Consider the following 55,487-nt stretch of genomic DNA (forward strand, 5'->3'; position numbering starts at 1 on the left):
AGGCTTATCCCAGAGTCAGGGGCAGGTTGCTCACGTGTTACTCACCCGTTCGCCGCTCGAGTACCCCGAAGGGCCTTTCCGCTCGACTTGCATGTGTTAAGCACGCCGCCAGCGTTCGTCCTGAGCCAGGATCAAACTCTCCAAACAATGTCTGGAGGGATTTGAAAATCCCAACCTTTAAAGGAATCCGTCAAAAATGACGGGGTCATACATGTGTCATACATGCACTGGCTTTTAACACACTGTTGAGTTCTCAAGAAACGGACGCGTTCATCCCCACCGGAATCCTTACCCGGACCCCAGCGAGGAGGCTCACACTTCGTTTCATTCAGTCTACCAGATTCAGACGATCCTTGTCAAACCGCCCGATCTGGGAGCTTCCAGACGTGCCCCCTTCGAGGCAACCCTGCTAACTTACTCCAACTTTCCGAGTTTGTCCAACCGCATGGCCGGACAGCCCGAAAGATCGGATTCGATCAGAGGATGTCGGGGCTGACCAGCCCCGCGTTGAAAACTGTAGCAGCCTCAACGACGTTGAAGGTCCATGTTAGGTAACGAATGGACCTTCCCCGTGTGCGTACCCGTCAAACACCGAGCCCGGCAAGCTGGGCCTCGAGCCGCGCGATGTCGGCGGCGGCCTGCTCGGCCCGGCCCCTGACCTTGGCCACCACGTCGTCCGGGGCCTTGGCCATGAACTGCTCGTTGCCCAGCTTGGCCGCCACCTGTGCGGCCTCCTTGCGTGCGGCGGCCAGGTCCTTCTCCAGCCGCTTGCGCTCGGCCACGACGTCGATGGCGCCCGCCGTGTCGATCTCCACGGTCACCGCGCCCACCGTGAAGCGGGCCGTGGCGCTGAACGACTCCGGCGGCTCCGTCAGGCGCAGCAGGGACCGGATGGCCACCTCCTGGCCTGCCAGGGGCGTGCCGGCGAGTCCGAGGCGGGCGGCCACCTTCTGGCCCGGCTTGAGCCCCTGGTCCGAGCGGAACCTGCGGACCTCCGTCACCAGCTCCTGCAACGCGCCGATCTCAGCCTCGGCGGCGGCGTCCGTGTAACGGTCGTCGGCCACCGGCCAGGGCGCCACGACGATCGAGTCACCGCCGGTGACCGCCCGCCACAGCTCCTCCGTCACGAACGGCACCAGCGGATGCAGCAGCCGCAGCAGTGCGTCGAGCACGTGCCCGAGCACCAGCCGGGTGTGCTCCAGCCCCTCGCCGAGCTGGATCTTGGCCAGCTCCAGGTACCAGTCGCAGACCTCGTCCCACGCGAAGTGGTAGAGCAGGTCGGACGCCTTGGCGAACTCGAAGTCCTCCAGGGCGGCATCGGTGGCCGCGGTGACGGTCTGCAGCCGTGACAGGATCCACCGATCGGCCGGGGTCAGGTCGAGCCCGTCGAGCGATCCCACGGCCGCGCCGTTCATCAGCGCGAACCGGGTGGCGTTCCAGATCTTGTTGCAGAAGTTGCGGGAACCGGCCGCCCACTCCTCGCTGACCGCGACGTCGGCGCCGGGGTTGGCGCCGCGCAACAGGGTGAAGCGGGTGGCGTCGGCGCCGAAGCGGTCGATCCAGTCGAGCGGATCGACCACGTTGCCGAACGACTTGGACATCTTCTTGCCGTACTGGTCGCGGACCATGCCGTGCAGCGCGACGGTCCGGAACGGCGGCGCGCCGTCCATGGCGTAGAGGCCGAACATCATCATCCTGGCCACCCAGAAGAACAGGATGTCGTATCCGGTGACCAGCACGGAGGTCGGGTAGAAGCGCGCCAGCTCCTCCGTCTGGTCAGGCCAGCCCATCGTCGAGAACGGCCACAACGCCGAGGAGAACCACGTGTCCAGGACGTCGGAGTCCTGCGTGTAGCCGGCCGGCGGCTCCTCGTCGGGGCCCACGCACACGACCTCGCCGCTGGGGCCGTACCAGACCGGGATGCGGTGCCCCCACCAGAGCTGGCGGGAGATGCACCAGTCGTGCATGTCGTCGACCCAGTCGAAGTAGCGCTTGGCCAGCTCCGGCGGGTGGATGCGGGTGCGTCCGTCGCGGACGGCGTCACCGGCGGCCTTGGACAGCGGCCCGACGTTGACGAACCACTGCAGCGACAGCCGCGGCTCGACCACGGTCTTGCAGCGCGAGCAGTGGCCGACCGAGTGCAGGTAGGGACGCTTCTCCGCGACGATGCGGCCCTCCGCGCGCAACGCGGCGACCACGGCGGGGCGTGCCTCGAAACGGTCGAGCCCCTGGAAGGGCCCGTGGGCGGTGATGACGCCGCGCTCGTCCATGACGGTGAGCGACGGCAGCGAATGGCGCCGCCCGATCTCGAAGTCGTTGGGGTCGTGGGCGGGGGTCACCTTGACCGCGCCGGTGCCGAACTCCGGATCGACGTGCTCGTCGGCGACCACGGGGATCATCCGGCCGGTGAGCGGCAGCTCCACCATGGTGCCGATCAGGTGGGCGTAGCGCTCGTCGGAGGGGTGGACAGCCACGGCCGTGTCGCCGAGCATGGTCTCGGCGCGGGTGGTGGCCACCACGATCTCGTCGGAATAGCGGATCGAGACCAGCTCGCCCTCGTCCTCGCTGTGCTCGACCTCGATGTCGGACAGCGCGGTCAGGCAGCGCGGGCACCAGTTGATGATGCGCTCGGCGCGGTAGATCAGCCCGTCGTCGAACAGCCGCTTGAAGATCGTCTGGACGGCCCGTGAGAGCCCCGGATCCATCGTGAACCGCTCACGCGACCAGTCGACGCCGTCGCCGAGCTTGCGCATCTGACCCAGGATCCGGCCGCCGGACTCCTCCTTCCACGCCCAGACGCGCTCGACGAACGCCTCGCGCCCCAGGTCGTGCCGCGACATGCCCTGTTTGGCCAGCTCGCGCTCCACGACGTTCTGGGTGGCGATGCCGGCGTGGTCCATGCCCGGCAGCCAGAGCGTCTCGCGCCCCTGCATGCGGGCGCGGCGGGTCAGCGCGTCCTGGATGGAGTGGTCGAGGGCGTGCCCGATGTGCAGGACGCCGGTGACGTTGGGCGGCGGGAGGACGATGCTGTACGGCACGCGCGAGCTGCCCGGGTCGGCGTGGAAGTAGCCTTCGGATACCCAGCGCTCGTAGCTTCGGGTCTCGACGTCGGCCGGGGTGTACTGGGTAGGCAGCTCTGGCGTTGTCACAGTGACCAATTCTAGGGAGACGGGCGGGTCGACGGCCCCATGACCCGGAAGCCGTGGGGCGCTCATTATGCGGAAAACGCCCTGTGACGTGAAGCCACAGGGCGTCCGGAGCGTGAAAGCGGCTCAGGCCGACTTTTCGCGTGGTGTGCGCTGCTGCTTCGCGGCGAGCTGGTCGCGAGGTACGAGAGTCGGGATCGCGTGCTCAAGCACCGACTCGCGGGTGATGACCACCCGGGCGACGTCCTGCCGGGAGGGCACTTCGTACATGACCGACTGGAGCACTTCTTCCAGGATGGCGCGCAGCCCGCGGGCACCGGTTCCGCGCAGGATGGCCTGGTCGGCGATGGCCTCCAGGGCGCCGTCGGTGAACTCCAGCTCCACCCCGTCGAGCTCCAGCAGCTTGCGGTATTGCTTGACCAGCGCGTTGCGCGGCTCGGTGAGGATCTGGATGAGCGCCTCGCGGTCGAGGTTGTGCACCGAGGTGATGACCGGCAGGCGGCCGACGAACTCGGGGATCATGCCGAACTTCAGCAGGTCCTCCGGCATCACGTCGCCGAAGATGTCGGCCGCGTCGACCTCTTCCTTCGACCGGATGATGGCGTTGAAGCCGATGCCCTTGCGCCCGATGCGCGACTCGATGATCTTTTCCAGACCGGCGAAGGCGCCGCCGCAGATGAACAGCACGTTGGTGGTGTCGATCTGGATGAACTCCTGGTGCGGGTGCTTGCGGCCGCCCTGCGGGGGCACGCTGGCCGTGGTGCCCTCCAGGATCTTCAGCAGCGCCTGCTGCACTCCCTCACCCGACACGTCGCGCGTGATCGACGGGTTTTCGCTCTTGCGAGCGATCTTGTCGACCTCGTCGATGTAGATGATGCCGGTCTCGGCCTTCTTGACGTCGTAGTCGGCGGCCTGGATGAGCTTGAGGAGGATGTTCTCGACATCCTCGCCGACGTAGCCCGCCTCGGTCAGCGCCGTGGCGTCGGCGATGGCGAAGGGCACGTTGAGCATCTTCGCCAGGGTCTGCGCCAGCAGCGTCTTGCCCGAACCGGTCGGCCCGAGCAACAAGATGTTGCTCTTGGCCAGCTCAAGGCCGTCGTCTCTGCCCCGGTCTCCGGACTGCACCCGCTTGTAGTGGTTGTAAACCGCCACCGAGAGCGCCTTTTTCGCCTTGTCCTGACCGATGACGTAGGCGTCGAGGAACTCGTAGATCTCCCTCGGCTTGGGCAGGTTGTCCCACTTGAGCTCTGAGGACTCCGAGAGCTCCTCTTCGATGATCTCGTTACAGAGATCGATGCACTCATCGCAGATGTAGACGCCTGGACCGGCAATGAGCTTTTTGACTTGCTTCTGACTCTTCCCGCAGAAAGAGCACTTCAGCAGGTCTCCCCCGTCGCCGATGCGTGCCACCCCAGATACTCCTTTGCGTGGGACCGCCCTGCTCCCGAGAGCAGTGTCTCCGGACATCCTCCGGACTAGGCCGAACCGCTCAGGTTTCGACGTTACCGTCTTCTGGGCCCTCAGTGAGCCCCCTAGCGGCGAGTCGCACCGGAACGTGCCCTATTGGGCAGCGCCCCGGTGCGTCACGTCTCGTCTAGGAAGCCACGGCCTGGGCTCGTTTCTTCCTCGACGGAATGATGTCATCGATCAGACCATACGCCTTCGCCTCGTCCGCGTTGAGAATTTTGTCGCGTTCGATGTCCCTGCGGACTTCGGCGGAGGTCTTGCCCGAGTGCCTCGCCACGATCTCCTCGAGGAGAGAGCGCATGCGAAGGATCTCGCGGGCCTGGATCTCGATGTCGCTTCCCTGGCCGCCGCCCTCGGTGGACGGCTGGTGGATCAGCACCCGCGCGTTGGGGAGCGCGAAGCGCTTGCCCGGGGTGCCGCCCGCCAGCAGCACCGCCGCGGCGGAGGCCGCCTGCCCGAGGCAGACGGTCTGGATCTCCGGCCGGACGAACTGCATCGTGTCGTAGATCGCCGTCATGGCGGTGAAGGAGCCACCGGGCGAGTTGATGTAGATGCTGATGTCACGGTCGGGGTCGAGCGACTCGAGCGTGAGCAGCTGGGCCATCACGTCGTTGGCCGATGCGTCGTCGATCTGCACCCCGAGGAAGATGATGCGGTCCTCGAAGAGCTTGTTGTAAGGATTGTTCTCCTTCGCACCGTAGGAGGTGCGCTCGACGAAGGAGGGGAGAACGTAACGGCTCTGGATGTTCATGTCAGCTCCCCCTAAGAAACCGGACCACGCGTGGGCACCTGCCGCGCGCTGCGCACGACGTGGTCGATGAAGCCGTAGTCCTTGGCCTCCTCGGCGGTGAACCAGCGGTCACGGTCGGAATCTGCCTCGATCTGATCGAGCGTCTGGCCCGTGTGGAAGGCGATCCGCTCGGCCAGAGTCTTCTTCACGTAGAGCATCTGCTCCGCCTGGATGGCGATGTCGGCCGCGGTGCCGCCGATGCCGCCGGAGGGCTGGTGCATCATGACTCGCGCGTGCGGCAGGCCGTAGCGCTTGCCCGGTGCGCCCGCGGACAGCAGGAACTGCCCCATCGAGGCCGCCATCCCTATCACGACCGTGGAGACGTCATTAGGAACGTATTCCATCATGTCGTATATCGCCATGCCGGCGCTGACCGAGCCGCCGGGCGAGTTGATGTAGAGCGTGATGTCGCGCTCGGGGTCGTCGGCCGCCAGCAGGAGGAGCTCGGCGCAGATGCGGTTGGCGATCTCGTCGTTGACCTCCTGGCCGAGCACGATGATGCGCTCGCGGAGCAGGCGCTGGTAAAGCTGGTCCTCAAGCCGGAAGGACGAGCCGTTCTCACGGCCTCGCGACTCAGGCTGATAGAAGGTCGGCGGGCTGGTCACAGCGTCACCTTCCGATGCGTCGTAATCGATTGGCTTTGCTTGTGACCTTAACGCGCCTCGCCCACAGGTCATGCCCGGTCTCCGGGACTGTTCGCTGACGGCGCAGGTTCGGCCGTTGCGCCGCACCCCTCCCGGAGTGTCCTGGACGCCCACCCGTCACCCGGGTGTCCGCGTCCACCTCCCGTTCGCGCCCGCGCCCTCATCCCGCCACACCGAGGACATCCCGTACGGCTGGGCCGTGCCGTTCCCGCGTACGCGGCCACCAGGGCGCCCCTCAGGCAGGCCCACGCCCTGCCCCGCAAAACGGTGACCCCGCGGTCCTCCGAGGTCGGCACGAGCCCTCTGAGCGCCCCGGCCGCGCAGGGCCGGACCCTCGCGGAAAGTCCGAAGCCCCCGGACCGGGCGTGGTCCAGGGGCTTGCGGCGGCGCGGTGAAGGCTACGCGTCGGCCTTGTCCTCGGCGGGGGCCTCGTCCTCCTGGCCCACCTCTTCGCCGTTGATCTCGGTGTAGATGGCCTTGAGGTCGACCTCGGCGCCCTCGGTGTCCACGACCTTGGCCGCGTCGCCGATCACCGACTTGGCCTTGTCACGGACGATCTCGACCATGGCCAGCGTGAGCTGGTCGTTGTCGGCGAGGTGCTTGGCCAGCTCGTTGGGCTGGACGCCCATCTCCATGGCCCGGCGGACCACGAAGTTGGTCAGCTCCTGCTCCGAGACGCCCAGCTCCTCGGCCTTGACGATCTTGTCGAGCACGAAGCCGACCTTGAGCGCCTTGGCGGAGTTGTTCTCGAACTCGGCGAAGCGCTCCTCCTCCGTCGTCTGGTAGAGACGGAAGAAGGCGTCCCGGCTCAGGCCGCTCTCGGCCACCTGGTGGTCGAGGTTGTGCTTGCGGGCGTCGATCTCGGCCTTGAGCGCGCTCTCCGGCAGCGGGATCTCGATCTTGTCGAGAAGCGCGTCGAGCGCCTTCTCGCGGGCCTGCACGACCTGGTCGATCAGCTTGTTGCGGCGGGCCGTCTCGCGGATGCTGGCCTTGAGCTCGTCGAGCGTGTCGAACTCGCTGGCGAGCTGGGCGAACTCGTCGTCCAGCTCGGGCAGGACCTTCTCCTTGACCGACTTGACGTTGATGATCACGTCGGCTTCCTCGCCGGCGTTCTCGCCGCCGACCAGCTCGGTCTTGAAGCTCTTCTCCTCGCCCGCGGACATGCCCTCGAGCGCGTCGTCGAGGCCCTGCAGCACGGAGCCGGCGCCGACCTCGTAGGAGACCTCGTTGGCCTGCTGCTCCTCGATGTTGGCGCCGTCGATCTCGGCGCGCAGGTCCATCACGACGAAGTCGCCGGTGGCGGCGGCCCGGTCCACCACGGTCAGCGTGGCGAAGCGCTGGCGCAGCCCATCGAGCTGGGCGTCGACGTCCTCGTCGGAGACCGTGGCGGAGTCGACCGTGACCTCGGTGCCCGCATAGTCGGGAACCTCGAAGTTGGGCCGGATGTCGACCTCGGCGGTGAACTCGATCTGCTCACCGTCGTCGATCTTGGTGACCTCGATGTCGGGCTGGCTGACCGGGAAGACGTCGACCTCGTCGACGGCCTGTCCGTACAGCTTGGGCACCGCGTCGTTGAGGGTCTCCTCCAGCACTACCGCCCGGCCGAAGCGCTGCTCGATGATGCGGGCCGGAACCTTGCCAGGCCGGAACCCGGGGACGCGCACCTGCTGCGCGACCTTCTTGTACGCCGCATCCATGCTGGGGCGCAGCTCGTCGAACGGCACCTCGACAGTGAGCTTGACCCGGGTCGGGCTGAGCTCCTCGACAGCGGTCTTCACGGAATGGTCTCCTTGATCAAGCTACGAGTGATCGCGGGCGCGTCCATCGGTACGGCTCACGCGCCGCGCCCACATGAGCGGTGTTGGGCATGCTCCGCGACGGCGGGATCCAACGCCGATGGCCAGTCTAGGGCAGATGCGTACCCGACAACGACGCCACGGCCGTCAGAACTCGTCCGCGATCACTCGAAACCGGTCGTCAGAAGTCGTCCGCGATCGCCTGCAACAGCTCGATCGTCTCATCTGGGGTGGTGCTCACGGAACAAAGCCGCTCCATCACCTCGGTGTAACGATCTACGTCCTCGCGTTTGTCCAGGTAGAGGGCGCTGGCGAGTTGTTCGACGTACACGACGTCGGGCAGGTCGGGGTCGGGAAAGCGCAGGATGCTGAACGCCCCGCCCTCCGCGCTGTGCCCGCCGAAGCTGAACGGCATGATCTGGATCGTGATGCTTGATTGGCGCATCAAGTCGATGAGGTGCTCGATCTGCGCCCTCATGACCTCCGCGCCGCCGATGGGCCGGCGTAACGCGGCCTCGTCGATCACAGCCCAGAACACAGGCCCGTCCGGCCTGTCGAACATCCGCTGGCGCTCCAGCCGGAGGTCCACCCTGCGGGCGATCTCCTCCGCTCCGATGCCCGCCGCTCCGGCGGTCACCACAGCCCTTGCGTACTCCTTGGTCTGCAAAAGTCCCGGCACGAACTGGACTTCGTAGGTCCGGATCCTGGCGGCGGCCTCTTCGAGGCCGACGTACGCCTGGAACCACGTGGGCAGGACATCGTTGAACCGGTGCCACCAGCCAGGCTCGTTGGCGGTGGCCACCAGCTCCAGTACGGCGGAGCGGGCCTGATTGTCCACGACCCCGTACAGGGTCAGCAGGTCCGCCACGTCACGTTCTTTGAACCCCACCCGGCCCAGCTCCATGCGGCTGATCTTGGATTCGGAGCCACGGATGAGGTGGCCCGCCTCCTCACGAGTGACATTCTTCGCTTCCCTGAGCTTGCGCAGCTGGGAGCCCAGGAGGATGCGCAGCGCCGTCGGTCCGGAACCCGGCTGGTTCTGCGTCACTTTGCCTCCTATCAAGGTCCGCACACACAGTGACACCACATTGCCGGGTATGACAAGGTCTCAACCTCGTGTCCGTTTCGGATACCTATGCCCCAAAACGCCGCTTACAGCTGCACGTTGCAACTGCACGTGCATTTGGGTCTTGCAGCTGCAGCGATCGTGACCCATGATGGCTTAGTGCATAGTGGGATATTGGGCAAAACATGCACGAACGATGACTGAACGGGGAGGTAGTGGCGGCATGGTGGGCGATCCTCTGGCCACTGCCGACTGCCTGCAGATCACCCGGGACGTGGGCTTCGACCGCCTCCTCATGGGCGGCAAGCCGTACACGACCTCGTGCCCTTTGCCCTTCCAGGCCGACTCGGTCAAGACCGCGCGTGACGTGACCCGCGCGACGCTGCACCGGTGGGGTGTGCCCGAGCTGGGCGACGACGCCGCCCTCGTGGTGTCGGAGCTGGTGACGAACGCGGTCAGGTACGCGATGTACGCGGCCGGGCGACGCGAGATCCAGCTCCTGCTGATGCGCGTCGCGCCGCACGTGCTGCTGGCCGTCGCGGATCCCAGCGACGAGGTGCCCCGTCCCAAGGAGCCGGATTTCATTTCCGAGAACGGACGCGGCCTTTACATCGTCGAGACCTACAGCCAGTGCTGGGGCTGGGACCCGCTGGCTCGCGGCGGCAAGGCCGTGTGGGCGCTGTTCCGCACCGAGGCCTGAGCGCCGCCGTTCCGCACTGAACCTCACTTCAAAAACCCATCGTGTACGGCCGGACGGATCCCGGGCGTGTCGCCGAGCCGCCCGAGGCCGAACCGCGCCGTGAAAGACCCCCCGGACGAGCCCGGCGGGCGGGCCGTCACTCGCCGGTGACGCCGTCGATCCGCTCGCGCAGCAGATCCGCGTGGCCGTTGTGCCTGGCGTACTCCTCGATCATGTGGACGAGTATCCAGCGGTGCGTGCAGTCCCGCCCGTTGCGGTCGCCGACGGCCTCCAGGGATCGGGCGGCCGAGATGGCACGGGCCCGGTCGATCTCGGCCTGCCAGGTGGCGAAGGTCTCCGCCACGGAGGCGGTGTCCACGTCGTTGAAGTCGGCGTCGTTGTCGAGGTCCTTGCCCCACAGCTTGGGGATGTCCTCACCGTTCAGAATCCGGCGGAACCACATGCGCTCGACGTGGGCCATGTGCCTGACCAGGCCCAGCAGCGACAGGGTGGAGGGCTCGGCGGAGCGCCGGCGCAGTTGCTCGTCGGACAGGCCCGCGCATTTGACGGCCAGGGTGCCGCGATGCCATTCGAGCCAGTTGTTCAGCACGGTCCGCTCGTCGCCGAGGAAAGGGGGAGGAGTGCGGGTATCGGTCACGGGGTCCGACCTTATCCGGCGAGCGGTCCTGGCCTTCCACTGACGCGGCGTTCAACTGGGAGCCCCCGCCGGCGTGGTGTCATCCCTGTGCCCCTCCGCCGACCCGGCGCTCTGTCCGGAAGAGGCGGCAGACCGCCTCACGTACCGTGTCATCCCTGACGCCGGCGATGAAGTCGTCGGGAGTGTTCCCGCACAGGCGCCGTAAGTGAGGGGATTCGTCCAGGAGGTCCTGGATGAGGGTTCGCTGGGAGGTCAGGCGGCGGGGGCGGCCCCGGGCGTCGGTGAGGCAGCCGTGCCGGCCCGTGTAGACGAAGGCGGAGGAGCCGTTCAGGGCGAGGGTGCGACGGTGGTAGTTGGGCTCGGTGAGGTCCAGCGCCGCGAGCTGGAGCTCGTCGAGCCAGAGCACGAACAGCCTGGAGGTCTCGCCGGGCGTGTCGATCGGCGCGGCCGGCACGTAACCCCAGCGGCTCACGTGTGCGGAGACGCCCGGGGCGATGCCTGGCACGTCGGCCGTCGTCATGGGGACGACCGGGCGTACCCCGTGGTCGCGGAACTTCCTGAGCACCTGGCTGGGCGCGGCGTTGGAGCCGACCGCGACCACCTTGTGGCGGGCGCTCATCGGCGGGCAGTCCAGGCGGGCCAGCAGGCCGGCCAGCGGCTCGTCACCGGCCTGCCACTCCCCCTCGGCCCGCAGCGGCACGTACGCGCGGTCGACCAGCACGCCGGGGTGCGGCGGGATCCTGCCGGGGTAGGTGAGCGGGCGCGAGATGGGGTCGTCCTCGAAAAGCTCCACCCCTCCAGCATGGCCGCCGCCGACCCGTGCACGCGCCAACCGGCGTCACCGGCCCGTGACGGAGGACCAGAGCCGAGCCGTGCTCTCCCTCCGGCCCCAGGCGATCACCGCGGAGAGCGCCAGCAGGATCAGTGGCAGCACACCACCACCGCCGAGCACGAACAGCTCGGTCAGCGTCGCGCCGGCCATCAGCGCCACGAGCGCCAGCCCGGCGGGACCCGCGAGCCGCGGCACGAACAGCGCGACGGCCCCCAGCAGCTCCAGTACCCCGACGAAGTGGCGGAACCAGTCGCCGAGCCCGATCGCCTCGAACGTGGAGGCGGACGGCTCGGCGTTCGTGAACTTGCCCAGGGCCGACATCAGGAAAAATCCCGCCACGACCACCTGGAGGGCCCATAAGGCGATGCCGACGACGGTGCCGGCCCCGCGGGGCCGGGCCGGGCTCGATGCGCTGGTCATGATCTTCAGCCTCCTCTGAACGTCGTGGCTTCGACGCTAGGTCCGGAGGCTGCGACGGAGAATCGATCCAGGTGCCGGGTGGGGGTGTACCTAGGTGCACTCGCCTGTCGTGACGTCTCCGTCAGAACATCGAGATGTGCACGTGGTCGTAGTGGTTCTCCGTGACGCTGCCGCGGTCCGCCATCGAGCGCCAGCCGGAGCCCATGTTGATGCGCTGCTTCCAGATCACGTACTTGACGCCCAGCCTGCCCTTGTTCTTGAGGGCCCAATCCGCGATCCGGTCGCCCAGGGCGTTGTTGGCGGAGCTGGGGATCGTGCCGCCGGAGCTCATCATGAAGTCGCAGGCCCGGCCGAGCGGGTGCTCGCCGCTGGCGCCGGCGCGGAAGCAGCCCACCGTGAACGGCAGCGCGAAGTTCTTCTCCAGCTGCGCCCGCATCAGCCGCGTACGCTCGGTGATGTTGTCCGTGCCCGCGGGCAGCTCGGGCGCCCAGGTGCCGTCGCCGTTACGGCCGGGACCGAACGGCACGAGGTCCTCCAGCTTCTTGCGGATGTCCTTGATGACGTCCTCGGCCTCGTCGCGCTGCCCGGCCACCTCGTCGGTGTCCTCGCGGATCCTGGCCGCCAGGGCCGTGGCCTCGTCGGCGGCCTTCTTGCGGTCGTCGCGGGCCTTGGCCACGGACCGCACGACGGCCTGCTGCTCGGCCGTGACCTGCTCGATCAGGGCCGCCTCCGGGCCGTTCTCGGGCACCATGAAGGCGGGCACCGAGGTGGTGCCGTTCTGGTAGCGCAGCCTGGCGATCTCGCCGACGCGCTGCTCGGCCGTCGTCAGCGTACGCTCGGCGGTCGCCAGGCGCTCCTTGGCCGTCTTGGCGTTCTGTTGCGCCTTGGCCAGCTCGACCCGCTTGAGGTTGTACTTCTCGATGAGCTTGTCGACCTTGCCGTTGAGCTGCTTGAGCTGGGCGCGGAGCTGAGCCTCCGTGGGTTTGGGGGCAGCCGACGCGACGGTCGCGGGAACGAGGGCGACAGCGGCGGCGGTGATGAGACCAATGGCAAGCGTCGCGGGGGACGAAACCGCCAAGGGGACTTTTCCTCTCCCTCTGCCTGCCGGGTTAGCTGCGGGTTCGGGCGTGGGAGGCGCCTACCACCCAAGTGGATTCACCCGCTGGTGCGATGGGTCCCCGGCTCCCGGGCAACACGCCCGGGATTAGGCGTGCAACGGCTGTTATCGCCGGTGCATATCGGGATATTAGTGGTAGATCACGAGTCATGCGACCTTAACTAGAAATCTATTAGTGATCTACTTGTGACCGAAGCATGCGTGCGGCCTCCTCCGGCAGCACGTCGTTGACGAAGGCCCCCATCGCCGACTCCGAGCCGGCCAGGTATTTCAGCTTCCCGGGCGCGCGCCTGATGCTGAACAGCTCCAGATGCAGGTACGCCAGCTCCCTGTCCTGGCGGACCGGCGCCTGGTGCCAGGCCGAGATGTACGGCATCACCACGCCGAACAGGTCGTCGAACGCCCGCAGCACGGAGGTGTAGAGCGGGGCGAACGCCGCCCGCTCGGCCTCCGACAACGCCGCCAGGTCGGGCACCTGCCGGTGCGGATAGATGTGCACCTCGAACGGCCACCGGGCCGCGGCGGGCACGAAGGCCGTCCACAGCTCGTTGGCGGCCACCACCCGCGTCCCCGTGGCCCGCTCGGCCGCCAGCACGTCGGCGAACAGGTTTCCCGGGCCCCGGTGCCGGGCGGCGGCGCCGAGCTGGAGCCTGGTCCTGGGCGTCACGTACGGATAGGCGTAGATCTGGCCGTGCGGGTGGGCGAGCGTGATGCCGATCTCCTCACCCCGGTTCTCGAAGACGAACACCTGCTCCACGCCCTCGATCCCGGACAGCTCGGCCGTCCGGTCGGCCCACGCCTCCATGACCAGGCCGACCTGGGCGTCGGAGAGCCGGGAGAACGAGGAGGAGTGCTCCGAGGTAAAGCACACCACCTCACACCGCCCCACCCCCGGCCGCACCTGACTCAAACCGCCCACCTCGTGATAAGTCCCGAAATTTCCAGAAAAAGAGGGGAAGCGGTTCTCAAAGACCACCACGTCGTAGTCGTACGCCGGGATCTCCGTCGACCGCGTGTCCGACGACGGGCACAACGGGCACTCGGCCGCCGTCCCCGCCGGCTGGAACGTCCGCGTCTGCCGGTGCCCCGCGACCGCGATCCACTCCTCGGTCAGCGGATCGTAACGCAGCTCCGAGGCCACCGGCCGGGGTTCGAGCGGGCGCCGGTCGATCGCGCTCCTGTCAGCGTCGTCCCGCCGGTCGAAGTAGATCAACTCCCGGCCGTCGGCCAGGTGGGTGATGGTGCGTTTCAACTCGGGCCCTCCGCGATGATCAGTTGTCCGGCCCGTTCGGCCAGCTCGGTACGTGCCTGCTCGGACAGCCCCGCGTCGCTGACGACCACGTCGGCCTCGGTCAGCTCGGCGATGGTGCTGATGCCGACCGTGTTCCACTTGGTGTGGTCGGCGGGGACGACCAGCCGGTGCGCGGCCGTCACCAGCTCTCTGTCGGTCTCGGACTCCAGCAGGTTGGGCGTGGTGAACCCGGCGCGCACGCTCATCCCATGGACGCCGAGGAAGAGCGTGTCCACGTGCAGGCGGCGGATCGCGGCCACGGCCACCGGGCCCACCAGGGCGTCGGACGGCGTGCGTACGCCGCCGGTGAGCACGACCGTGCGGTCGGCGCGCGGGTTGCGGTGGAAGACGTCGGCGACGGGGATCGAGTTGGTGATCACGGTCAGCTCGGGCACGGAGATCAGGTGGTGGGCCAGGGCCCACGTGGTGGTCCCCGCGGACAGCGCCACGGCCGTGCCGGGGCGCACGAGCCGCGCGGCCTCCCGGGCGATGATCTCCTTCTCCTGCTGCTGGCGGGCGGACTTGGCGGTGAAGCCGGGCTCCTCGGTCGAACCGGGGCCGAGCGCGGTGGCGCCGCCGTGCACCTTCTCCAGGAGTCCGCGTTCGGCCAGCACCTCCAGGTCGCGGCGTATGGTCATGTCAGAAACGCCGAGCTCGCGTACGAGGTCGGCGACCCGGACGCCGCCGCTGCTGCGCACGCGTTCCAGGATCGTCTGTTGACGCTGCTGTGCGAGCACGCCCGCTCCTTCCAACAGATTCCACCAAATTATGACATGCGATTGTTGGGGAATGTTAGGTCGCCGTGGAGTGCTTGCGCGACTACGTGCGGGAGAGAGACGTTGGTGAGTCACGACGCACCGATTTACCGGAGGCGAGCTTATGGCCAGGCGCTCACGCAAGGGCAAGGCACGCAGGAAGAAGAAGGCGAACCACGGCAAGCGTCCCACCGCACGTTGACGGGTGGCCGCCCGCGCCGGCGGCCACCCCGGACCACCCGGCGGCCCGGTCGATCTCAGCCGGGCAGTTCGGTGAGAGCCTGCTCGATGCGGTCCTGCGGGAGCGTGTGGTCCTCCAGCCCTCCGGCCAGGTAACGGTCGTAGGCGCCCAGGTCGAAGTGACCATGGCCGCACAGCGCGGTGAGGATGACCTTCTCCTCGCCGCTCTCCTTGCAGCGCAGGGCCTCGGCGATGGTCTCGGCCAGCGCGTGTGTGGGCTCGGGAGCGGGCACGATGCCCTCCGTCCTGGCGAAGCGGACGCCGGCCTCGAAGCACTCGTTCTGGGAGCGGGTGACGGCCTCGAATAGGCCCAGCTCGTACATGTGGGACAGCAGCGGCGACATGCCGTGATAGCGCAGGCCGCCCGCGTGGATCGGGTCGGGTACGAACGTGTGCCCGAGCGTGTGCATCTTGAGCAGCGGCGTGAGCCCCGCGGTGTCGCCGAAGTCGTAGGCGTAGACGCCGCGCGTGAACGACGGGCAGGCGGCCGGCTCGACGGCGCGGAACACCGTCTTGATCCGCCCCGCCAGCTTCTCGCGCATGAATGGGAAGGCGAGGCCGGCGAAGTTCGAGCCGCCGCCGGTGCAGCCGATGACCAGGTCGGGCAGCTCGGGGAGCTGGTCGAGCGCCTCCTCGCCGATCACCGTCTGGTGCATGAGCACGTGGTTGAGCACCGAGCCGAGCGCGTAGCGGGCGTCGGGCGTCGCCGCGGCCACCTCGACGGCCTCGCTGATCGCGATGCCCAGGCTGCCGGGCGAGGCGGGATCGTCGGCCAGCGCCTTGCTGCCCGAGCCGGTCAGGGAGGACGGGCTGGCGTGCACGGTGGCGCCGTAGACGTGCATGAGCGAGCGCCGGTACGGCTTCTGGTCGTAGGAGGCGCGAACCATCCAGATCTGGCATTCCACATCGAACTGGGAGCAGGCGAACGCCAGCGCCGATCCCCACTGCCCGGCCCCCGTCTCGGTGGTGAGCAGCCGCACGCCCTCCTTGGCGTTGTAGTACGCCTGGGGCACGGCCGTGTTCGCCTTGTGCGACCCGGCGGGCGAGACGCCCTCGTACTTGTAGTAGATCCTGGCCGGCGTGCCGAGCGCCCTCTCCAGGCGGCGGGCCCTGATCAGCGGCGTCGGCCGCCAGAGCCGGTAGACGTCGAGCACCTCCTGCGGGATCGGCACGTACCGCTCCCCGCTCACCTCCTGGCCGATCAGCTCCATCGGGAAGAGCGGGGCCAGGTCGCCGGGCCCGACGGGCTCCCGCGTGCCGGGATGCAGCGGCGGTGGCGGTGGAGCGGGCAGGTCGGGAACGATGTTGTACCAGTTGCTCGGGATCACCATCCCAGTCTGCGCCCGTCGCACGCCGCGTACCAGTGCGACAGGCCGCCCGCTCACTCCCTGACCAGCAGGGCCGGGCGCTCCGGGTGATCGGCCCTGACGACGACGTCGGCCGCCTGCTGGGGCCGCGCCTCGCGCTCGTAGCGGGCGTAGGCGGGCAGCCGCCACCGCTCGTCCTCCGGCGTGCCGCGCTCCAGCGCCCCCGCCGACAGCCAGACGTGCACGCTCAGGTCGAACCCCAGCCCCCGCCCCAGCAGCAACGTCCCGTCCACCACCACGACCCCGCCCGCGGGTACCTCCGCGTACGGCACCCGGTAGGCCCGGTCCACCCGGCTGTCCCACAGGGCCGGCAACACCCGTCCCGGCCCGCCGGGGTCCAGCGGCTCCAGCACCTCCCGCCGGAGCGCCTTGACGTCGAGCCAGTCCTCGTAGAAGGCGTCCGGATCCGTCCTGCCGTGCTCCAGCCGCAGCGAGGCGGGCCGCAGGAAGTCCCCCGCCGACACCCGCAGCACGGGCCGCCCGCGCAGCTTGAGCGGCGCCACGAGCCCGTCGGCGAGCCACGCGGGCCGCGCGGGCGGGGCCCCGTCGACGGCGACCCGCACCCAGGCGTCCCGCGGCGACCCGGAGATCCGCTCGGCCAGGTCTTCCACCAGAACGTCCCAGGAGATCGCTCGCGCACGCATCGAGATCAGCTTACGACCCCCGCCAAGCCCCCTCGGCCGGGAACTTCCTGACCTCAGAGCTCCTGGACGAAACGCGACATGGCCGCGGTCACTTGCTTGAGCATCTCGACGGACTCGACCGGATCGTCGGTCTCCAGGCCGTGGTGGGCGCCGGGGATCTCGACGTACGGGTGGGCCAGGGACCGTACGAGCTCCCCGTCCCAGGAACGGTCGGCGGTGCCCCCGACCAGCAGCGTGGGAGCCTGGCTACGGCGCAGCGCCGCGACGACGCCCTCCCGCCCGAGCAGCGGGGTCAGCCAGATCGCGGGCAGCCCGCGCTCGGCGGCCAGCGGCGCCGCGCAGGCGCCCAGCGACTTGCCGACCAGCAGCACGTGCCGGGCCTGTACGCCGTCGAGCGCGCTTCGCGCCTGGTCCATGACCCACGCCTCCCAGTCGGTGGCAGGATCCGCCGGCGGCTGCCACCAGACCTCCCGCACGGTCCACCCGCGACGGACGAGGATGCCGCGGGCGAAGTGGAGCAGAGGGCGGGCAGGCACGTAGCCCATGCCGGGAAGGAGGACGGCCACACGATCGGGATCACCTTCGACCAGGGTGGGGACTCCGAAGACCGCTTCAGGTGCCACCCGAGGAGTCTAGGCCGACCCGGCCCGCCGTCTCCGCTCCATTTTTCCGCGGCGGAATGTCGGAAGACCACGAAGGCCAGGCCCCCGAACCCGGTTGACCTGGCCTTTCGCCATCTGGAGCGGACGACGGGAATCGAACCCGCGTAGCTAGTTTGGAAGACTAGGGCTCTACCATTGAGCTACGTCCGCGCGAACCGGTCGGAGTCTGGTCTAGACTTCATCCGGTCGTCAGGGCGTAAGCGTACCGGAGTCGCGGACCGCATGCGCAACCGACGAGACGGGGCGTGGCGCAGCTTGGTAGCGCGCTTGCTTTGGGAGCAAGAAGTCGCAGGTTCAAATCCTGTCGCCCCGACCAGCTCAAAGGCCCCATCCGATGAGGATGGGGCCTTCTGCTTGTCAGTCTGCTTGACCGACCAGGCGGGAGATCTCTTCGAGTGGTAGCCCGTTGTCAGAGAGCAGGGACACGAAGCTGTGCCGCAGTTCTCTCGGCGTCCACTCGTTCGAGTTCACCCCGTCCGCGTCCTTGATGATGTTGCGGAACGCGCGCCGCACGTTGGCCGCGTCCAGTTCCGTCCCGGCTGCCGGCGACACACGGGAAAAGCTAACTCTTGGAGAGAAGCGCAGATGACCGAGACCCGCGTGATTGTGGCCTGCGCCGAACATAAGGTGCACTGGTATCTGGGCGCAGAGCCGGCCAAGTGCACCGACCAAGAGCATCAACACCGCCAGTTCGAAGTGCACCGGCATTGTGATGTGGTCGTGTTGCCCGACGGCACCCAATTCCAAGCCGTCTCCTTCGATGCGATGGATCCCTATGCCCGTGACCGACAACCCGACTATGGGCTCTACCTCGACTTTCGCTGGCGGCCGTCGTGGGTCCACGATCACCTCGACTGGCCCGATTTCGGCGTCCCCCGTGATTCGGCGGCGGTAGTCACCGCGTTGCGGTCTCTCCTCGACCGTGCCCGCACTGGGCAACAGGTGGAACTCGGTTGTCTCGGTGGCCACGGGCGCACCGGCACCGCGCTCGCCATCCTTGCCATTCTTACCGGCCATGCTGCTAGCGATGCGATTTCCTGGGTTCGGGGCAACTACTGCCCGGACGCTGTGGAAACCGCCGGCCAGGAAGCGTTCATCATGGGGCTTCGCAGCTAAAGCCTCTCAAGGATCAACGCCATTTGAACCAGGTACGGGAGGCGCTTGCGCGCATCATCCAAAGCCTCGGGTGTTCGTGCGCGGATATAGATGTTCGCGACACTGCCAGGGCGGTGCCACCACGCGTGGGCCGGCTCAACATCTGGTGGCAACTCTCCTCCGTTCATGTCGTGCCGGTGGGAGGGTGCCTAGCAACATGCCGTCCCGGCTGTCCCAGCTGTCCCTAAACCTGTGCTGACCAGTACGAACGTAAGCAACCATCAGGGACAGTCCGAGTTGATGCCTGTCCCAGTTGTCCCTCGGCGAAGCATCCAGTTGTTGATGTCCTCGGTAGTGGACGGCAAGATCGCGCCCATGACCGACTACGAACAGGTGGGCGACGCCTTAGGGAACACCACCTGGATCACTTGGTGTGCGGGCGCCACTCTGGACGACGTCCTCGCCCTCTACGGCGGAGACCGGTACGTGGTGACAGCCGCCACGTTCAGCGAGACCGACGAGGCCGCCCACTTTGGTATCGAGGAGGGGATACCGTTCCTCTTCGCCGGTGCGCTCGGCCATGGCGTAGTCCTCATGGAGCCAGGGCTGCCTTTCCTGGAGACCGACGCGCAGGCCCGCCTCTCTCAGGCAGGCGTGTGCCTGGACGTCGGCTGGAGTGACTTCGGTCCGCCCTTCGTCACGTACAGGGAAAGGGGGCGCGTTGTAGTGAGCTTCGAGGGCATTGGGTGGGAGTACGACGCCACGCCCGACCAGGAGACGGTGGAGCGCTGGATGAGCACCACCCCCAGCGGCTTGGAGGGGTGGCAGACCAACTACGGCACGGCGTCGCTGATGACGGCGGAGGCCATCATGGGCGTGCCCATGGATGAGGAGTGGCTGGCACGAGAGCACACTTGCATAACGTTCCAACGGGTGACTCCGAGCGCGCCCTTCCACATACGGTGCGGCTGCAAGAGTTGGTGGACCATGTCGCAGCAGCCGGAAGGCCGCTTTCGCCGCGGGCGACGGGGTTCAGGGGAGCTGGTTGATGCGTACGAGGTTGCCCGCGGGGTCGCGGAAGGCGCAGTCGCGCAGGCCGAAGGGCTGGTCGGTCGGTTCCTGGACGACGTCGGCGCCGCTTGCCTGCACCCGCTCGAAGGTGCCGGTCAGGTCCGAGGTGCCGAGCACGATGCTCGCGTAGCTGCCCTTGGCCATGAGCTCGGCGATCGTACGGCGCTCGTCGTCGGTGAGGCCCGGGTCGGCGGCCGGGGGTTCGAGGACGATGGACGTCTGCGGCTGGTCCACCGGCCCCACCGTGATCCAGCGCATGCCCTCGTAGCCCACGTCGTTACGTACCTCGAAACCCAGCGCGTCGCGGTAGAAGGCAAGCGACTTGTCGGGGTCGTCGACCGGCAGGAACGTCTGGTGAATGGTGAGGTTCATGCCGATCACGATAGGTCGGCGCGGGCCGGGAGGGCTTCTCGATTCCTGATCGGTCGCATGACCCGCTTCACGACGCAGCCGGGGAGGCCGGCGGCGTCCTCGGCGGCCAGGCGGCGGTAGGCGCTCGGCGACATGCCGACCAGTTCGGAGAACCGCGTGCTGAAGGTGCCCAGCGACGCGCAGCCCACCGCGAAGCAGACCTCGGTGACCGACATGTCGCCGCGCCGCAGCAGGGTCATGGCCCGCTCGATGCGCCGGGTCATGAGGTAGCTGTAGGGCGACTCGCCGTAGACGGCACGGAACTCCCGGCTCAGGTGCCCGGCCGAGAGATGGACGCCGCGCGCCAGCGCCGGCACGTCCAGCGGCTGGGCGTAGTCACGGTCGATCCGGTCGCGGACGCGGCGCAGCAGGGCCAGCTCACGCAGGCGCGGGTCGGGTCTGCCGGTCACGGGTGCCAGCCTGCCCCGTGAACCGCCCCGGTGTCCACGCCGCCCGCTCGGAGCGCGCGTCCCGGGGCCGGTGCGGAGAGCGGGTCAGCCGGTCAGCGTGAGGGGGTTGACCAGGTCGGCGTAGACGAGCAGGCCGGCCATGATGATCATGACGAACGCGACCGCGTACGTCAGCGGCAGCACCTTCGCGATGTCCACGTATCGGGGCTCCGGCCGCCGCATGATCTTCGCGTAGGCCCGCTTGATGCCCTCCCACAGGCCGCCCGCGATGTGGCCGCCGTCCAGCGGCAGTAGCGGGATGAGGTTGAACATGCCGATCGCCAGGTTGAACCCGGCCAGCAGGTTGACGAAGATGGCGATCTTCTTCTCGTTGGACAGGTCGGAGGCGAGGATCTCACCGCCCATGCGGCCCGCGCCGACCACGCCGACCGGGCCCTCGGGGTCGCGTTCGTGGCCGGAGAAGGCCGCGTTCCAGACGCCGACCATCTTCGCCGGCAGGTTGATCAGCGAGCCGGCCACCCGGCCGGTGAGCTCGCCCATGTAACCGAGCACCTGGCCGAGGCTCTGCCGCTCCATGACCTCCGTGGGCAGCACGCCCAGGAAGCCGACGTTCTTGTCGATCTTCTTCGGGTCCTGGAGGTTGGGCCGGTCCTGGGCGATGAGCGTGGCGCCGACCGTCATCGGCCTGCCGTCACGCACGATGCCGATCTGGACGGGGCCGGGGCCGTGGGAGCGGATCAGCCGGGTGGCGTCGTCCCAGGAAGAGATCTTCTGGCCGCCGAAGGAGACCAGGCGGTCGCCCGGCTTGAGGTTCGCCTGCGCCGCGGGGGTGCGCTTGTCGGTGGGCTTGCACTCGGTGCGCTGCTCCGAGATCGGGATCAGGCACGTCTGGGTCTCGGGCGACACGATCGGGGCCCAGCTCGGCAGGCCGATGCCGACCAGCAGGATGCTGAAGAAGATGAAGGCCAGCACGAAGTTCATCGCCGGGCCGCCGGACATGATGATGACCTTCTGCCACCACTTCTTGCGGTAGAAGACGCGATCCTCGTCGCCCGGCCGCACCTCTTCCTGCGCGGCGTCCCTGGCGGACTCGATGAGCCCCTGGAACGGCCCGGTGGCCGTGCTCCTGAGCCTGGTCGGATCATCACCGGGACGCGGCGGCAGCATGCCGATCATGCGGATGTAGCCGCCCAGCGGGATCCACTTGATGCCGTATTCGGTCTCGCCCCTGCGCCGTGACCAGGCCGTGCTGCCGAAGCCGACCATGTATTGCGTCACCCTGACGCCGAAAAGCTTGGCAGGCACCAGGTGGCCGATCTCGTGCAACGCGATGGAGATCACCAGTCCGAGCAGGAAAAGGATGATCCCCACGAGATAGAGCCAGTTCATCGATGCGCGCTCCACTCAGACGGTTGGGGCAGACGAAAGGTTCGACAAGCCCAGACTAGTCGAACTCGCCGCGCCCCACCGCTTGCCTGCCTTTTGAAGAGCATTGACAGTATGCGATCAAACGAACACGCTGAGAGACGACGGAGGGGGACGTCTTGATCCAGATACTGATCGCCGAACACCGGCCTTTGGTCCGCCGTGGTTTGTACGCGACTCTCGACAGCGAGCCGGACCTGCGCGTCGTCGCCGAGACGGGATGCCCGGACGAGGCGGTGCGGGCGGCGTTGGGCAACCGTCCTGACGTGGCCGTGCTGGACCTCGACCTGCCGGGGTTGCCGGTCGCCGCCCAGTTGGCCGAGCAGGCGCCGGGCTGCGGGGTGCTCATCCTGTCGGCCTCACCCGACCCCGGGAAGGTGCGCAAGGCCCTGGCCGGCAACGCGCTCGGGTTCATGAGCCTGTGCGTGCCGCCCGACCACCTCGCCGACGGGGTACGCCAGGTCGCGGCCGGGCACCGGGCCGTCGAGGCGCAACTGGCGGCGGCCGCCCTCCAGTGCGCGGCCAACCCGCTGACCAGGCGGGAGCTCGACGTGCTGCGGATCGCGGCGGGGGGCGCGCGTTCGACGGAGATCGCCGACCAGCTCTTCCTGTCGGTCGGCACCGTACGCAACCACCTGTCGCGGATCATGTGCAAGACGGGCGCACGCAACAGGCTGGACGCGGTACGCATCGCCAGCGACTGGGGCTGGTTGTGAGCCACGACCACGGGCCCCCGGTGGAGCCGGGACGGGTGACCGGGGCCCCGGCGGAGCCGCGCCGCCCCGCCGGGGCCCCGAACCCCTAGAGGATGTCAGCAGGTCAAAGCCGGCTGCCAGTGACCGCCATCACGACCTGACCCGTGTGAAACGTCAGGGGCGCCAGATCAGCACCAGCGCGCAGTCGTCGTTGTGGCCGGAGGCCATCGCGTTGACCAGTGCCTTGGCCCCGTCGCGGAAACCGGAGGGCAGCAGCCGCTCCGCCTCGCCGAGCAGCCGGTCGAGCCCGGCGTCGATGTCACGGCCGGGCTGCTCGATCAGCCCGTCGGTGTAGAGCAGCAGCGCGTCGCCCTTGCGCAGGACGCCGTTGTCGGGCTCGCAGTGCAGGTCGGGCACCACGCCGAGGACCACGCCCTTGGCCGAGGCGACCTGCCAGTTGCCCGTGCCCACATCGAACTTCACCACCGGCGGATGCCCGGCCGAGGTGATCGTGTACTCCCCCGTCGCGAGGTTGAGCCGCACGTGCACAGCCGTCACGAACCCCTCGTCACCGCGCTGGCGGTGCAGGTAGGCGTTGCAGGCCGGCAGGAAGTCGTCGACCGAGCCGAGCAGCCCGCCGAACGTGCCGGACAGCAGCAGCGCCCTGGTGCCCGCGTCGACCCCCTTGCCGGACACGTCGACCAGGGCGATGTCGACGATGTCGCCGTCGCGCATGGAGACCAGGAAGTCACCGCCGAAGGAGGACCCGCCCGCCTGCTTGAGCACCACCTTGCCGCCCCAGTCCTTGGGCAGCGGGGGCAGCTCGCCCTGGCTCTTGAGCCGGTCGCGCAACTCCAGCAGCATCGCGTCGCCGCGCAGGCCCTGCACGCCCAGCTTGCCCCTCGTACGGGCCATGAGCACGGCGAGCACGGTGGTGAACCCGATCGTCACGGTGAGCCCGAGCCCGACCTTGGCCACGCCCAGCGTCACCGCGATGTAGCCGAGCGCGACGGCCACCGCCACCAGCAGCTTGACCAGGCTGCGCAGCCGGAGCTGGAGGCCACCGAGCAAGGTCACCAGGATGAGCAGGGAGGGCGAGAACCACTCGGTCGAGACCTCCGCCGCCAGGAACCCGATGACGAGCGAGAGCGTGGCGAGCGTGATGAGCAGATTGCGGTCGCGGGCCAGCGGCCCTCTGCGAACAAATCGGACGATAGTGACTAGAAAGGGCACCCGCACCAGGACGGCGCGGACCCGTGGCGGGATCAGCGGCGCCGGACGGGAACTCATGATGCGCCTGACTGTATCGGTCTGACCGTTGTTTGGGCAGCCCACTTGACCAAGGCCTTGATCATTAAGCACGGATATTGGGTGGCCGTCCCTCTTTGCCCGCTCCTACCTTGGACGGATGAGGTATCCGATCCGTCCGGTTGACGAGTCCGAGTGGCAGGCCTTCGGCCAGGTTCTCAGTGAGGGGTTCGGCTGGGCGCCTCACCCCCAGCAGTCAGCACGGTACAAGGCCGAGACCGAGTTCGACCGCACCCTCGCCGCGTTCGACGGCGACGTCATCGCCGGGGTCGCCGGCGCGCTGAGTCTCACCATGACCGTCCCCGGCGGGCAGCTTCCGGTCGCGGGGGTGACGAGCGTCAGCGTGCTGCCCTCGCACCGCCGGCGCGGCGTACTGTCCGCGATCATGCACAGGCAACTCTCCGACATCCGCGAACGCGGCGAGTGCGTCGCCGCCCTCTACGCCTCCGAGGCGGCGATCTACGGCCGGTACGGGTACGGCAGGGCCTCCACCGAGCTGTCGTTCCGCATCGACAAGCGCGCCTCGGCCTTCGTCGCGAGCGCCCCCGCCGACCCGTCGCTCAGGCTCAGGGTGGCCCGCCCCGCCGACGTACGGACCGAGCTGGAGAAGGTGTTCGCCACGGTCGTGACCAGGCGCCCGGGGCGTTACGAGCGCAAGCCGCAGACGTGGGACATCGTGCTCGCCGACGAGGAGTTCGACCAGCGCGGGGACGGGCCGCTGCGCACGGTCCTCGCCCAGGACGACGGCGGCGTGCGCGGCTACGCCCTGTTCCGCGTCAAGTCGTCCTGGGACGCCAACGGCGTGCCCGACGGGGAGATCAAGCTGTTCGAGCTGGAGGCGACCGACCCGGCGGCCTACGCGCTGCTCTGGCGCCACGTACTGGACCGCGACCTGGCGTCCAGGGTCGAGGCGCGCGGCAGGCCGGTGGACGACCCGCTGATCGCGCTGCTGGCCGACGGGCGCCAGTTGCGCGCGGGCTGGGCGGACGAGCTGTGGGTACGCCTGGTCGAGCTGGACCGCGCGCTGACCTCGCGGGCCTACTCGGCGGCGGTGGACGTGGTGATCGAGGTCGAGGACGACGTGTGCCCGTGGAACACCGGCCGCTGGCGGCTCTCCGCCGATCCGCGAGGTGCGGAGTGCAAGGCCGTGGAGGACCAGCCGGACGTGACGGTGCCGATGAACGTGCTCGGCTCGGCCTACCTGGGGGACGGCGTGCTGATGGAGTCGCTGGCGGCGGGCCTGCTGCGCGAGCACTCCCCCGGCTCGGTGCGCGCGCTGGCCACCGCCCTGTCGTGGAGCCCGAAGCCGTGGGCGGGGCTGACGTTCTGACGGGGCCGAAGTCGGGAGCGGGGATGACGTCGGGAGCGGGGATGACGTCGGGAGCGGGCTGACGTTCGGAGCGGGCTGACGTATGGTCGGGAGCATGGCGTTGCAAAGTTTGCAGATCACCGCGACGGTCGCCATGCGTGCCCGCGACGTGTCGAAACCGTCGAAGGAGCAGCAGGAGGCCGCCGACCGGCGGCCCCTGCGCGACGAGATGCCCCGGCGCGACGCCAAGCGCAAGGCTTAGGGCAGCGAGGGGAGCTGGCCGATCGTCTCATAGGCGACCAGCTGCGCGATGCGCCTGCTGTGGCGCTCGCTGCCGGTGAACGACGTGCCCAGGAAGACCTCCACGAACCTGGTCGCCTCCTCCACGGTGTGCATGCGCGCGCCGAGGCTGACCACGTTGGCGTTGTTGTGCTCGCGCGCCAGGCCGGCCGTCTCCTCGCTCCAGGCCAGCGCCGCGCGGATGCCGCGCACCTTGTTGGCGGCGATCTGCTCGCCGTTGCCCGAGCCGCCGATGACCACCCCCAGGCTGGCCGGGTCACCTGCGACGCCCTCGGCGGCGCGCAGCACGAACGCCGGATAGTCGTCCTCGGCGTCGTAGACGAAGGGACCGCAGTCGGTCACCTCGTGGCCGTGGTCCTTCAGCCAGGACACCAGGTGGTTCTTGAGCTCATAGCCGGCATGGTCGGCACCGATGTAAACACGCACCTCACCAGTCTTTCACAGCGCGGCCGCCCGGGCTCGCTGGCTAGAGTAAGGACTCCTACCGTTCCCCAGTCCTTACGAAAGCAGAGATCTATGCGTGAGATCCGCGTCATCGGCGACCCCGTCCTGCGCACGCCCGCCGAGCCCGTGACGGAGTTCGACCGTGAGCTGCGCCGCCTGATCGACGAGATGTTCCAGGCCATGTACGCGGTGGACGGCGTGGGACTGGCCGGCCCGCAGATCGGCGTGCCGCGGCGGCTGTTCGTCTACGACATCAGCGGGCGCAAGGGCCACGTGGTCAATCCGGTCCTCACCGTCGACGACCCCGAGGAGACGATCGACCAGGAGGGCTGCCTGTCCGTGCCCGACCGCGACACGCGCAAGCCGATCTACGCCGCCGTCGCGCGCGCCTCGGGCGTGACCATCGAGGGGCTCGACCGGCTCCAGCGACCGGTGCGGGTCAAGGCCCGCGGCTCGCTGGCACGCTGCTTCCAGCACGAGACCGAGCATCTCGACGGCAAGCTCTACGTCGACCGGCTGCCCAGAAGCGAGGCGCGCAAGATCATGCTGAAGGCATAGGTTGGGGCCATGAGCGTATTTTCCGGCAAGGGTGCGCTGGTGACCGGTGGCTCCAGGGGCATCGGCAAGGCGATCGTGGAGCGACTGACCGACGACGGGGCCGAGGTCGTCTTCTGCTACCAGAATGCCGAGGATGCGGCGCGGCAGGTGGCCAAGGAGACGGGGGCGCATGCCGTACGGGCCGATCTCGGCGTCAAGGAGGACCTGGAGCGGCTGTTCGCCGAGGCGGAGGCGCGGCTGCCCGGGCTGGACATCCTCGTCAACAACGCCGCCACTCTCGACGGACACAAGCTGATCGCCGACATCACCGAGGAGGACTACGAGCGGGTGTTCGCGGTGAACACCCGGGCCGTGTTCCTCGCGATGCAGTGGGCGGGCCGGGTGATGCGCGACGGCGGACGGATCGTCAACATCTCCTCGCTCAACACCGAGGTGCCCGCGCCGGCCCTGGCTCTCTACTGCGGCAGCAAGGCGGCCATGGAGCAGTTCGCCAAGGTGGCGGCGCGGGAGCTGGGCGCGCGCGGGATCACCGTGAACGTCGTCTCGTCCGGCGCCACCGACACCGACATGCTGCGGGGCGCCAACCCCGAGGAGGCGCTGGCCCAGACGTCGGCGCTGACCGCGCTGGGGCGCCTGGGCCGGCCCGACGACATCGCCGCGGCGGTGGCCCTCCTGGCGGGCCCGGACGGGCGCTGGATCACCGGGCACAACCTCCGCGCCACCGGCGGGCTGTTCGTGTGACCGGGCCCGGCCTCGGCTACAGCTGCATGGCCTTGATCTCCAGATATTCCTCCAGCCCCTGCTCGCCCAGCTCGCGGCCCACTCCCGACTGCTTGTAGCCGCCGAAGGGCGCCATCGGGTTGAACCGGCCGCCGTTGACGGCCACCTGGCCGGTGCGCAGCCTGCGGGCCACCGCGAGGGCGTGCTCCTCGGTGCCCGCCCAGACCGCGCCGGCCAGGCCGTATCTGGTGTCGTTGGCGATCTGTACGGCGTTGTCCTCGCTCGTGTACGGGATCAGCGACAGGACCGGCCCGAAGATCTCCTCCTGCTCGATCGTCATCCCCGGCTCCACCGCCGCGAACACCGTGGGCTCGACGAAGTAACCTCGCTCCCGCGGCCGCTCCGTGCCGCCCGCGACCAGCCTGGCGCCCTCCTCCTGGCCCCGGTTGATGTAGCGGACCACGCGGGCGCGCTGGACGGCCGACACCAGCGGGCCGATCCTGGTCGACTCGTCGAAGGGGTCGCCGACGGTGTAGCCGCGGGCCAGCGCGACGGCCATGGCGACGGCCTCGTCGTACTGGTCGCGGTGCACGATCATGCGGGTCCACGCCGAGCAGGTCTGGCCGGCGTTGACGAAGCAGTTGGCCACCCCGACCTTGACGGCCAGGGCCAGGTCGGCGTCGGGGAGGATGACGTTGGCCGACTTGCCCCCGAGCTCAAGGGCGACCCGCTTGACGGACTCGGCGGCGAGCGAGGCGACCCTGCGGCCGGCGGGCGTCGAGCCGGTGAAGGAGACCATGTCGACCTCGGGGTGGGCGGCCATCGCCTCGCCCACGACCGAGCCGCGCCCGCTGAGCAGGTTGAACACGCCGGGCGGCAGGCCCACCTCGTCGAAGATCTCCGCCAGCGCGTAGGCCGCCAGCGGCGCCACCTCGCTCGGCTTGAGCACCACGGTGCACCCGGCGGCCAGCGCGGGGGCGACCTTGCAGACGATCTGGTGCAGCGGGTAGTTCCAGGGCGTGATGGCGGCGACCACCCCGACGGGCTCCTTGACCACCAGCGAGTTGCCGACGCGTGACTCCCGTGGATGACTCTCGGCAAGCTGGGCGTAGGAGGCCAGGACGGTGGCGGGGACGAGCGTCTGCACCTTGAGCGCGAAGCCCAGCGGCGAGCCCATGTCGGTCGAGATGACCTCGGCGATCTCCTCGGCGCGCTGTTTCAGCAGCGCCGCCGCGTCGCCGAGGAGCTTGCCGCGCTCCGCCGCGGGGGTCTCCGACCAGCCGGGGAAGGCCCTGCGGGCGGCGGTCGCGGCCGCCTCCACGTCGTCGGGAGAGCCCGCGGGCACTCGGTCGATGATCTCTTCCGTGGCCGGATTGACGACCTCGATGGACTCGTCCGACGCCGAACCCGTCCAGGAGCCGCCGATAAAGAGCTGACGCATAGCCACCATCCTGTCAGCGCGCCAGGAGGCGGCGCGAGGGCTGGGCCTGAGTCAGGGACGAGCCTTCCACGCCGCCGCTGAGCCTTTTCCCGTCACAGTACGACGGTTTTACGCGACAAGTCGGGATTGTCAGCCAAAAGGCGTCAGTCGAACTGGGGCCGCCTGGTACGCGTCCGCTTCAGCTCGAAGAAGTCCTCCGACGCGGTGACCATCAGCACGCCGTCCCAGAGCGTGCCCGCGTCCTCACCGCGCGGGATGCGGGTGATCACGGGCCCGAAGAAGGCGTTGGAGCCGACGCGGATGATCGGCGTGCCGACCTCCTGGCCGACGAGCGTGATGCCCTCGTCGTGCGAGGCGCGGATGCCCTCGTCCCATTCCTCGGAGTGCATGGCCTCGGCGAGGTCCTTGTCGAGGCCCACGCTTTCGAGCGCGCCCTCGACGACCTCGCGCAGGCGCTCCGGCTCCTTGCTCAGGCCCTGGTTGTGCAGGCGGGTGCCGATCTCGGTGTAGAGGGCGCCGACGTACTGCTCGCCGTGCTTGGCCCCGGCGGCGGCGATGACGCGAACGGCGCCCATCGCGCGCGCGGCGCCCCGGAGGTAGTCCTCCGAGACGTCCTTGTCCTCATTGAGGAAGTAGAGGGACATCTGACGCCAGCGGGGTTCGATCGGCCGAACCTTCTCCACTTCGAGCAGCCAGCGCGACGTGACCCAAGCGAAGGGGCAGGAGGGGTCGAACCACAGGTCCACGGGAATCTTCTCAGTCACGTCTGGCCATAACCTGAGGTGGTTCGGGTCCTATTCCCGGCATGACAGGATACGGACAACCCCGACGAAGTGGTGTAAAGGAGCGCAACTTGGCAGGCAACCTGACCCGGGACGAGGCTCGTGCGCGCGCCCAGCTGTTGAAGGTCGAGTCGTACGAGGTCGCACTCGATCTGACGGATGGGGACGAGCGCTTCGAGAGCGTGACGACGGTCCGCTTCGACAGCATCCGTCCGGGGGTGTCCACGTTCATCGACCTGCACGGCGCCGAGGTGCGCCGGGTCACACTCAACGGCCAGGACCTCGACGTGTCCGGCTACGACGAGGAGAAGGGACGCTTCCCGCTCCCCGAGCTCGCCGCGTCCAACGTGCTGCGAGTGGAGGCCGGCTGCCCGTACATGCGCACCGGCGAGGGTCTGCACCGCTTTGTCGACCCGGTGGACCAGCGGGTCTACCTGCACACCCAGTTCGAGACGGCCGACGCGCACCGCATGTACGCCTGTTTCGACCAGCCCGACCTCAAGTCCACCTTCCAGTTCACCGTGGTCGCCCCGGGCGACTGGGAGGTCGTCTCCAACGCCGCCGTCGCCGAGGTGACGGAGGTGGCCGGGGCCGGTGGGGCGGCCAAGCGCTGGCAGTTCCCCGTAACTCCGGTCATGTCCACCTATATCACTGCATTGGTGGCCGGGCCCTACCACAAGGTGACCACCGAGCACGACGGCATCCCGCTCGGCCTCTACTGCCGGGCCTCGCTGGCCGAGCACCTCGACGCCGACAACATCTTCGAGGTCACCCGTCAGGGCTTCGACTTCTTCCACCGGGTGTTCGGCGTGCGCTACCCGTTCGGCAAGTACGACCAGCTCTTCGTGCCCGAGTTCAACGCCGGCGCCATGGAGAACGCGGGCTGCGTGACCTTCCTGGAGGACTACATCTTCCGCTCCAGGGTCACCGACGCCGTGGTCGAGCGGCGCGCGGAGACGATCCTGCACGAGATGGCGCACATGTGGTTCGGCGACCTGGTCACCATGCGCTGGTGGGACGACCTGTGGCTGAACGAGTCGTTCGCCACCTACATGTCCGTGCTCGCCCAGGCCGAGGCCACCCGCTGGGGCAAGGGCGCCTGGACCACGTTCGCGAACGTGGAGAAGTCCTGGGCCTACCGCCAGGACCAGCTCCCCTCCACCCACCCCATCTCCGCCGACATCCCGGACATGCAGGCGGTCGAGGTCAACTTCGACGGCATCACGTACGCCAAGGGCGCCTCGGTGCTCAAGCAGCTCGTGGCCTACGTCGGCCTGGACAACTTCCTGGCCGGCGTGCGCGACTACTTCGCCGCGCACGCCTGGGGCAACACCGAGCTGAAGGACCTGCTCGACGCCCTGGAGCGGACCTCGGGACGCGACCTGTCCGCCTGGTCGAAGGAGTGGCTGGAGACCTCCTGGGTCAACACGCTGCGCCCCTCGTTCGAGGTCTCGGGCGGGCGCTTCACCGGTTTCGAGGTGCTCCAGGAGGCCCCGGCCGACTACCCGACGCTGCGCTCCCACCGGGTCGCCATCGGCCTCTACTCCCTGGCCGACGGGGTGCTGACCCGGACCAGGCGGGTGGAGCTCGACGTGGTCGGCGCCCGTACGAGCGTGCCGCAGCTGGTCGGCGAGGAGCAGCCCGACCTGGTGCTGCTCAACGACGACGACCTGACCTACGCCAAGATCCGCCTCGACGACGACTCCCTGCGCACACTGGTCAACGGCGGCATCGCGCAGTTCACCGAGCCGCTGCCCCGGGCGCTGTGCTGGTCGGCGGCCTGGGACATGACCCGCGACGGCGAGATGTCCACACGCGACTATGTCCAGCTGGTCATCTCCGGCGCGGACACGGTCTCCGACATCACGGTCCTGCAGACGATCCTGCGGCAGGCGCGCATGGCCGTGCAGCAGTACGCCGACCCCGCCTGGCGGCCCGAGGGCATGGCGCTGCTGGCGGGCAAGCTGCGCGCGCTGCTCGGCACGGCCAAGCCCGGCTCCGACCAGCAGCTCGCCTTCCTTCAGGCGCTCGCGCCCGTGGCCACCTCCGCGGAGGACCTGGAGCTGCTGGCGGCCATCCTGGACGGCTCGGCCGTGCCCGAGGGGCTGAGCGTGGACGCCGACCTGCGCTGGACCCTGGTGCACGCGCTGGTGTCGGGCGGCCGGCTGGACGAGTCCGGCATCGAGGCCGAGCTGCGCCGTGACCCCACGGCGACGGGCGAGCGCTCGGCGGCGCTGTGCCGGGCCTCGATCCCGACGCCCGAGGCCAAGGACGCGGCCTGGGAGCGGATCGTGAGCGGCCGGCTGGCCAACCACATCGCCAGGGCGACCATCCAGGGGTTCCAGGACCCGCACCACCCCGACCTGATGGCGCCGTTCCGGGAGAAGTACTTCGCCGAGGTCGGGCCGATCTACCAGAAGTGGACGTACGACCAGGCGGGGAGCTTCGCCGTGGGTTGCTTCCCCGCGCTGCTCATCGAGCCGGGGACCGTCAGCGCCGCGCAGGACTTCCTGGCCGCCGAGCAGCCGCCGCACGCGCTGCGCCGGCTCATCCTGGAGGGCGCCGACGGCGTCAGCCGGGCGCTGCGCAACCGCGAGCGGGACGCCATGCCCGCCTGACCTCCGTGGATAGGCCCCCGTCACCTCGGCGGGGGCCTTCCCCATCGGCGGGTTCGCTGATTGGGTGAGTTGGCCGTGGCGAGCGGGGGGCGATGTTAGCCTCAAGGCGTGCTAGGCGCGGGGACCACCCTCAACGACCGCTACGTGCTGTCTGATCGCCTCGGCGGTGGCGGCATGGGCGAGGTGTGGCGTGCCGACGACACCGTTCTCGGACGCGCGGTCGCGGTCAAGGTGCTCATGCCCGCGCTCAACGAGCACCCCACCTTCACCCAGCGCTTCCAGAACGAAGCCCGGGCCATGGCCACCCTCCGGCACCCCGGCGTGGTCGACGTCTACGACTACGGCGTCTGCGACGTCGCGGGCCGCTCGGTGAGCTTCCTGGTCATGGAATACGTGCGGGGCGAGTCGCTCGACCGCGTCCTGCGGCGTGGCCCGCTCGGCACCGCGGAGACCATGCGGCTGATCGCCGAGGTCGGCGACGCGCTGGCCGCGGCCCACGCGCAGGGCATCGTCCATCGCGACGTCAAGCCGGCCAACCTCATGATCAGGCCGGACGGCAGCGTGGCGCTGACCGACTTCGGCATCGCCCACTCCGCCTCCGCCGGTCAGCTGACGGCCACCGGCACGATGCTCTGCTCGGCCGGCTACTGCGCGCCCGAGATGGCCACCTCCAGCGAGGTGACACCCGCGGTCGACGTCTACGCGCTGGGCGTGGTGGCCTACGAATGCCTGACCGGGCGGTTGCCGTTCCAGGGCGACACGCCCGTACAGATCATCTTCAAGCACCTCAACGCCCCGGTCCCGCGCCTGCCCGACAGCGTGCCGCCGGGGCCTCGGCAGGTGGTGTCGCGGGCGCTGGAGAAGACGCCCGACGCGCGCTGGGCCACGATGGCGCAGATGACCGAGGCCACCCGCAGGGCGATGGCCGCGCCCGGCGCGCTGCCCGTCCCGCGCCGGCGCCGCGCGATGCGGGCGGTGCTCACCATCGCCGCCGCCGTGCTGGTGTCGGCGGCCGTGGCGGGCTCGGTGTGGTTGCGCCCGGCCCAGCCCACGACCAGCACGAGCGAGGCGACGCCGACGGCCGGCCAGCCGGCGGTCAAGGTCTCCATGACCACGGCGCCCGCCAGAAACCTGACCACGCCGGCCCACCGGCAGTCCACCCCCGCCCCCACCACCACGGCCGCCACCGAGTCGCCGCGGGTCACACGTCCGCCGCGCCCCACCGCGACCCCCGGCACCACCACCACGGCCCCGCCCAGCACGCCGACCACCGCGCCGACCACCGCGGAGCCGGAGCCGCCCACGGCGGAGCCGACCCCGCCGGGTTCCGAGGAGCCCACGGCCCCGCCCACGCCCAACAAGCCGACCGGCGGCGACATCCAGTGCATCCGGGCCCCGTGCCCGTGAGACCGGCGCGGCTCCGGCAGGCGTCTCCGCACCCCGATGCCCGAAGCGCGCTCTATGTCCGCTAGCGCTCGGTGGTCGTGAGAAGGTTCATCGGGTGGAGACGACCAGGGACCTGCTCATCGCCCTTGCCCGCCGCTACGCCTTCGCCGACCTCGGTGCGCTCGCGCCCTCGGAGGAGATCGCCGAGGTGTGCGAGTTCGGGCAGCGACTGCTCTCGCTCGACGCCGAGGATTTCGCGGCCGAGGCCAAGGGAGTGCCCGCCGACCTGCGCCGGCGCGCCCGGGCCTGCCACATGCCGCAGACTCCGCGCGAGCAGCCGCGGGGGGCGCTTGAGTCGCTGCGGCCCGCGTACGGGCTGTTGCTGGAGGTGATCGCCGTACGGTGGCACCGGCGCGAGCTGAGCCCGATGATCGCGGCGGTGCACATCGCCAGCGAATACCTGCCCCTGCTGGCCTTCGAGCCGCAGGTGGGGCATGCCGGCGACCCCGCCCGCTGGCCCGACGGGCTGAGCGCGCCCGGGAGCAGGTTCGGCGTGATCGGCGATCGCGAGTGTGACCACACCAAGTCCGAACAGTCCGCCACCAACCGGACGTTGCGTGTGTCGGGTGAGCCCGCGGAGGGCTGGCGGGCCTACTTCGACCGGCAGCACAGCCAGGTCGCCGGCGCGCTCGCGGTCTGCGTCGCCACGTGCCGCCACCCCTGCACCGCGATGGACTGGATCGAGCCGGCGCCGCGCGCCGACCTCCAGTTGCGCGCCCGCACCGCGCTGGCCTTCGCCGATACCCCGCTCGTACGGCTGCGCCACGCGGCCCCGGTGGGGCACGGGTTCGGGGTGCCGTCGCCGGAGGAGGTGCTGGACGCGTGGGAGCGCAGCCGGGCGGGCCTGGACAAGAACCCGGCGGGCGCGGCGGCGCTGAAGGACGACGGGTTTCCGCTGGCCGGGCTGCCGGCGCTGTTCTCCGCGATCGCCGTCGCCCCGATCGCACCGGCGACGCTGCTGGCCGGAGTCAGCGACCACATCGTCACCCTCTTGCACCGGCACTGACCCGCCACCCGGCGGCCACCGGTCTAGCGTTCCCGCTCCGGCGGGTCAGGGCCCAGGCATCGGCCGCGAGGAACCGCGCGGCGGTCAGCGGCGGGCGGTGGACTGCTCGGCGAGGGCGGAGATGCCGTACAGCAGGCCGCCGATCAGGTCGCCCACGCTGAACGCGGTCGCCATCGACATCGCCGTCAGGCGGCACGCGCTGTCCGGCAGCCGCCGGCGGGCCCGCTCGCCCGTGACGATCTCCAGGGCCCGGCCGGTGACGTCCACGAAGACGACCACGGCGTCGTCGGCCTCCTCGCCCAGGGCGGCGTGCAGGCGCTCGGCGAAGTGGCGGCGCCCGCCCACCGGCTCCCCGAGGAACACCCCGAACCTGAGCCCGCTGCGCCGCTCGGCCGCGAGCAGGGCCTGCCGGACGTCGTCGGCCTGGGCGGCGGTCAGTCCACGCATCGTCATCTCACCATCCCGCCGAGGCCCCGCCGGCACGCCTGCCGGGCTCGGCCGTCTCGGCGGCCGCGACCCAGTCGTGCTCGGGGATGACCGCCCAGTGCGCCACCCGATCGGCCAGCACCAGGCCCGACGTGCTCACCCCGCGCTCGCTCCGGGCGGGCCCGCCCAGCCAGACGGGGCCGGACTCGATCCGCCGTTGCGCACTGCGCCCCGGCAGCATGACGAGCAGGCTGATCAGTACGAACAGCCCCAAGGACACCCCGATGAGGAAGAGCAGAATCTCCACCGCGCTGTTCACACCATGAACGTAATCCTCGTCGGCGCGTCCGGCCAGACCCGTCTGTGGGTGTCCACCGACCGGGCCGGTCAAGCTAAGATCCTTTGAGGAGCCAGAGGATCTCTAGAGAACGTAAGACATACCCCGAAAACGCGCGTGGAACACGATGAGCTGGGCCATAAAAGTATGGACAGGGCAACACTAGGAAACGTTCCGATCTCCGAGCTACGGTGAGTTGCGTGGACTCCGACAACCAGCGAGAAGACGGTCACAACGCGTCACCCATCTGGGTGAGCGACCGACCAGAGAGCGAGCAGACCGCCGCCGCCAAGCCTTCGGCGCCCACCTCCACGTACGCGCCCGTCGAGCGCGCGTCCGTGCGTAGCCTGCTCCAACAGCCGCGCTTCCGGCGCCTGCGCAACCGCCTGATCGTGGGGGTTGCCGTCGGCCTCGTGGTGGGTTTCCTGGCGCACGACTGGCGGGTGGGTGTCACGGCGGGCGTGATCGCCGCCATCCTGGAGGCGGTCTATCGAGCGCGCTCCAACTCCTCCGTGCCCGCGTGGCGGCGGACGTCAGTGGCGGAGCGCCGTACCGAAGCGCAGTTGCGCAAGCTCGAACGCAACGGCTACCGCACGCTGCACGCCCGGGCGATCCCCGACAGCGAGGCCCAGATCGACCACCTCGTGGTGGGTCCGACCGGGATCTACGCGGTCGACTCGGAGAAGTGGGACAAGCGCCTGCCCGTCCGCGTGCAGATGGGCAAAAAGCTCTTCCACGGCCCCTTCGACATGAAGGCCCGCCTCACCGAGGCGAAGTGGGAGGCGTCGCAGGCCAGCGAGCTGATCACCAAGGCGTTCGGCCGCGAGGTGTCCGTCGTGCCCTCGCTCGCCATCTACGGGCCGCCGGTGCCATGGAAGGTCATGACCATTCGCGGCGTGGACGTCTACCAGGGCGATCGGGCCCGCAGATGGATCACCAAGCGTGAGCGGGCGCTGACGGACACCGAGATCGACCGCATCTTCGACATCGCGGGCCAGGTGCTGCCCGCCCGCTACGGCGAGGACTAGCACCCCGCACCCGATGCCGGGCGGGCACAGGCCGATGGTGGCCGGGCCCGCTCGGTTCACGGCTTCGAGCCGTGGATGCGGCACCGCTCTCGTGCTCGCGGAGCCTGACTAGCGGTCGCGGGCCAGGTGGGCGCCGAAGGTGTCGAGGTCGGCGGCCAGTTCCCGGCTCGGCGGCAGCTTGGCCGGCAGCCGTGAGTACAGCGCCGTGCCGAAGCCCGCCATCCGGACGATCTGGTTGATCAGCGCCTCCCTGTCGCGCGGCCACGGGAACTCCGGCTGGGCGATCAGCAGGGAGACGCAGCCGTGCACGGCCGACCAGAGGCCGAGCGCGACCTCCTCGGGATCGCCTTCGAACACGCGGGTCTCCACGCAGGCCGCGACCGCGTTCACCATCTGGCGGAAACACTCGGCGGCGGCCGGGGGCACGCCCGGCGCGGCCGACGGCCGCATCATCAGCACCCGGTACTGGACCGGGTGATCGAGGGCGAAGCGGGCGTACGCGCGGGCGCAGCGGCCCAGCGCGAGGAACGGGTCACCGCCGAGGTTCTCGGTGAACAGGCGGCTGAACTCGCCCCACACCCGCAGGCAGACCGCCTCGACGAGCGCTTCCTTGTCGGTGAAGTGCAGGTAGACCGAGGGCGTGGACACCCCGGCCCGCAGCGCGACCGCGCGCAGCGTGAGCGCGTCCTCGGTGCCGGACTCGGCCAGCAGGTCCTCGGCCGCGCGCAGGATCTCCTCGCGGAGCAGCGGCCCCTCTCCGCGCCGGGCGCGTACGCGTCTGGTGGTCATGGATCTCACCTTGACGCCGTCAGGTTAACGATGTCAATCTGAGCTCCTGCGGAAGGATTGCTACATATGGGGACTTTTCAGGAAGCAACCGCGCTGACCGCCCGGGGGGACGGCGAGTTCGATGCCCTGCTGGACGCGCAGTGGAGCGTCGGGACCCGGTTACACGGCGGTTACCTGCTGGCCGTGCTGGGGCGGGCCGCCTGCGAGAGCGCGGCTGGCGCGGGCCACCCGCACGTGACGGCCGTCAGTGCCTCCTTCGTCGAGCCGCCCGAGCCGGGCGCGGCCCTGGCCCAGGTCGAGACGCTGCGGGTCGGCCGGAGCCTGGCCCAGGTCAGGGCCGCGCTGGTGCAGGAGGGCAGGACCCGGGTCGAGGCGCACATCACGCTGAGCCGGCTGGACGGCTCCGACCCCTGGTGGACGGCGGCGGAGCCGGCGCCGATGGCGCCCGAGGAGGCATGCTTCCAGGCTCCCGTCGACGCCCCTGGCGCGGGCATGCCCGTGCCGCTGATGGCCGTGATCGAAAATCGCCTCGACCCGGAGAACCTGGGTTTCGCCTTCGGCACACCCGCCGGGCGCGGCGTCCTCACGAGCTGGCAGCGGCTGGCCGACGGCTCCGACTGGGACCCGCTGAGCCTGCTGGTGGCGCTCGACCCGGTGCCGCCGGTGTCGCTGGAGCTGGGGGTGCCGGGCTGGGTGCCGACGATCCAGCTGACCGGATACGTCCGCAGGCTGCCCGCACCCGGGCCGATCCGGGTGCGGCTGACGGCCACGGACGTCGGCGGTGACAGGATGGACGAGGTGGCACACGTCTGGGACGACAAGGGCCGCCTGGTGGCCCAGGCGACCCAGCTCGCCGCCTTACGGCTGCCCGCCCCGCAGTAAGATCGCCGAGGTCGGTTCCGGCACGATCCGGTAACCGACCGTCCATTGTGTGGACGGGCGTCTCATCCACCGGGCGATGGTCGTAGCATGTGAAGACTCGCTAGCGATGGGAGATGCGCCAATGCCCGCCCTCAGGTCACGTACAGTCACCCACGGCAGGAACATGGCCGGTGCCCGGGCCCTGCTCCGGGCGACCGGCGTGGCCGGGAGCGACTTCGGCAAGCCCATCATCGCCGTGGCCAACAGCTTCACCCAGTTCGTGCCCGGCCACGTGCATCTGCGCGAGGTCGGCGACGTGGTGTCCGCGGCGATCAGGGAGGCGGGGGCGATTCCCCGCGAGTTCAACACGATCGCGGTCGACGACGGCATCGCGATGGGACACGGCGGCATGCTCTACTCGCTGCCGTCCCGCGAGCTGATCGCCGACGCCGTGGAATACATGGTCAACGCCCACTGCGCGGACGCGCTGATCTGCGTCTCCAACTGCGACAAGATCACCCCGGGCATGCTGCTGGCCGCCTTCAGGCTGAACATCCCGACGATCTTCGTCTCCGGCGGGCCCATGGAGGCCGGGAAGACGCCCGGCAAGAAGCTCGACCTGATCGACCCGATGATCGCCTCCGCCGACGACTCCGTCTCCGACGCCGACCTGCTGGAGATGGAAGAGAGCGCCTGCCCGACCTGTGGCTCCTGCTCGGGCATGTTCACCGCCAACTCGATGAACTGCCTGGCCGAGGCCATCGGCCTGGCGCTGCCGGGCAACGGCACGATCCTCGCCACGCACAAGGCGCGAAAGAAGCTGTTCGAGGACGCGGGCCGGCAGCTCGTGGAGATCACCCGGCGCTACTACGAGGACGACGACGAGTCGGTGCTGCCGCGCTCGATCGCCACCCGCGAGGCGTTCGAGAACGCGATGACGCTCGACGTGGCGATGGGCGGCTCGACCAACACCATCCTGCACATCCTGGCCGCGGCCCGCGAGGGCGGGGTCGACTTCGGGCTCAAGGAGATCAACGAGATCTCGCTGCGGGTGCCGTGCGTGTGCAAGGTCGCCCCGGCCACCAGCAAATACCACGTCGAGGACGTGCACCGGGCCGGCGGCATCCCGGCCATCCTGGGCGAGCTCGACCGGGGCGGGCTGCTGCACCGCGACGTGCCCACCGTGACCGGTGGCACCCTCGCCGACGTGCTGGCCTCCTGGGACGTGCGCTCCCCGTCCGTGCTCCCCGAGGCCGTGGAGCTGTGGCACGCGGCCCCCGGCAACGTGCGCACGGTCAAGGCGTACTCGCAGGACAACCGCTGGGACTCCCTCGACCTCGACCGGGCGGCCGGGTGCATCAGGGACCTGGAGCACGCCTACACGGCGGACGGCGGCCTCGCGGTCCTGTACGGCAACATCTCGCGCGACGGCGCGGTGGTGAAGACGGCCGGGGTGGACGAGTCGATCTGGAAGTTCAGCGGGCCCGCGGTGGTGTTCGAGTCGCAGGAGCAGGCGGTCGAGGGCATCCTCGGCGGGCGGGTCAAGGAGGGCGACGTGGTGGTCATCCGCTACGAGGGCCCCAAGGGCGGCCCCGGCATGCAGGAGATGCTCTACCCGACCTCGTTCCTCAAGGGCAAGGGGCTCGGCAAGGCGTGCGCGCTGGTCACCGACGGCCGCTTCTCCGGCGGCACCTCCGGGCTGTCGATCGGGCACGCCTCGCCCGAGGCCGCGGAGGGCGGCGCGATCGCGCTCATCGAGGACGGCGACCTGATCGACATCGACATCCCCAACCGGACGATGGACCTGCGGGTGCCGGAGGCCGAGCTGGCGGCGCGGCGCGAGCGGCTGCTGGCCGACCTGGGCGGCTACCGGCCGCGTGACCGCAACCGGCCGGTGAGCGTGGCGCTGCAGGCGTACGCGGCGATGACCACGTCGGCCTCCACCGGCGCCTCGCGCGACCTGTCGCAGCTCTGCCGGTAACCCGCGGTCCCAGGACGACCCCCGCGGGTGCCGTCACCCGCGGGGTCGCCGGGCGCAGGCCCCGTACAGATTTTCGAAAATTGTCGGTCGTGGTCCCTATTCTTGGGGTATGACGACAGTCGTGAAGCACGATACTCGCCCGCTGACGACCGCCGAGATCGCCGCCCTCGCCCTCTCCCTCGCTCACCTCGGAACGGGCCCGCAGGCCGTCACCGCCAGGCGTGGCCTGCAGCACGCACTCGAGCACCTGGAGCTCGACGACGACGTCATCGCCACCACGCTCGCGACCCTGACCGAGCCGCTGCCCGTGGAGGTCGCCTCCCGGGCCAGGCTCATGGCCGACGCCATCACCAGCCGACTCATGATCCGCCTGCACTACCGGGACGCCGCCGGCAACGTCACCGCGCGTGACGTCGAGCCGGTGACGTGTCTGGTCCACCGCGAATACTGGTATGTGGTCGGCGTGTGCCGGATGCGCCGGGCGATCAGGGCCTTCAGGTTCGACCGGATCATCGCGGTCGAGCCCACGCTCACCCCGGCCCGGCCGCACCTGGCCGACCGGTTCCTGCCGTTCCAGCGCCGCAAGCGCGCCAGGGCCGCATAAGCACCGCCGCAACGCGGACCCGGCCGAGCCTCTGCCTGGCCGGACCCGCACGGGTCACCGTCAGGAGCAGCAGCCGCCGCCACAGCAGCCGCCGGTCTGCCTGGGGGTGGCCGCGGTGCCCGTCATGGCCACCGTGGACAGCAGCTTCACCGTGTCGTCGTGCCCTTCGGGGCAGGTCGCCGGGGCGTCGGAGGCCGACATCGGGCGGGACACCTTGAACGTGGAGCCGCAGGCGCGGCAGCGGAAGTCGTATCGCGGCATGCGTCTAAGCGTAGGCGATGTGGGCGTGGTCGGACACGGGCACATAGCCGATCGCCTGGTAGATGGCGTTGCTGGTCGGGTTGTCCAGGTCGGTGAAGAGCACCACCTGCTCGCAGCGCTCCGCCAGCGCGCTCTGGCTGGCGCAGGCCGTGACGGCGGCGCCGTAGCCGCGCCTGCGGCAGGAGGGCGGCGTATAGACGGGGCCGATGCGGCAGACCCCGCCGGCCGCCGGGGAGAGCCCCGCGAGCGAGACCGGCGCCCCGCCCGCCTCCCACACGAACAGCTCGCGGGCCGCCAGCCGCCGGGCGACCCGCTCGGCCACGTCGGCCTCCTCCCCCAGCCGCACCTCCTCGCCGAACGCGTGATACCAGCTCACCAGCAGCGGGAAGTCTCCGGGCACCGCGAGCCGGCCCCGGCCCGGCACGTCGGGGACGGAGAGCGTGCCGAGGCGGTAGAGGCGTTCGGAGATCACCCGCAGGGGCGGCCCGAGCAGCCGCACCACCTCGGACCTCAGCTCAGCCCGGGTCACCAGGGCGGGCAGGTCGCCGCCGAGGGCCGCCACCAGGGGCGCGAGGGCTTCGACGGGGACGGCGGTCAGACCGACCGGATGCGGCGGAGTGCGGAAGACCGCACCGCTGACCCGGCCGTCCACCGTCCACCAGCCGAAGTACGGATCCTTGGCGGGCATGCCCGCCCGCAGGTTGGCCAGAACCGTCAGCGGCACGGTGTTGCCCACCGGGTCGCCGAGCAGGAAGGGCTCGGCGACCGCGGCGTATTCCTCAACATCCGAGGTGAAGGTCCACACCCGCTCATGGTGTCAGGGGCGGCCTTCGGCGGCAAAGCAGTATCAGGCCGCCGCCTCGAGGTAGGGCGCCCACTGCGGGTCACCGACGAGCGACGCGCCGATGAGCCTCCAATGAGCGCCCCGTGGGACCGCGGGATTGACGCGAAGCGTCCACCCCAGCTCCTCCAGGTATTTGTCGGCCTTGCGGTGATTGCAGGTGGTGCAGGAGGCCACGCAGTTTTCCCAGGTGTGCGTGCCACCCCTGGACCGGGGGATGACGTGGTCGATGGTCTCGGCCCGCTGGCCGCAGTAGGCGCAGCGGTAGTCGTCGCGCCGCATGAGGGCGGCTCGCGTCAGGGGGATGCGGGACCGGTAGGGGATACGGACATATCTTCTGAGCCTGATCACCGACGGGACGTCGAGGGTGCAGGTCGCGGAGCGCAGCACCGCGCCCCTGCCGTCCCTGTGGACGACGTCGGCCTTCTCCCGCAGCACGAGCACGATCGCGCGGTGCAGCGAAAGAGTGGTCATCGGCTCGTAGGTGGCATTCAGCAGCAGGACTTGGCGCATCATCGGGCCTCTCCCTGCTGCGCGCGTATCAAAGGGGACATGCCGTGGCATGTCCCAACTGTCGGCCCCTCCTGGGGCACTTGTGCTTCCGTCACGTGGACCTCCGCCGGACGGTCCAGCGGATGGTCACCACGGCACCGTCCTGTCACCAAGTCTGGCGTTTGCACCGTGGTCCCCGCCACCCCAAAACCTCCAGCCGGAATGACTAGAGGGACGCACGATACGCTTTATGCCCACTTCACCAGGGCTTTACGCATACTCATTGGCAGTAGGGTTCCTGCATGACGCCAGTGGAGTACCCGACAGCACGCCGCGAAAACACCGTCGACGTTCTGCACGAAACGCCTGTGCCAGATCCCTACCGATGGCTCGAGGATCCCAACAGCCCGGAGACGAAGGGATGGCTGCTCGCACAGACCGAGCTGTTCGCCCGGCAGCGCGGGCCGCAGCGGTTCAAGAGCCGCATCGCCGAGTTGCTCAGATCCGGCAGCGTGGGCGCCCCGACGTGGCGCGGCGATCGGCACTTCTTCTCCCGGCGCCTGCCGGACCAGGAGCACGCGGTCTACTACGTCGTCGAGGCCGACGGCACCGAGCGGGCGCTGATCGACCCGATGGAGCTCGACCCGTCCGGCCTGACCACGCTCGACGCGGTCCAGCCCGACAAGGAGGGGCGCCTGCTGGCCTACCAGATCTCGGTGGGCGGCAACGAGGAGTCGGTCCTGTATGTGATGGATGTCACTACAGGTTTGCGCGTCGAGGGGCCGATCGACCGCTGCCGGTATTCGCCCATCGCCTGGCTTCCTGGTGGCGAGGCATTCTACTACGTACGCCGCCTGCCGAGCACCGAGCTCCCCGAGAACGAGGCGCAGTTCCACCGCCGCGTCTACCTGCACTACGTGGGCAGCTCCACCGAGGAAGACGTGATGATCTTCGGGCAGGGCCTGAAGATGACCAACTACTACGGCGTCGGGGTGTCGCGCGACGGCCGCTGGCTGCAGGTGACGGCGCACGAGGGCACCGCGCCGCGCAACGACGTCTGGCTGGCCGACCTGACCGCCTCCCCCATCGACCGGCCGGACCTCAAGGTCGTGCAGGAGGGCGTGGACGCGCAGTCCGGGCTGGTGTTCGGCCGTGACGGCAGGCTCTACGTGCACACCGACCGGGACGCGTCGCGGGCCAGGGTGTGCGTCACCGACCCGGCCGAGCCGGGCTTCGAGACCTGGCGTGACCTGATCCCCGAGGACCCCGAGGCGGTGCTGAGCGACTTCGCGATCCTGGACGATCTCGAACGCCCGGTCATGCTGGTGGGCTGGACCCGCCACGCGATCAGCGAGATCACCGTGCACGACCTGGAGACGGGCGAGCGCGTGGGCGAGGTGCCCGTGCCGGGGCTGGGCACGATCGGCGGCCTCTCCGAGCGTCCGGAGGGCGGCCACGAGGCGTGGTTCGGCTACACCGACAACACCACGCCGCCCACCATCCAGCGCTATGACGCCAGGACCGGCGAGACCACGCTCTGGGCGAGCTCCCCCGGCGCGATCGAGGTGCCCGCGGTGCGCACCTCGCAGGTGGTCTACCAGTCCAAGGACGGCACGGACGTCCGCATGCTGGTCATCGCTCCCGCCGACGACAAGCCGGGGCCACGCCCCACGATCCTGTACGGCTACGGCGGCTTCGGCCTGTCGATGACCCCGGGCTTCTCGGCCACGGTGCTGGCCTGGGTGGAGGCCGGCGGCGTCTACGCCATCGCCAACCTGCGCGGCGGCGGCGAGGAGGGCGAGGACTGGCACCGCGCGGGCATGCTGGCCAACAAGCAGAACGTGTTCGACGACTTCCACTCCGCCGCCGAGCACCTCATCGCCACCGGCGTGACCACGCCCGAGCAACTGGGCATCTCCGGCGGCTCCAACGGCGGCCTGCTGGTGGGCGCCGCGCTGACGCAGCGTCCCGAGCTCTACGCCGCGGTCACCTGCTCCGCGCCGCTGCTCGACATGGTGAGATACGAGCTGTTCGGGCTCGGCGCCACCTGGAACGTCGAATACGGCTCGGCCGAGGACCCCGAGCAGTTCCGCTGGCTGCACGCCTACTCGCCCTACCACCACGTCACCGAGTCGGTGGCCTACCCGGCGACGCTCTTCACCGTCTTCCAGTCCGACACCCGCGTGCACCCGCTGCACGCGTGGAAGATGTGCGCGGCGCTGCAGCACGCCTCCACGTCCGGCCGTCCCGTGTTGCTCCGCAACGAGACCGAGGTGGGGCACGGGGCACGTTCGGTGAGCAGGAGCGTCGACCTGTCCGCCGACACGCTCACCTTCCTCGCGCGGCACACCGGGCTGTAGTCTCGGCGACATGAGCACGCTGGGGCTGGCCATGATGGATGCCATCCCCAGCGCTGCGTTGCGGCCCTACGTGACGCGGCTGTGCGCCTACCGCGAGGACTACTCCTCGCCCGTGGCCCGGTCGCAGGCCGCGATCCCCGGGTCCGTGCTCATCCTGGCGTTCGGCGCGCCGATGGAGGTGGCCGGGCAGCGGGTCACGGCGTTCTCCGGCGGGCTCGGCGACCGCTTCACCGCCACGCGCGCGGCGGGGCCGAGCGAGGGCGTGGAGGTGCGGCTCACGCCGTTCGGGGCCAGGAGGCTGTACGGCCTGCCGATGCGCCACCTGACGAACCTCGTCGTCCCGGTCGGCGACCTGCTCGGCCCGTGGAGCGAGACGGTGGTGGACCGGCTGGCCGGGATACCGTCGTGGCCGGACCGGCTGGCGCTGACCGACCGTCTGCTGAGCGAGCGCATCCTCGCCGGGCCCGCCCTCGGCCCCGAGCTGCCCTGGGCATGGGCCCGCCTGCTGGAGTCGGGCGGCCGGATCAGCGCGTCGGACCTGGCCGACTCCCTCGGGTGGAGCCACCGCCATCTCGTCGCCCGCTTCCAGGACCAGATCGGGCTGCCACCCAAGACGGCCGCCCGGGTGATCAGGTTCGACCGGGCGACGCGGCTGCTGCGCTCGGGCATCCCGATCGCGCGGGTGGCGGCCGAGTGCGGCTTCTACGACCAGGCGCACATGAACCGCGAGTTCCGGGTGCTCGGCGACACGACGCCCGGTCAGATATATCCAAGACCCGCGGGGGCCCGTCAGGCATCCTGAAGTCCATGCGAACCGTCTACGCACTAGCCCGCTATCCGGACTGCCAGGCCGCGATCGACTTCCTGACCAGCGCGTTCGGCTTCCGGCTCCACGAGGTGCACAAGAACGACGACGGCGTCGTCCAACACGCCGAGCTGCTGGCCGGCGACGACCTGATCATGCTCGGCCAGGGGGCGCCTGGCGGGCCGGGAATCTACGTCGCCGTCGACGACCCCGACGCCCATCACGATCACGCCAGGGCCGCGGGGGCCGTGATCACCATGGGTCTGGCCGACCAGTCCTACGGATCTCGCGAGTACGCCTGCAAGGACCCGCAGGGCAACCTCTGGTACTTCGGAACATACCGCCCATGAGCCTGATCAGGGCCGACCCCCTGCTCGGCCGCACGGTCGGGCGGGCGGACGGCGCGTTCCTGGTCGCGGAGTGGACCGACCCCGGCACCTCCACCGGCTTCATCGCGGTCCCGCACCGCCACCTGCGCGACGACGAGATCTGGTACGTGCTCGAAGGCGTGCTCCGGATCCGCCGGGGCGAGGAGGAGGTCGAGGCCGCGGCGGGGACGGCGGTGCTCGGCCCGGCCGGCGTGCCGCACACCTTCTGGAACCCCGCCTCCAGGCCCGCCCGCTACCTGGTGATCATGTCGCCGGGCACGCTGCGGCTGATCGAGGAGTACCACGCGGCGCCCGACCGCTCGGACGAGCGGCTGCGGGAGCTGTTCCGGCGCTACGACTGCGAGTATCTGCCGGACCTGTGGGCCACGTGACCGGCCGGTCACGAACCGGGGCCCGCGATGTCAGCGCGGGAAGACGACGGTCTTGTGGCCGTCGAGCAGCACGCGCTGCTCGGCGTGCCACTTGACCGCCCGCGCCAGCGCCACGCACTCCACGTCCCGCCCGATCGAGACCAGGTCCTCGGGCGAGTGGCTGTGGTCGACCCGGGCCACCTCCTGCTCGATGATCGGCCCCTCGTCCAGGTCGGAGGTCACGTAGTGGGCCGTGGCGCCGATGAGCTTGACGCCACGCTGGTGGGCCTGGTGGTAGGGCCTGGCGCCCTTGAACGACGGCAGGAACGAGTGGTGGATGTTGATGGCCCGCCCCGTCAGCTTCTCGCACAGGCCCTCGGAGAGCACCTGCATGTAGCGGGCCAGTACCACCAGGTCCACCTGATAGTGCTCCACCAGTGCCAGCACCTCGGCCTCCTGCCTGGCCTTCGTATCGGGGGTGATCGGCAGGTGGTGGTAGTCGATCCCGTACGACTGCGTGAGCGGCCGCAGGTCGGGATGGTTGGACGCGACCGCGACGATCTCGATGTCGAGGGCCTTGGACCTGACGCGGTAGAGCAGGTCGTTCAGGCAGTGGTCGAACTTGCTGACCATGATGAGCACCCGCGGCTTCCTGGCCACGTCGCGCAGCCTGAACTCCATGGCGAAGTCCGGGGCGAGCGCGGCGAAGGCGTTGTTGAGCTCGTCCTCGCCGAGGAGCCCCGCGAACTGCACGCGCATGAAGAAGCGCCGCTCGATCCGGTCGCCGAACTGCCGGCTCTCGATGATGTTGCAGCCGTGCCCGGCCAGCAGGCCGGAGACGGCCGCCACCACGCCGGGGCGGTCGGGGCAGGACAGGGTCAGGATGTACTCGGCGGGACTGGTCATGCCTTCACACTCTCGCGCGGTGATCGTCGGGCGGCTCGCGGCCGATCCGGGCAGGATGCGGATCGCCGGTGGGGATGAGCGTACTCGCCGGGTGGCGGGCGTGACCCGGGTTCGGCCGCACGACGTGCCGGGTGGCGCTCAGCGGGCGAAGGCGTCGACGCCGGTGAGCTCGGCCGACAACGTCCACAGGCGGGCCGCCCGCGCGGGGTCGATCGCGTAGTCGCGCACCCCCGACCGCGACCCCTCCGTGGCCGGCTCGGCGATGTCGCAGTCCACGCAGTAGACGCCGCCCATGCCCGCCAGCCGTGGCGCGGTCGCCGCCCACACCTGCGTGGCCGCGCCCTGCTCGGGCGTCTTGAACGAGGGGTCGATCCCGTTGCCCTCCTCGTCGATCCAGCCCGCGGCGACCATCTCCTCCTTGGCGAGGTGGCGTTGCAGCGGGGTGAGGATGGACCCGGGGTGCACCGAGAACGCGCGCACCCCCGCCTCCCGGCCGAGCTCGTCGAGCCGCACGGCGAACAGGATGTTCGCGGTCTTGGCCTGCCCGTAGGCCTGCCACTTGTCGTAGCCGCGCTCGAAGTGCGGGTCGTCCCAGCGGATGTCCGAGATATGGTGTCCCCCGGACGAGACGGACACGACCCGGCCCCGGCCCCGGGCGACGGCCGGCCACAGGCGGTTGACCAGCGCGTAGTGGCCGAGGTGGTTGGTGGCGAACTGGGCCTCCCAGCCGGGACCCACCCGTGTCTCCGGAGCCGCCATGATCCCGGCGTTGTTGATGACGATCTCCACGCTCCGGCCGGTGGCCAGGAACCGCTCGGCGAAGCGGCGCACGCTGTCGAGGTCGGCCAGGTCGAGCTCGTCGATCTCGACCCCCGCCAGGTCGCCGACCGCCTCCTTGGCGGCCTCCGGGCGGCGGGCGGGCACGACGACGTGCGCGCCCGCCCCGGCCAGCGCCCGCGTGGTCGCCAGCCCGAGGCCGGAGTAGCCGCCGGTGACGATCGCCAGCTTCCCGGACAGGTCGATGCCCCGGAGCACGTCGTCGGCCGTGCTCCGGGCGCCGAACCCCGAATCCGTGCGGTGTTGTGGTGTTGTCATGATCTCAACCTACGAACTGGAGTCCGCTCCAGGTCAAGCCGGGGATCACAGGCCGAGAGGGGCGGCCAGCGTGGTGAGCTGGGCGACGGCGTCGGCGAGGTCCGGGCCGTCCGGGGACAGGGGCTGGATGACCACGTGGTCGGCGCCCGCGTCGAGGTGGGCGCGGACCCGGGCGGTGACGGCCTCTTGGCCGCCCCAGGCCACGATGGTGTCGATGAGGCGGTCGCTGCCGCCGTCGGCGAAGTCGTCGTCCGTGAAACCGAGCGTGCGCAGGTTGTTGAGGTAGTTGGGCAGGGTCAGATAGATCGCCGTGTGCGTACGGGCGATCTCGCGGGCCTTGGCGGGGTCGGACTCGAGCACCACGGCCTGCTCCGGGATCAGCAGGCGGCCGGGGCCGAGGATCCGGCGGGCCTGGGCGGTGTGCTCCGGGGGCACGAAATAGGTGTGGGCGCCGTCCGCGCGGTCCCGGGAGAGCTCCAGCATCTTGGGCCGCAGGGCCGCCAGCACCCGTGGCGGCCTTGGCCTGGGCAGGAGCTTCTCCGCCTGATCCATGGCCTCCAGATAGGAGCGCGTCGTGGTCAGCGGCTTGGTGTAGTCATGGCCCCGGGTGGAGACCAGCGTGGCGTGACTGACGCCGATCCCCAGCAGGAAGCGCTCCGGGTAGGCGTCCGCCAGCGCGACCGCCCCGCCGGCCATGGACATGGCGTCCCTGGCCCAGAGGCTGGCGATGCCGGTGCCGACGACGATGCGCCGGGTGGCCGCCAGCATGATCGCGGCCGTGACGAGCGGATCCTTGCTGCCCCAGCCCTCGCTGCCCCAGAGCGAGCCGTAGCCCAACTCCTCGATCCGGGCCGCCGCCTGCCGCACTTCCGCGGCGGGCGCCCTGCCGACGCCTGGATGCCACACTCCGACGCGCCCGAGGTCCACGGCCGCTCCCCTCACGTAGAATGTTCGATTGAGATGGAACAGTACCCGAAGGTTCGACCATCATCGAACAGGACACGCGGCCTGACTCATGCGTCACCCGTCGACGTACCCTTCCAGGCCGCCCTCGACGCGCTGAGCGACCCGGTGCGCCGCCGGATCGTGCGCGAGCTGGCCGGGGTGCCCGACTGGTCGCGGCCGTGCGGCACGTTCACCCACCTGCGCGTGGCCAAGTCCACGCTCAGCCACCACTTCTCGGTCCTGCGCAACGCCGGCCTGCTCGAACAGCGCGACGAGGGCTCACGCCGGCTCAACCGGCTGCGCCGGGCCGAGTTCGACGACCGCTTCCCCGGCCTGCTCGCCCTGGTCTTCTCCGAGGAAGGCGAGCCCCCTGCCGGGTGATCGCGGTTAGTGTCCTTCTCATGACCGAGCCGGAAGAGCCCGCGGCCGGCACCGACCGGCCCGCCGCGCGTGTCGTCTGCCTGGACCGCGACGGCAGGGTGCTGCTCATGCACTGGTACGACCAGATCGCCCGTAAGGACCTCTGGGAGCCGCCGGGCGGCGGGATCGACCCCGGCGAGACCGCGCTGGAGGCGGCCCGGCGGGAGCTGACCGAGGAGACCGGGTTGCCGGGCTCGGCGGTGCGAGAGCGGTTCGTGGAGGTCCGGCGGGACTTCTGGTGGCTCGGCGTCCGTTACGTCAAGACCGAGCCGTTCTTCCTCGCCAGGTTCGACGAGCCGCGCCCCGCGGTGGATCCGGGCGAGCTGACCGAGGAGGAACGCCTGGCCTACCTCGGCTATGAGTGGGCCGAGGAGTTGCCCGCCGCCGTCGAGCCACCGGACCTGGCCGCCGTCGTGGCGGCCCTCACGGCGGGCCCGGCCGCAGGGGCGACCCCGTAGCCCCTCATGGCGTCAGCCGCGGCGGTGGCCCAGCTCGGTGAGCGTCGTGGTCATCAGCCCGCGCAGCAGCGTCCCTGCCACCTTCTCGTGCTCGGCCTCCACCGACAGCCCCGTGGCGATCTTCTCCTGGTAGGTCTCGCGTTCGCGCGGGTCGGTGTAGGGCAGCGCGGTCATCCCGACCACCACGGTCGCCCGGGTGCCGCCCCGGGGCAGCACGGCCACGGCATGCGTACGCAGGCAGGTCTCGTCGGGCGCGCCGTACCAGCCGCACTTGATCGCGGCAGGCGGCGACCCGATCGCCTCCCTGACACCGAACGCCTGCGCGGCGCCGACCTGGCGCATCCACTCCAGTACGGTCCCCGCGACCGGGTCACCGGCGGCGGCGGCCTGGGCCAGCACCGTGTAGGCGGTCGCCACCTCCTCGGCCGCCACCTCCACCGAGCCGAACCGGGACGGGTCACCGTTCGGTGGCGCCCAGGCGACGCCGGTGCGGTGGTGCAGGTCGTCGAGGATGACGCGCGGGCCGACGGCGAGCCACAGGCTGAGCGTGTCGGTGTTGGAGGAGACGACCACCGCGGGCTCGGCATGGCGGCGCCACCGGTCGGCGTCCGGGATGCGGGCCGCGCTCACCCAGGCGTAAAGCGGCTTGAGCAGGGAGGCGCAGCGCAGCCGCGCGAGCCCGGAGCGCACGTTCACGGCGCGGGCCGGCGGCCCGCCGTAGCCGCGCCTGATGCCCGCGGCCTGGACGCTCGCGCTCGGATCAAGACCGTCGAGCAGCTCGTTGAACCTCACGCCCCTCACCGTAGACCTCAGGAGCACTCCCCCAGCACGCTTCGTGCCATTCCGCGGGCGGCGGTTCGCCGGGCACCGGTCCGAAGCCCCGCATACGAGACATCCGCGCCAGCCCGGCAGTCAGGTGGCGCGGTGCTCGTCGGCCTCGGCCTCGGCGTCGCGGCCCAGCGCCCGCAGGGCGACGGCCCGGTTGGCGTACAGGTCGCCCTGCGGCTGGAGGTCGATGGCCCGGGTCAGGTCCTCGACCGCGCCTTCCAGGTCGCCGGAGGAGTACCGCAGCACGCCCCGGTTGCCCCAGGCGGCCGCCAGCCGGGGCGCGGAGCCCACGGCCTCGTCCAGCGCCGCCTCGGCCTCGGCGAACCGGCCCGCCGCCGTCTCCACCTGGCCCAGCACCGTGAGCAGGTGCGGGTTGCCGGGCGCCAGCGCAAGCCCGGTCGTGACGTCGGCCCTGGCCTCCTCGTCCCGCTCGACGGAGGCCAGCAGCCCGGCGCGGTTGATGTAGGCGTCCAGGAAGGACGGGTCCAGCTCGATCACCCGGCCCAGGTCGGCCAGCGCCTCGTCGGCCTCCCCGCGCTCGGTGAGCAGCTCCGCCCGGTTGTAGTACGCCTCGGGCAGCGGCGGCCCGGCCCGCATGGCCCGCTCGAAGTCGGCCAGCGCCTCCTCGTGCAGTCCCAGCCTGAACAGCAGGTTCCCGCGTTCCAGGTAGTAGTCGGGGAAGGCGGGGTCCAGGGCGATGGCGGCCGTGTAGTCCTCCAGCGCCTCCTTGGTGCCCCCCAGCGCGACCAGCAGCTGGGCCCGGTTGGCCAGCAGCACCATGCGGTGCTGCGGATGGCGCTCCCCCAGCTCGCCGGCCAGCTCGATGGCCGACTCGACCAGCGCCAGCGCGGCGTCCAGCCGCCCCTGCCGCAGCTCGATCAGCGCCAGGCCGTTGCGGTCGAAGCCGAGCTTGAAGGCCCGTTCCAAGGGCTCTGGCAGGATGCCGGAGATGGCGATGGCCTCGTTGATCCAGGCCCGGGCCCTGACCAGGTCGCGACGGGCGGGGTCGGGGTGGCGGGCGTCGAGCATGGCGGTCCCGTACGCGCTCGCGGCGTGCATCGCCGGGTCCTGGCTGACCCCGCGCACCCGGTCCCACAACGCGCGCGCCTCCTCGACGCGCCCCAGGCCGCCGAGCGCGGTCGCGGTGCGCTGGGCGAAGCGCCACCAGCGGCGGCCGCCCGGCTCGGTGCGAGCCATGCCGTGCTCCCCGAGCTCCACGACGGCATGCAGGAAGCCCTCGCGTACGCACCGGTCCACCACGGCCCACAGCTCGTCCGCGTCACGGGTGTCCAGCGGGTGCTCGGGGCCATCCGAGTACAGCATGACCGTGAGGGTCGCGGGCGGGATGCGGCGTGTCATGACGTCCAGCAGCTCGGTGTCCGTCGGGTCGGCGGCGGCGACGTTGCACACCGCGAGCGCGCACCCCGCCGGCACGGCGTCGCGGACGAACTCCGTGAGCCCGTTGGCCAGCCGCAGCGTACGGCGGGGCGCGGGCACCAGGATGCGCTCGTCGTCCGGCAGGCTCGCGTCGATCGTGACCCGCGTGGCCGGCACGAGGCCGGACAGTTCGGGGGCGGCCGCCAGGATCTCGATGTCGTGGGCCGCCACCAGGTCACCGGATCGCTCCAAGGCCACCGGCACCAGGTGGCGCAGCAGAGCGGCGGCGACAGTGTAGGGGCCGCGTGGCCGGCGATGTCCGTCGATCAACGGCATCAGCAGCCGCGCGGCCCCCCATCGGGCAGGTGGTTCACCCTGAACTCTGAGGTGGGACCTCGCCTCAGTCACCCCTTGTGAATGACGCTGGAGGTCCCGGCCAGCCTCGCGGTGCCAGGCTTGCGGACAATGATGCGCTTCATGATGTACCTCTCCACTAGGGGCAATTAACCATTATTGATTCACCACACCGAATATCAAGCTTTGTGGCGAATTAGTGGGAGGTTAAGGGATAATATGCCCTTGCCGTTTGTTGTGTATTTCTAACCTACTGGGAGCGAAACCAGCGGTGCAAAGGTGTCCGGCGCCGTCCGGAATCTTGCATCAGCTCGCACAGGCACCGCCCCAGCAGCGTGACCGACTGGCAGCAGCCGGGTCCCGGCAGGTTCCTGGAGCGGACGATGACGGTGGCCCGCTGGATCAGCCGCTCCAGGCTGGGCTCCCCTCCACCCTTGAGCGAGCGGGTGTGCCAGGGGCAGGACTTGACGTTCTCGCAGGCACTCTTGGCGATGTAGGGAGCCGGCCCGGTCTCGAACGTCAGCGGGTCCACCCGTTTGAGCCGCAGGCCGGCCAGGACCAGGGCGGCGCGGCCGGCGATGGCATGGATGTCACGGCCCAGGCGCCGCTTGGCCTGGGCGCTGCGGTCGGGGACGGCGAGCAACATCGCCGCGGCCATCAGGCCGCCGCCCACGATCATGCTCCAGCCCACCTGCTCCTGGAACCAGATCACCGCGATGGCGGCCACCCAGACGGGCTGCGACGACATCAGGATCGCGCTCGGCACCGCGGCCACGTGCGCCTGCCCGTACGAGCGGGCCAGGAACCCCAGCGCGCACGACACCACGGACAGGTGCGCCAGGATCGCCCAGTCGGGCCCGTCGGAGGGCAGTTCGATCCCGTCACGCACCGCGACGCCCCCGGTGAGCACCCCGATGGTGAAGAGCTGGATCACGGTCAGCGGGTAGGCGTGAAAGCTCCCGCCCTTGCTCAGGTGTGCCAGCAGCAGGGTGTGCCCCGCGTAGAGCGCCGCGGCGGCGAGCGTGACCAGGAGCGCGATCACCGAGATCGCCTCGTCCTCCACCCCGCGCATCAGCGTGAACGCGGTCATGCCCGCCAGCGCGAGCACCACCCCTGCCCAGATCCGCCGCGGCACCTTCGACTTGAACACCAACAAGGCCAGGATCGGGGTGATCACCACGCTGCACCCGACCGCGAACCCGGACACCGCCGACGGCAGGCTGTACAGCGCGATGGCCTGACCGGTCTGCCCCACCCCGAACATGAGCCCCAGCACGACCCCGTAGATCCACGTCTCTCGCGGAAGCCCCCGAAGGCTGCCCGGCCGGATGAGGAGCAACGTGAGGCCGGCGAGCAGGTAACGCTCAGCGAGCAGGTCTTCTACCGGCATCCGACGGATGAGATCTTTCATCAGCGGGAACGCTGACCCCCAAGCGGCGCTGACGAACAACAGAAGCACGGCTCCCAAGAGGGGGCGGGGAGCGGGCACGACTGCCATGGCCAAAGCATCTCACTACTATTCGCAGCCGTAGATGTACAGCCAGCAGCCGGTGATGCTCCTCTACAACTCGGTGGTAAGAGCCTCACCCGCAGGTTCGTACATCCTTATCTGAGGAGGCCAGAACCGGCGATTTCCTGTAAGTCCACCAGGGAGTTCAGCCGCCTCGTGGACGAGGCCCGCCACTCTCCGCGACGCGGAATCGGCGGCTGAGTCACGCCGGGACCCGGGAAGAAGATCACCGGGAAGGCCGGGGACGGCGGCCCCAGGAGGGGGTCAGGACAGGGCCGTGGACGTCGTCGTTACAGCTTGATGACCGCACCGGGGACCAGGCGCTTCTCCCCGCAGATGACGGTCAGCTCGCCCACCTGGTGCCGGGAGAGCTCGCGCCAGCCCTGGCGTTCGTAGAGCGCCAGGGCGGCCTCCTGGTTGAGCGTCGTGTCGCCCCTGACGCTCTCGAAGCCGAGCTCCACCGCGCGCCGCTCCAGCGCGAGCAGCATGGCCGTGCCGAAGCCTCGCCGCCGGAACCCCGCATGGACCCGCAGCCTGCAGATCTCGGCGGTCCTGGTGTCGACGGGCTTCAGGCCGCCCATGGCGACGACCCGCGAGGCCACCTCGCCCACCAAGAAGTCACCGCCGCAGCCGAGGTAGATCTCCTGGATGCGGGGGAAGTCGTCGTCGTAGTAGACGCCGTCACCGGGGACCAGCCCCACTTCGGCGAGGCAGATCCGATGGAGTGCGAGGATGGTGTCGAGATCGGACCAGCGATAGCGCCGGATCTTCAGCTTCATGCACCGCCCCCTTTCGGTTGGGGCTGCCTGGGCCGGCGCAACTCGGCCCGGTAATCTTCCAGTCCTGGATGGTGGGCGTCGCGTCCCATGACCGCCTGTTCGAGCGCCAGCGCGGGGCGCACGATGAAGTCGGTCAGATATTCGTCGCCCACCTTGCGCAGGGCCGCCGTGCCGATCCGCAGCGCCTCGGTGACGTCGCCGTCGATCAGGCGGCACTGGGCCTGGTCGAGCCGGATCAACGTCTGGTCCAGGATGTGGTCCTCGTATTTCGTCAGCGCCTGGTCGAGCACCACCTCGGCCTCGAGCGTCTGGCCGAGCTTGGTGAGCACGTCGCCCTGGTAGAAGTAGAGCTGCCGCTCGGTGTAGCCGAAGGCCACGTCCTCCTGGTCCTCCGACCTCATGTTGGAGAAGGCGTTGCGGGCCCGGGCGAGCGCGCGCTTGGCCTGGTCGACGACCTCCTTCTTGCTCTCGGTGCCGGAGAGCATGGCCAGCGCCCTGGCCTCGACGACCGGTGCCATGGCCTGCGCCGGGCACGGCGTGGACCCCGCCAGGTCGCGGCTCTTCTTGGCCAGGGTGAGCGCCTCGCGGGCGTCGCCGAAGTAGAGGGGGACGAGCGACTCGCGGGCGCAGATCCACGCGCGGAGCGCGCGGTCGCCCGTCTCGTCCGCCGCCATGCGC

58 protein-coding genes, 2 tRNA genes, 1 rRNA gene and 1 riboswitch (1 of these 62 running past the window's edge) are annotated in these 55,487 nt (G+C 69.9%); of the genes, 22 read left to right on the forward strand and 39 right to left on the reverse strand.

What is annotated here, in order from left to right:
* The 7 genes from BLS95_RS35940 to BLS95_RS35970 form a co-directional block, all read right to left on the reverse strand.
* Nucleotides 1-147 (reverse strand): 16S ribosomal RNA (locus BLS95_RS35940); the annotation flags it as partial.
* Nucleotides 148-584: 437 nt separating this feature from the next.
* Nucleotides 585-3,158, reverse strand: coding sequence for a valine--tRNA ligase (locus BLS95_RS35945; RefSeq protein WP_090942067.1), 2,574 nt, complete (start codon nt 3,156-3,158; stop codon nt 585-587).
* A gap of 114 nt (nt 3,159-3,272) precedes the next feature.
* Nucleotides 3,273-4,556 (reverse strand): ATP-dependent Clp protease ATP-binding subunit ClpX, encoded by a 1,284-nt coding sequence (gene clpX / locus BLS95_RS35950; protein WP_090942070.1) that lies wholly within the window; start codon nt 4,554-4,556, stop codon nt 3,273-3,275.
* 184 nt (nt 4,557-4,740) lie between these two features.
* Nucleotides 4,741-5,364: an ATP-dependent Clp protease proteolytic subunit gene (locus BLS95_RS35955; RefSeq protein ID WP_090942074.1), complete on the reverse strand. Its 624-nt coding sequence runs from the start codon at nt 5,362-5,364 to the stop codon at nt 4,741-4,743.
* 11 nt (nt 5,365-5,375) lie between these two features.
* Nucleotides 5,376-6,008, reverse strand: coding sequence for a ClpP family protease (locus BLS95_RS35960; RefSeq protein WP_090942078.1), 633 nt, complete (start codon nt 6,006-6,008; stop codon nt 5,376-5,378).
* Nucleotides 6,009-6,445: 437 nt separating this feature from the next.
* On the reverse strand, nt 6,446-7,825 hold the full coding sequence (tig, locus tag BLS95_RS35965) for a trigger factor (protein ID WP_090942081.1): 1,380 nt from the start codon (nt 7,823-7,825) through the stop codon (nt 6,446-6,448).
* Between the two features lie 199 nt (nt 7,826-8,024).
* On the reverse strand, nt 8,025-8,891 hold the full coding sequence (locus BLS95_RS35970; protein ID WP_090942084.1) for a helix-turn-helix domain-containing protein: 867 nt from the start codon (nt 8,889-8,891) through the stop codon (nt 8,025-8,027).
* 241 nt (nt 8,892-9,132) lie between these two features.
* Between BLS95_RS35970 and BLS95_RS35975 the strand changes: the two genes are divergently transcribed.
* On the forward strand, nt 9,133-9,609 hold the full coding sequence (locus BLS95_RS35975) for an ATP-binding protein (RefSeq protein ID WP_090942087.1): 477 nt from the start codon (nt 9,133-9,135) through the stop codon (nt 9,607-9,609).
* A 136-nt stretch (nt 9,610-9,745) separates the two neighbouring features.
* Here BLS95_RS35975 and BLS95_RS35980 read toward each other — a convergent pair whose 3' ends face one another.
* From BLS95_RS35980 to BLS95_RS36005, 6 genes are all read right to left on the reverse strand, one after another.
* Nucleotides 9,746-10,246 (reverse strand): DinB family protein, encoded by a 501-nt coding sequence (locus tag BLS95_RS35980; RefSeq protein WP_090942089.1) that lies wholly within the window; start codon nt 10,244-10,246, stop codon nt 9,746-9,748.
* A 79-nt stretch (nt 10,247-10,325) separates the two neighbouring features.
* Nucleotides 10,326-11,039: a hypothetical protein gene (locus BLS95_RS35985; RefSeq protein ID WP_090942092.1), complete on the reverse strand. Its 714-nt coding sequence runs from the start codon at nt 11,037-11,039 to the stop codon at nt 10,326-10,328.
* Between the two features lie 45 nt (nt 11,040-11,084).
* Complete coding sequence (locus BLS95_RS35990; protein ID WP_090942095.1) at nt 11,085-11,498, reverse strand: DoxX family protein; 414 nt, start codon at nt 11,496-11,498, stop codon at nt 11,085-11,087.
* A 121-nt stretch (nt 11,499-11,619) separates the two neighbouring features.
* Entirely contained in the window at nt 11,620-12,576 is a 957-nt protein-coding gene (locus tag BLS95_RS35995) for a coiled-coil domain-containing protein (RefSeq protein ID WP_090942098.1), read from the reverse strand.
* A gap of 6 nt (nt 12,577-12,582) precedes the next feature.
* Nucleotides 12,583-12,719: riboswitch (cyclic di-AMP (ydaO/yuaA leader) on the reverse strand.
* A gap of 68 nt (nt 12,720-12,787) precedes the next feature.
* Nucleotides 12,788-13,867, reverse strand: coding sequence for a galactose-1-phosphate uridylyltransferase (gene galT / locus BLS95_RS36000; protein WP_090942101.1), 1,080 nt, complete (start codon nt 13,865-13,867; stop codon nt 12,788-12,790).
* Nucleotides 13,864-14,643: a DeoR/GlpR family DNA-binding transcription regulator gene (locus tag BLS95_RS36005; RefSeq protein ID WP_090942104.1), complete on the reverse strand. Its 780-nt coding sequence runs from the start codon at nt 14,641-14,643 to the stop codon at nt 13,864-13,866. The genes galT and BLS95_RS36005 overlap by 4 nt, the downstream gene beginning before the upstream one ends.
* A 142-nt stretch (nt 14,644-14,785) precedes the next feature.
* On the opposite strand from BLS95_RS36005, the gene BLS95_RS59935 reads away from it, so the two are divergent.
* A complete protein-coding gene (locus tag BLS95_RS59935) occupies nt 14,786-14,863 on the forward strand; it encodes a 50S ribosomal protein bL37 (RefSeq protein WP_425434774.1) in 78 nt (25 codons plus the stop codon).
* A gap of 55 nt (nt 14,864-14,918) precedes the next feature.
* Here BLS95_RS59935 and BLS95_RS36010 read toward each other — a convergent pair whose 3' ends face one another.
* From BLS95_RS36010 to BLS95_RS36025, 4 genes are all read right to left on the reverse strand, one after another.
* The gene (locus BLS95_RS36010) at nt 14,919-16,229 is read right to left on the reverse strand and encodes a TrpB-like pyridoxal phosphate-dependent enzyme (protein ID WP_425434771.1); all 1,311 of its coding nucleotides are present in this window, start codon (nt 16,227-16,229) and stop codon (nt 14,919-14,921) included.
* Between the two features lie 53 nt (nt 16,230-16,282).
* On the reverse strand, nt 16,283-16,912 hold the full coding sequence (locus BLS95_RS36015) for a nucleoside/nucleotide kinase family protein (RefSeq protein ID WP_090942110.1): 630 nt from the start codon (nt 16,910-16,912) through the stop codon (nt 16,283-16,285).
* A 53-nt stretch (nt 16,913-16,965) separates the two neighbouring features.
* Entirely contained in the window at nt 16,966-17,535 is a 570-nt protein-coding gene (locus BLS95_RS36020; protein ID WP_090942113.1) for an alpha/beta hydrolase, read from the reverse strand.
* 115 nt (nt 17,536-17,650) lie between these two features.
* Nucleotides 17,651-17,724, reverse strand: a tRNA-Gly gene (locus BLS95_RS36025).
* A gap of 89 nt (nt 17,725-17,813) precedes the next feature.
* Here BLS95_RS36025 and BLS95_RS36030 point away from each other — a divergent pair.
* A tRNA-Pro gene (locus BLS95_RS36030) sits at nt 17,814-17,890 on the forward strand.
* 41 nt (nt 17,891-17,931) lie between these two features.
* Here BLS95_RS36030 and BLS95_RS36035 read toward each other — a convergent pair.
* Entirely contained in the window at nt 17,932-18,126 is a 195-nt protein-coding gene (locus BLS95_RS36035) for a tyrosine-type recombinase/integrase (RefSeq protein WP_218136166.1), read from the reverse strand.
* 33 nt (nt 18,127-18,159) lie between these two features.
* On the opposite strand from BLS95_RS36035, the gene BLS95_RS36040 reads away from it, so the two are divergent.
* A complete protein-coding gene (locus tag BLS95_RS36040; protein ID WP_090942116.1) occupies nt 18,160-18,690 on the forward strand; it encodes a protein-tyrosine phosphatase family protein in 531 nt (176 codons plus the stop codon).
* Nucleotides 18,691-19,701: 1,011 nt separating this feature from the next.
* Here BLS95_RS36040 and BLS95_RS36045 read toward each other — a convergent pair.
* The 3 genes from BLS95_RS36045 to BLS95_RS36055 all read right to left on the reverse strand — a co-directional run bounded on the left by BLS95_RS36045 (nt 19,702) and on the right by BLS95_RS36055 (nt 21,950).
* The gene (locus BLS95_RS36045) at nt 19,702-20,112 is read right to left on the reverse strand and encodes a VOC family protein (RefSeq protein ID WP_090942542.1); all 411 of its coding nucleotides are present in this window, start codon (nt 20,110-20,112) and stop codon (nt 19,702-19,704) included.
* A gap of 5 nt (nt 20,113-20,117) precedes the next feature.
* Nucleotides 20,118-20,561, reverse strand: a complete 444-nt coding sequence (locus BLS95_RS36050) for a helix-turn-helix transcriptional regulator (RefSeq protein ID WP_090942121.1) — start codon at nt 20,559-20,561, stop codon at nt 20,118-20,120.
* Between the two features lie 84 nt (nt 20,562-20,645).
* Nucleotides 20,646-21,950: a M50 family metallopeptidase gene (locus BLS95_RS36055; RefSeq protein ID WP_090942124.1), complete on the reverse strand. Its 1,305-nt coding sequence runs from the start codon at nt 21,948-21,950 to the stop codon at nt 20,646-20,648.
* 155 nt (nt 21,951-22,105) lie between these two features.
* Here BLS95_RS36055 and BLS95_RS36060 point away from each other — a divergent pair, with 155 nt between their 5' ends.
* Entirely contained in the window at nt 22,106-22,702 is a 597-nt protein-coding gene (locus BLS95_RS36060; protein ID WP_090942127.1) for a response regulator transcription factor, read from the forward strand.
* Nucleotides 22,703-22,855: 153 nt separating this feature from the next.
* On the opposite strand, the gene BLS95_RS36065 is transcribed toward BLS95_RS36060, so the two are convergent.
* Entirely contained in the window at nt 22,856-23,971 is a 1,116-nt protein-coding gene (locus BLS95_RS36065) for a PP2C family protein-serine/threonine phosphatase (protein WP_090942130.1), read from the reverse strand.
* A gap of 118 nt (nt 23,972-24,089) precedes the next feature.
* On the opposite strand from BLS95_RS36065, the gene BLS95_RS36070 reads away from it, so the two are divergent.
* A complete protein-coding gene (locus BLS95_RS36070; RefSeq protein ID WP_090942133.1) occupies nt 24,090-25,319 on the forward strand; it encodes a GNAT family N-acetyltransferase in 1,230 nt (409 codons plus the stop codon).
* Between the two features lie 94 nt (nt 25,320-25,413).
* The gene (locus BLS95_RS56090) at nt 25,414-25,560 is read left to right on the forward strand and encodes a hypothetical protein (protein ID WP_176993570.1); all 147 of its coding nucleotides are present in this window, start codon (nt 25,414-25,416) and stop codon (nt 25,558-25,560) included.
* Here the strand turns inward: BLS95_RS56090 and BLS95_RS36075 are convergent.
* Nucleotides 25,557-26,024 (reverse strand): ribose-5-phosphate isomerase, encoded by a 468-nt coding sequence (locus BLS95_RS36075; RefSeq protein ID WP_090942136.1) that lies wholly within the window; start codon nt 26,022-26,024, stop codon nt 25,557-25,559. The genes BLS95_RS56090 and BLS95_RS36075 overlap by 4 nt on opposite strands.
* A 90-nt stretch (nt 26,025-26,114) precedes the next feature.
* Between BLS95_RS36075 and def the strand changes: the two genes are divergently transcribed.
* Both def and BLS95_RS36085 read left to right on the forward strand, forming a co-directional pair.
* Nucleotides 26,115-26,600 carry a peptide deformylase gene (def, locus tag BLS95_RS36080; RefSeq protein ID WP_090942139.1) on the forward strand — a complete coding sequence of 162 codons (486 nt, stop codon included), beginning with the start codon at nt 26,115-26,117 and terminating at the stop codon, nt 26,598-26,600.
* Nucleotides 26,601-26,609: 9 nt separating this feature from the next.
* Entirely contained in the window at nt 26,610-27,341 is a 732-nt protein-coding gene (locus tag BLS95_RS36085) for an SDR family oxidoreductase (protein ID WP_090942142.1), read from the forward strand.
* 16 nt (nt 27,342-27,357) lie between these two features.
* Here the strand turns inward: BLS95_RS36085 and BLS95_RS36090 are convergent, their stop codons facing one another.
* Both BLS95_RS36090 and BLS95_RS36095 read right to left on the reverse strand, forming a co-directional pair.
* A complete protein-coding gene (locus tag BLS95_RS36090; RefSeq protein ID WP_090942145.1) occupies nt 27,358-28,761 on the reverse strand; it encodes an aldehyde dehydrogenase family protein in 1,404 nt (467 codons plus the stop codon).
* A 143-nt stretch (nt 28,762-28,904) separates the two neighbouring features.
* Complete coding sequence (locus BLS95_RS36095; RefSeq protein ID WP_090942148.1) at nt 28,905-29,525, reverse strand: mycothiol-dependent nitroreductase Rv2466c family protein; 621 nt, start codon at nt 29,523-29,525, stop codon at nt 28,905-28,907.
* An 89-nt stretch (nt 29,526-29,614) separates the two neighbouring features.
* Between BLS95_RS36095 and pepN the strand changes: the two genes are divergently transcribed.
* From pepN to BLS95_RS36110, 3 genes are all read left to right on the forward strand, one after another.
* Nucleotides 29,615-32,161, forward strand: a complete 2,547-nt coding sequence (gene pepN, locus BLS95_RS36100) for an aminopeptidase N (protein WP_090942150.1) — start codon at nt 29,615-29,617, stop codon at nt 32,159-32,161.
* Between the two features lie 108 nt (nt 32,162-32,269).
* Complete coding sequence (locus tag BLS95_RS36105; RefSeq protein ID WP_090942153.1) at nt 32,270-33,568, forward strand: serine/threonine-protein kinase; 1,299 nt, start codon at nt 32,270-32,272, stop codon at nt 33,566-33,568.
* Nucleotides 33,569-33,662: 94 nt separating this feature from the next.
* Complete coding sequence (locus BLS95_RS36110; RefSeq protein ID WP_090942155.1) at nt 33,663-34,613, forward strand: hypothetical protein; 951 nt, start codon at nt 33,663-33,665, stop codon at nt 34,611-34,613.
* Nucleotides 34,614-34,697: 84 nt separating this feature from the next.
* Here BLS95_RS36110 and BLS95_RS36115 read toward each other — a convergent pair whose 3' ends face one another.
* Both BLS95_RS36115 and BLS95_RS36120 read right to left on the reverse strand, forming a co-directional pair.
* Complete coding sequence (locus BLS95_RS36115) at nt 34,698-35,066, reverse strand: DUF5130 family protein (protein ID WP_090942159.1); 369 nt, start codon at nt 35,064-35,066, stop codon at nt 34,698-34,700.
* A gap of 1 nt (nt 35,067) precedes the next feature.
* On the reverse strand, nt 35,068-35,358 hold the full coding sequence (locus BLS95_RS36120) for a hypothetical protein (protein WP_090942161.1): 291 nt from the start codon (nt 35,356-35,358) through the stop codon (nt 35,068-35,070).
* Nucleotides 35,359-35,576: 218 nt separating this feature from the next.
* On the opposite strand from BLS95_RS36120, the gene BLS95_RS36125 reads away from it, so the two are divergent.
* Complete coding sequence (locus BLS95_RS36125) at nt 35,577-36,404, forward strand: nuclease-related domain-containing protein (RefSeq protein ID WP_090942164.1); 828 nt, start codon at nt 35,577-35,579, stop codon at nt 36,402-36,404.
* A gap of 108 nt (nt 36,405-36,512) precedes the next feature.
* Here the strand turns inward: BLS95_RS36125 and BLS95_RS36130 are convergent, their stop codons facing one another.
* Nucleotides 36,513-37,193: a TetR/AcrR family transcriptional regulator gene (locus BLS95_RS36130; RefSeq protein WP_090942167.1), complete on the reverse strand. Its 681-nt coding sequence runs from the start codon at nt 37,191-37,193 to the stop codon at nt 36,513-36,515.
* A gap of 66 nt (nt 37,194-37,259) precedes the next feature.
* Between BLS95_RS36130 and BLS95_RS36135 the strand changes: the two genes are divergently transcribed.
* The 3 genes from BLS95_RS36135 to BLS95_RS36145 all read left to right on the forward strand — a co-directional run bounded on the left by BLS95_RS36135 (nt 37,260) and on the right by BLS95_RS36145 (nt 40,639).
* Nucleotides 37,260-38,075 (forward strand): thioesterase family protein, encoded by an 816-nt coding sequence (locus BLS95_RS36135; protein ID WP_090942172.1) that lies wholly within the window; start codon nt 37,260-37,262, stop codon nt 38,073-38,075.
* A gap of 121 nt (nt 38,076-38,196) precedes the next feature.
* Complete coding sequence (gene ilvD, locus BLS95_RS36140; RefSeq protein ID WP_090942174.1) at nt 38,197-40,035, forward strand: dihydroxy-acid dehydratase; 1,839 nt, start codon at nt 38,197-38,199, stop codon at nt 40,033-40,035.
* A gap of 109 nt (nt 40,036-40,144) precedes the next feature.
* Nucleotides 40,145-40,639, forward strand: a complete 495-nt coding sequence (locus tag BLS95_RS36145) for a helix-turn-helix transcriptional regulator (RefSeq protein ID WP_176993571.1) — start codon at nt 40,145-40,147, stop codon at nt 40,637-40,639.
* Nucleotides 40,640-40,699: 60 nt separating this feature from the next.
* Here the strand turns inward: BLS95_RS36145 and BLS95_RS36150 are convergent, their stop codons facing one another.
* From BLS95_RS36150 to BLS95_RS36160, 3 genes are read right to left on the reverse strand one after another with little or no spacing between them, the layout of a single operon-like run.
* Entirely contained in the window at nt 40,700-40,900 is a 201-nt protein-coding gene (locus BLS95_RS36150) for an FmdB family zinc ribbon protein (RefSeq protein WP_090942179.1), read from the reverse strand.
* 4 nt (nt 40,901-40,904) lie between these two features.
* Entirely contained in the window at nt 40,905-41,705 is an 801-nt protein-coding gene (locus BLS95_RS36155; protein WP_090942182.1) for a GNAT family N-acetyltransferase, read from the reverse strand.
* A 42-nt stretch (nt 41,706-41,747) separates the two neighbouring features.
* Nucleotides 41,748-42,254: an HNH endonuclease gene (locus BLS95_RS36160; protein WP_090942544.1), complete on the reverse strand. Its 507-nt coding sequence runs from the start codon at nt 42,252-42,254 to the stop codon at nt 41,748-41,750.
* Between the two features lie 281 nt (nt 42,255-42,535).
* Between BLS95_RS36160 and BLS95_RS36165 the strand changes: the two genes are divergently transcribed.
* The 4 genes from BLS95_RS36165 to BLS95_RS36180 are packed head-to-tail and all read left to right on the forward strand — an operon-like array spanning nt 42,536 to nt 46,158.
* Nucleotides 42,536-44,593, forward strand: a complete 2,058-nt coding sequence (locus tag BLS95_RS36165) for a prolyl oligopeptidase family serine peptidase (protein ID WP_090942185.1) — start codon at nt 42,536-42,538, stop codon at nt 44,591-44,593.
* A 10-nt stretch (nt 44,594-44,603) separates the two neighbouring features.
* On the forward strand, nt 44,604-45,395 hold the full coding sequence (locus BLS95_RS36170) for a helix-turn-helix domain-containing protein (protein WP_090942188.1): 792 nt from the start codon (nt 44,604-44,606) through the stop codon (nt 45,393-45,395).
* Nucleotides 45,396-45,400: 5 nt separating this feature from the next.
* On the forward strand, nt 45,401-45,748 hold the full coding sequence (locus tag BLS95_RS36175) for a VOC family protein (RefSeq protein ID WP_090942191.1): 348 nt from the start codon (nt 45,401-45,403) through the stop codon (nt 45,746-45,748).
* Nucleotides 45,745-46,158: a cupin domain-containing protein gene (locus BLS95_RS36180; RefSeq protein WP_090942194.1), complete on the forward strand. Its 414-nt coding sequence runs from the start codon at nt 45,745-45,747 to the stop codon at nt 46,156-46,158. Before BLS95_RS36175 ends, BLS95_RS36180 begins: the two co-directional genes overlap by 4 nt.
* Before the next feature lie 30 nt (nt 46,159-46,188).
* Here the strand turns inward: BLS95_RS36180 and purU are convergent, their stop codons facing one another.
* From purU to BLS95_RS36195, 3 genes are all read right to left on the reverse strand, one after another.
* Nucleotides 46,189-47,043 carry a formyltetrahydrofolate deformylase gene (gene purU / locus BLS95_RS36185; RefSeq protein ID WP_090942197.1) on the reverse strand — a complete coding sequence of 285 codons (855 nt, stop codon included), beginning with the start codon at nt 47,041-47,043 and terminating at the stop codon, nt 46,189-46,191.
* A 138-nt stretch (nt 47,044-47,181) separates the two neighbouring features.
* On the reverse strand, nt 47,182-48,138 hold the full coding sequence (locus BLS95_RS36190) for an SDR family NAD(P)-dependent oxidoreductase (protein WP_090942199.1): 957 nt from the start codon (nt 48,136-48,138) through the stop codon (nt 47,182-47,184).
* A 45-nt stretch (nt 48,139-48,183) separates the two neighbouring features.
* Nucleotides 48,184-49,065: an LLM class F420-dependent oxidoreductase gene (locus BLS95_RS36195; RefSeq protein ID WP_090942202.1), complete on the reverse strand. Its 882-nt coding sequence runs from the start codon at nt 49,063-49,065 to the stop codon at nt 48,184-48,186.
* Nucleotides 49,066-49,098: 33 nt separating this feature from the next.
* On the opposite strand from BLS95_RS36195, the gene BLS95_RS36200 reads away from it, so the two are divergent.
* Nucleotides 49,099-49,464 carry an ArsR/SmtB family transcription factor gene (locus BLS95_RS36200; RefSeq protein ID WP_090942205.1) on the forward strand — a complete coding sequence of 122 codons (366 nt, stop codon included), beginning with the start codon at nt 49,099-49,101 and terminating at the stop codon, nt 49,462-49,464.
* A gap of 20 nt (nt 49,465-49,484) precedes the next feature.
* Complete coding sequence (locus BLS95_RS36205) at nt 49,485-49,961, forward strand: NUDIX domain-containing protein (RefSeq protein WP_090942208.1); 477 nt, start codon at nt 49,485-49,487, stop codon at nt 49,959-49,961.
* A 12-nt stretch (nt 49,962-49,973) separates the two neighbouring features.
* Here BLS95_RS36205 and BLS95_RS36210 read toward each other — a convergent pair whose 3' ends face one another.
* The 5 genes from BLS95_RS36210 to BLS95_RS36230 all read right to left on the reverse strand — a co-directional run.
* Nucleotides 49,974-50,753 (reverse strand): hypothetical protein, encoded by a 780-nt coding sequence (locus BLS95_RS36210; protein ID WP_090942211.1) that lies wholly within the window; start codon nt 50,751-50,753, stop codon nt 49,974-49,976.
* Between the two features lie 120 nt (nt 50,754-50,873).
* The gene (locus BLS95_RS36215; RefSeq protein ID WP_425434773.1) at nt 50,874-52,496 is read right to left on the reverse strand and encodes a tetratricopeptide repeat protein; all 1,623 of its coding nucleotides are present in this window, start codon (nt 52,494-52,496) and stop codon (nt 50,874-50,876) included.
* A 274-nt stretch (nt 52,497-52,770) separates the two neighbouring features.
* On the reverse strand, nt 52,771-54,018 hold the full coding sequence (locus tag BLS95_RS36220; protein ID WP_090942217.1) for a DMT family transporter: 1,248 nt from the start codon (nt 54,016-54,018) through the stop codon (nt 52,771-52,773).
* Between the two features lie 302 nt (nt 54,019-54,320).
* On the reverse strand, nt 54,321-54,809 hold the full coding sequence (locus BLS95_RS36225; RefSeq protein WP_090942219.1) for a GNAT family N-acetyltransferase: 489 nt from the start codon (nt 54,807-54,809) through the stop codon (nt 54,321-54,323).
* Nucleotides 54,806-55,487, reverse strand: partial view of an NsdA family TPR-like regulatory protein gene (locus BLS95_RS36230; RefSeq protein WP_090942222.1) — the end only. The gene runs 869 nt beyond the window's last position; only the last 682 of its 1,551 coding nucleotides appear in the window; its start codon lies beyond the right edge, outside the window; the stop codon is at nt 54,806-54,808. The genes BLS95_RS36225 and BLS95_RS36230 overlap by 4 nt, the downstream gene beginning before the upstream one ends.

This window comes from Nonomuraea jiangxiensis (assembly GCF_900099965.1).
Classification (GTDB): domain Bacteria; phylum Actinomycetota; class Actinomycetes; order Streptosporangiales; family Streptosporangiaceae; genus Nonomuraea; species Nonomuraea jiangxiensis.

Excerpts from the sequence above, each read along its gene's own strand:
- BLS95_RS35955 (WP_090942074.1), bottom strand. The coding sequence starts at position 5,364 with ATGAACATCCAGAGCCGTTACGTTCTCCCCTCCTTCGTCGAGCGCACC.
- BLS95_RS35975 (WP_090942087.1), top strand. The coding sequence starts at position 9,133 with ATGGTGGGCGATCCTCTGGCCACTGCCGACTGCCTGCAGATCACCCGG.
- BLS95_RS35990 (WP_090942095.1), bottom strand. The coding sequence starts at position 11,498 with ATGACCAGCGCATCGAGCCCGGCCCGGCCCCGCGGGGCCGGCACCGTC.
- BLS95_RS59935 (WP_425434774.1), top strand. The coding sequence starts at position 14,786 with ATGGCCAGGCGCTCACGCAAGGGCAAGGCACGCAGGAAGAAGAAGGCG.
- BLS95_RS36015 (WP_090942110.1), bottom strand. The coding sequence starts at position 16,912 with ATGCGTGCGCGAGCGATCTCCTGGGACGTTCTGGTGGAAGACCTGGCC.
- BLS95_RS36040 (WP_090942116.1), top strand. The coding sequence starts at position 18,160 with ATGACCGAGACCCGCGTGATTGTGGCCTGCGCCGAACATAAGGTGCAC.
- BLS95_RS36045 (WP_090942542.1), bottom strand. The coding sequence starts at position 20,112 with ATGAACCTCACCATTCACCAGACGTTCCTGCCGGTCGACGACCCCGAC.
- BLS95_RS36055 (WP_090942124.1), bottom strand. The coding sequence starts at position 21,950 with ATGAACTGGCTCTATCTCGTGGGGATCATCCTTTTCCTGCTCGGACTG.
- BLS95_RS36065 (WP_090942130.1), bottom strand. The coding sequence starts at position 23,971 with ATGAGTTCCCGTCCGGCGCCGCTGATCCCGCCACGGGTCCGCGCCGTC.
- BLS95_RS36070 (WP_090942133.1), top strand. The coding sequence starts at position 24,090 with ATGAGGTATCCGATCCGTCCGGTTGACGAGTCCGAGTGGCAGGCCTTC.
- BLS95_RS56090 (WP_176993570.1), top strand. The coding sequence starts at position 25,414 with ATGGCGTTGCAAAGTTTGCAGATCACCGCGACGGTCGCCATGCGTGCC.
- def (WP_090942139.1), top strand. The coding sequence starts at position 26,115 with ATGCGTGAGATCCGCGTCATCGGCGACCCCGTCCTGCGCACGCCCGCC.
- BLS95_RS36085 (WP_090942142.1), top strand. The coding sequence starts at position 26,610 with ATGAGCGTATTTTCCGGCAAGGGTGCGCTGGTGACCGGTGGCTCCAGG.
- BLS95_RS36090 (WP_090942145.1), bottom strand. The coding sequence starts at position 28,761 with ATGCGTCAGCTCTTTATCGGCGGCTCCTGGACGGGTTCGGCGTCGGAC.
- BLS95_RS36115 (WP_090942159.1), bottom strand. The coding sequence starts at position 35,066 with ATGACGATGCGTGGACTGACCGCCGCCCAGGCCGACGACGTCCGGCAG.
- BLS95_RS36130 (WP_090942167.1), bottom strand. The coding sequence starts at position 37,193 with ATGACCACCAGACGCGTACGCGCCCGGCGCGGAGAGGGGCCGCTGCTC.
- BLS95_RS36135 (WP_090942172.1), top strand. The coding sequence starts at position 37,260 with ATGGGGACTTTTCAGGAAGCAACCGCGCTGACCGCCCGGGGGGACGGC.
- ilvD (WP_090942174.1), top strand. The coding sequence starts at position 38,197 with ATGCCCGCCCTCAGGTCACGTACAGTCACCCACGGCAGGAACATGGCC.
- BLS95_RS36145 (WP_176993571.1), top strand. The coding sequence starts at position 40,145 with ATGACGACAGTCGTGAAGCACGATACTCGCCCGCTGACGACCGCCGAG.
- BLS95_RS36150 (WP_090942179.1), bottom strand. The coding sequence starts at position 40,900 with ATGCCGCGATACGACTTCCGCTGCCGCGCCTGCGGCTCCACGTTCAAG.
- BLS95_RS36160 (WP_090942544.1), bottom strand. The coding sequence starts at position 42,254 with ATGCGCCAAGTCCTGCTGCTGAATGCCACCTACGAGCCGATGACCACT.
- BLS95_RS36165 (WP_090942185.1), top strand. The coding sequence starts at position 42,536 with ATGACGCCAGTGGAGTACCCGACAGCACGCCGCGAAAACACCGTCGAC.
- BLS95_RS36170 (WP_090942188.1), top strand. The coding sequence starts at position 44,604 with ATGAGCACGCTGGGGCTGGCCATGATGGATGCCATCCCCAGCGCTGCG.
- BLS95_RS36175 (WP_090942191.1), top strand. The coding sequence starts at position 45,401 with ATGCGAACCGTCTACGCACTAGCCCGCTATCCGGACTGCCAGGCCGCG.
- BLS95_RS36180 (WP_090942194.1), top strand. The coding sequence starts at position 45,745 with ATGAGCCTGATCAGGGCCGACCCCCTGCTCGGCCGCACGGTCGGGCGG.
- purU (WP_090942197.1), bottom strand. The coding sequence starts at position 47,043 with ATGACCAGTCCCGCCGAGTACATCCTGACCCTGTCCTGCCCCGACCGC.
- BLS95_RS36190 (WP_090942199.1), bottom strand. The coding sequence starts at position 48,138 with ATGACAACACCACAACACCGCACGGATTCGGGGTTCGGCGCCCGGAGC.
- BLS95_RS36200 (WP_090942205.1), top strand. The coding sequence starts at position 49,099 with ATGGAACAGTACCCGAAGGTTCGACCATCATCGAACAGGACACGCGGC.
- BLS95_RS36205 (WP_090942208.1), top strand. The coding sequence starts at position 49,485 with ATGACCGAGCCGGAAGAGCCCGCGGCCGGCACCGACCGGCCCGCCGCG.
- BLS95_RS36220 (WP_090942217.1), bottom strand. The coding sequence starts at position 54,018 with ATGGCAGTCGTGCCCGCTCCCCGCCCCCTCTTGGGAGCCGTGCTTCTG.
- BLS95_RS36225 (WP_090942219.1), bottom strand. The coding sequence starts at position 54,809 with ATGAAGCTGAAGATCCGGCGCTATCGCTGGTCCGATCTCGACACCATC.